This window comes from Pseudomonas sp. TE31087 (assembly GCF_057284075.1).
Genome location: NZ_JBXVNN010000001.1, coordinates 4836654 through 4889619 on the forward strand (window position 1 = coordinate 4836654; position 52966 = coordinate 4889619).

64 protein-coding genes and 1 tRNA gene (1 of these 65 running past the window's edge) are annotated in these 52966 nt (G+C 62.6%); 51 read left to right on the forward strand and 14 right to left on the reverse strand.

The window, feature by feature from the left end:
* Window positions 1–197 precede the first annotated feature (197 nt).
* The 34 genes from rpsL (at window position 198) to bfr (ending at window position 20612) form a co-directional block, all read left to right on the forward strand.
* Entirely contained in the window at window positions 198–569 is a 372-nt protein-coding gene (gene rpsL / locus ACZ899_RS21780) for a 30S ribosomal protein S12 (protein ID WP_003255492.1), read from the forward strand.
* 106 nt (window positions 570–675) lie between these two features.
* Window positions 676–1146, forward strand: a complete 471-nt coding sequence (gene rpsG / locus ACZ899_RS21785; RefSeq protein ID WP_003246741.1) for a 30S ribosomal protein S7 — start codon at window positions 676–678, stop codon at window positions 1144–1146.
* Window positions 1147–1176: 30 nt separating this feature from the next.
* Window positions 1177–3321, forward strand: coding sequence for an elongation factor G (fusA, locus tag ACZ899_RS21790; RefSeq protein ID WP_232857405.1), 2145 nt, complete (start codon window positions 1177–1179; stop codon window positions 3319–3321).
* 27 nt (window positions 3322–3348) lie between these two features.
* The gene (gene tuf, locus ACZ899_RS21795) at window positions 3349–4542 is read left to right on the forward strand and encodes an elongation factor Tu (protein WP_003255489.1); all 1194 of its coding nucleotides are present in this window, start codon (window positions 3349–3351) and stop codon (window positions 4540–4542) included.
* Window positions 4543–4683: 141 nt separating this feature from the next.
* Window positions 4684–4995 carry a 30S ribosomal protein S10 gene (gene rpsJ, locus ACZ899_RS21800; RefSeq protein WP_003186070.1) on the forward strand — a complete coding sequence of 104 codons (312 nt, stop codon included), beginning with the start codon at window positions 4684–4686 and terminating at the stop codon, window positions 4993–4995.
* A gap of 80 nt (window positions 4996–5075) precedes the next feature.
* Window positions 5076–5711, forward strand: a complete 636-nt coding sequence (gene rplC / locus ACZ899_RS21805; RefSeq protein WP_011531887.1) for a 50S ribosomal protein L3 — start codon at window positions 5076–5078, stop codon at window positions 5709–5711.
* A gap of 12 nt (window positions 5712–5723) precedes the next feature.
* On the forward strand, window positions 5724–6326 hold the full coding sequence (gene rplD, locus ACZ899_RS21810; RefSeq protein ID WP_003255485.1) for a 50S ribosomal protein L4: 603 nt from the start codon (window positions 5724–5726) through the stop codon (window positions 6324–6326).
* On the forward strand, window positions 6323–6622 hold the full coding sequence (gene rplW / locus ACZ899_RS21815) for a 50S ribosomal protein L23 (protein WP_003255484.1): 300 nt from the start codon (window positions 6323–6325) through the stop codon (window positions 6620–6622). The genes rplD and rplW overlap by 4 nt, the downstream gene beginning before the upstream one ends.
* Window positions 6623–6636: 14 nt before the next feature.
* Window positions 6637–7461, forward strand: coding sequence for a 50S ribosomal protein L2 (gene rplB / locus ACZ899_RS21820; protein ID WP_027915105.1), 825 nt, complete (start codon window positions 6637–6639; stop codon window positions 7459–7461).
* Window positions 7462–7477: 16 nt separating this feature from the next.
* The gene (rpsS, locus tag ACZ899_RS21825; protein ID WP_003255482.1) at window positions 7478–7753 is read left to right on the forward strand and encodes a 30S ribosomal protein S19; all 276 of its coding nucleotides are present in this window, start codon (window positions 7478–7480) and stop codon (window positions 7751–7753) included.
* An 11-nt stretch (window positions 7754–7764) separates the two neighbouring features.
* A complete protein-coding gene (rplV, locus tag ACZ899_RS21830) occupies window positions 7765–8097 on the forward strand; it encodes a 50S ribosomal protein L22 (protein ID WP_003103908.1) in 333 nt (110 codons plus the stop codon).
* A gap of 13 nt (window positions 8098–8110) precedes the next feature.
* Window positions 8111–8797 carry a 30S ribosomal protein S3 gene (gene rpsC, locus ACZ899_RS21835; RefSeq protein ID WP_234560554.1) on the forward strand — a complete coding sequence of 229 codons (687 nt, stop codon included), beginning with the start codon at window positions 8111–8113 and terminating at the stop codon, window positions 8795–8797.
* 12 nt (window positions 8798–8809) lie between these two features.
* Complete coding sequence (gene rplP, locus ACZ899_RS21840) at window positions 8810–9223, forward strand: 50S ribosomal protein L16 (protein WP_009397508.1); 414 nt, start codon at window positions 8810–8812, stop codon at window positions 9221–9223.
* Window positions 9223–9414 (forward strand): 50S ribosomal protein L29, encoded by a 192-nt coding sequence (gene rpmC, locus ACZ899_RS21845; RefSeq protein ID WP_002555481.1) that lies wholly within the window; start codon window positions 9223–9225, stop codon window positions 9412–9414. The genes rplP and rpmC overlap by 1 nt, the downstream gene beginning before the upstream one ends.
* A 2-nt stretch (window positions 9415–9416) precedes the next feature.
* Window positions 9417–9683: a 30S ribosomal protein S17 gene (gene rpsQ, locus ACZ899_RS21850; RefSeq protein WP_003255478.1), complete on the forward strand. Its 267-nt coding sequence runs from the start codon at window positions 9417–9419 to the stop codon at window positions 9681–9683.
* A 23-nt stretch (window positions 9684–9706) separates the two neighbouring features.
* On the forward strand, window positions 9707–10075 hold the full coding sequence (gene rplN, locus ACZ899_RS21855; RefSeq protein ID WP_008089810.1) for a 50S ribosomal protein L14: 369 nt from the start codon (window positions 9707–9709) through the stop codon (window positions 10073–10075).
* An 11-nt stretch (window positions 10076–10086) separates the two neighbouring features.
* Window positions 10087–10401: a 50S ribosomal protein L24 gene (rplX, locus tag ACZ899_RS21860; protein WP_003255476.1), complete on the forward strand. Its 315-nt coding sequence runs from the start codon at window positions 10087–10089 to the stop codon at window positions 10399–10401.
* Window positions 10402–10421: 20 nt separating this feature from the next.
* Window positions 10422–10961 (forward strand): 50S ribosomal protein L5, encoded by a 540-nt coding sequence (rplE, locus tag ACZ899_RS21865; protein WP_003255474.1) that lies wholly within the window; start codon window positions 10422–10424, stop codon window positions 10959–10961.
* 13 nt (window positions 10962–10974) lie between these two features.
* On the forward strand, window positions 10975–11280 hold the full coding sequence (gene rpsN, locus ACZ899_RS21870) for a 30S ribosomal protein S14 (protein ID WP_011531890.1): 306 nt from the start codon (window positions 10975–10977) through the stop codon (window positions 11278–11280).
* A 209-nt stretch (window positions 11281–11489) separates the two neighbouring features.
* Window positions 11490–11882 (forward strand): 30S ribosomal protein S8, encoded by a 393-nt coding sequence (gene rpsH, locus ACZ899_RS21875; RefSeq protein WP_028690236.1) that lies wholly within the window; start codon window positions 11490–11492, stop codon window positions 11880–11882.
* A 12-nt stretch (window positions 11883–11894) separates the two neighbouring features.
* Entirely contained in the window at window positions 11895–12428 is a 534-nt protein-coding gene (rplF, locus tag ACZ899_RS21880; RefSeq protein WP_110739044.1) for a 50S ribosomal protein L6, read from the forward strand.
* Between the two features lie 10 nt (window positions 12429–12438).
* Entirely contained in the window at window positions 12439–12789 is a 351-nt protein-coding gene (gene rplR, locus ACZ899_RS21885; RefSeq protein ID WP_023629183.1) for a 50S ribosomal protein L18, read from the forward strand.
* Between the two features lie 3 nt (window positions 12790–12792).
* Window positions 12793–13293: a 30S ribosomal protein S5 gene (rpsE, locus tag ACZ899_RS21890; RefSeq protein ID WP_011531894.1), complete on the forward strand. Its 501-nt coding sequence runs from the start codon at window positions 12793–12795 to the stop codon at window positions 13291–13293.
* Window positions 13294–13295: 2 nt separating this feature from the next.
* On the forward strand, window positions 13296–13472 hold the full coding sequence (rpmD, locus tag ACZ899_RS21895) for a 50S ribosomal protein L30 (protein ID WP_011531895.1): 177 nt from the start codon (window positions 13296–13298) through the stop codon (window positions 13470–13472).
* Between the two features lie 3 nt (window positions 13473–13475).
* Window positions 13476–13910 (forward strand): 50S ribosomal protein L15, encoded by a 435-nt coding sequence (rplO, locus tag ACZ899_RS21900; RefSeq protein WP_011531896.1) that lies wholly within the window; start codon window positions 13476–13478, stop codon window positions 13908–13910.
* The gene (gene secY, locus ACZ899_RS21905; RefSeq protein WP_003255459.1) at window positions 13911–15242 is read left to right on the forward strand and encodes a preprotein translocase subunit SecY; all 1332 of its coding nucleotides are present in this window, start codon (window positions 13911–13913) and stop codon (window positions 15240–15242) included. It abuts the gene before it with no gap.
* Between the two features lie 30 nt (window positions 15243–15272).
* Window positions 15273–15389 (forward strand): 50S ribosomal protein L36, encoded by a 117-nt coding sequence (gene rpmJ, locus ACZ899_RS21910; RefSeq protein WP_002555468.1) that lies wholly within the window; start codon window positions 15273–15275, stop codon window positions 15387–15389.
* A 131-nt stretch (window positions 15390–15520) separates the two neighbouring features.
* Window positions 15521–15877 carry a 30S ribosomal protein S13 gene (gene rpsM / locus ACZ899_RS21915; RefSeq protein WP_003255457.1) on the forward strand — a complete coding sequence of 119 codons (357 nt, stop codon included), beginning with the start codon at window positions 15521–15523 and terminating at the stop codon, window positions 15875–15877.
* Window positions 15878–15895: 18 nt separating this feature from the next.
* On the forward strand, window positions 15896–16285 hold the full coding sequence (gene rpsK, locus ACZ899_RS21920) for a 30S ribosomal protein S11 (RefSeq protein WP_003255454.1): 390 nt from the start codon (window positions 15896–15898) through the stop codon (window positions 16283–16285).
* A 15-nt stretch (window positions 16286–16300) separates the two neighbouring features.
* Window positions 16301–16921 carry a 30S ribosomal protein S4 gene (gene rpsD / locus ACZ899_RS21925; protein WP_023629185.1) on the forward strand — a complete coding sequence of 207 codons (621 nt, stop codon included), beginning with the start codon at window positions 16301–16303 and terminating at the stop codon, window positions 16919–16921.
* A gap of 22 nt (window positions 16922–16943) precedes the next feature.
* A complete protein-coding gene (locus ACZ899_RS21930) occupies window positions 16944–17945 on the forward strand; it encodes a DNA-directed RNA polymerase subunit alpha (RefSeq protein ID WP_003255452.1) in 1002 nt (333 codons plus the stop codon).
* Window positions 17946–17987: 42 nt separating this feature from the next.
* Window positions 17988–18374 (forward strand): 50S ribosomal protein L17, encoded by a 387-nt coding sequence (rplQ, locus tag ACZ899_RS21935; RefSeq protein ID WP_003255451.1) that lies wholly within the window; start codon window positions 17988–17990, stop codon window positions 18372–18374.
* A 170-nt stretch (window positions 18375–18544) separates the two neighbouring features.
* Entirely contained in the window at window positions 18545–19984 is a 1440-nt protein-coding gene (locus ACZ899_RS21940; protein WP_203650001.1) for a catalase, read from the forward strand.
* A gap of 163 nt (window positions 19985–20147) precedes the next feature.
* Complete coding sequence (bfr, locus tag ACZ899_RS21945) at window positions 20148–20612, forward strand: bacterioferritin (RefSeq protein ID WP_050703558.1); 465 nt, start codon at window positions 20148–20150, stop codon at window positions 20610–20612.
* Between the two features lie 133 nt (window positions 20613–20745).
* Here bfr and uvrA read toward each other — a convergent pair whose 3' ends face one another.
* Window positions 20746–23580, reverse strand: a complete 2835-nt coding sequence (uvrA, locus tag ACZ899_RS21950; protein ID WP_232857404.1) for an excinuclease ABC subunit UvrA — start codon at window positions 23578–23580, stop codon at window positions 20746–20748.
* Window positions 23581–23709: 129 nt separating this feature from the next.
* On the opposite strand from uvrA, the gene ACZ899_RS21955 reads away from it, so the two are divergent.
* Together ACZ899_RS21955 and ACZ899_RS21960 are read left to right on the forward strand one after the other, a co-directional pair.
* Complete coding sequence (locus tag ACZ899_RS21955; RefSeq protein WP_203650012.1) at window positions 23710–25104, forward strand: MFS transporter; 1395 nt, start codon at window positions 23710–23712, stop codon at window positions 25102–25104.
* A gap of 9 nt (window positions 25105–25113) precedes the next feature.
* Window positions 25114–25659 carry a single-stranded DNA-binding protein gene (locus ACZ899_RS21960; RefSeq protein WP_028690243.1) on the forward strand — a complete coding sequence of 182 codons (546 nt, stop codon included), beginning with the start codon at window positions 25114–25116 and terminating at the stop codon, window positions 25657–25659.
* A 115-nt stretch (window positions 25660–25774) separates the two neighbouring features.
* On the opposite strand, the gene ACZ899_RS21965 is transcribed toward ACZ899_RS21960, so the two are convergent.
* Complete coding sequence (locus ACZ899_RS21965) at window positions 25775–26272, reverse strand: GlcG/HbpS family heme-binding protein (RefSeq protein ID WP_234560555.1); 498 nt, start codon at window positions 26270–26272, stop codon at window positions 25775–25777.
* 254 nt (window positions 26273–26526) lie between these two features.
* Between ACZ899_RS21965 and fdnG the strand changes: the two genes are divergently transcribed.
* The 7 genes from fdnG to ACZ899_RS22000 all read left to right on the forward strand — a co-directional run bounded on the left by fdnG (window position 26527) and on the right by ACZ899_RS22000 (window position 35707).
* Window positions 26527–29595, forward strand: a complete 3069-nt coding sequence (fdnG, locus tag ACZ899_RS21970; RefSeq protein ID WP_234560556.1) for a formate dehydrogenase-N subunit alpha — start codon at window positions 26527–26529, stop codon at window positions 29593–29595.
* Window positions 29595–30545: a formate dehydrogenase subunit beta gene (fdxH, locus tag ACZ899_RS21975; RefSeq protein ID WP_203650021.1), complete on the forward strand. Its 951-nt coding sequence runs from the start codon at window positions 29595–29597 to the stop codon at window positions 30543–30545. Before fdnG ends, fdxH begins: the two co-directional genes overlap by 1 nt.
* Window positions 30542–31198 carry a formate dehydrogenase subunit gamma gene (locus ACZ899_RS21980; RefSeq protein ID WP_203650023.1) on the forward strand — a complete coding sequence of 219 codons (657 nt, stop codon included), beginning with the start codon at window positions 30542–30544 and terminating at the stop codon, window positions 31196–31198. The genes fdxH and ACZ899_RS21980 overlap by 4 nt, the downstream gene beginning before the upstream one ends.
* A 4-nt stretch (window positions 31199–31202) precedes the next feature.
* Complete coding sequence (gene fdhE / locus ACZ899_RS21985) at window positions 31203–32123, forward strand: formate dehydrogenase accessory protein FdhE (RefSeq protein ID WP_232857400.1); 921 nt, start codon at window positions 31203–31205, stop codon at window positions 32121–32123.
* A gap of 135 nt (window positions 32124–32258) precedes the next feature.
* Complete coding sequence (selA, locus tag ACZ899_RS21990) at window positions 32259–33686, forward strand: L-seryl-tRNA(Sec) selenium transferase (protein WP_234560557.1); 1428 nt, start codon at window positions 32259–32261, stop codon at window positions 33684–33686.
* Window positions 33683–35605, forward strand: a complete 1923-nt coding sequence (selB, locus tag ACZ899_RS21995) for a selenocysteine-specific translation elongation factor (protein ID WP_234560558.1) — start codon at window positions 33683–33685, stop codon at window positions 35603–35605. Before selA ends, selB begins: the two co-directional genes overlap by 4 nt.
* A gap of 6 nt (window positions 35606–35611) precedes the next feature.
* Window positions 35612–35707 (forward strand) — tRNA-Sec (locus tag ACZ899_RS22000).
* 107 nt (window positions 35708–35814) lie between these two features.
* On the opposite strand, the gene ACZ899_RS22005 is transcribed toward ACZ899_RS22000, so the two are convergent.
* Complete coding sequence (locus tag ACZ899_RS22005) at window positions 35815–36804, reverse strand: asparaginase (protein ID WP_234560559.1); 990 nt, start codon at window positions 36802–36804, stop codon at window positions 35815–35817.
* 218 nt (window positions 36805–37022) lie between these two features.
* On the reverse strand, window positions 37023–38465 hold the full coding sequence (locus ACZ899_RS22010) for an alanine/glycine:cation symporter family protein (protein ID WP_050703570.1): 1443 nt from the start codon (window positions 38463–38465) through the stop codon (window positions 37023–37025).
* A gap of 181 nt (window positions 38466–38646) precedes the next feature.
* Here ACZ899_RS22010 and ACZ899_RS22015 point away from each other — a divergent pair, with 181 nt between their 5' ends.
* Window positions 38647–39459, forward strand: coding sequence for a helix-turn-helix domain-containing protein (locus ACZ899_RS22015; RefSeq protein ID WP_234560595.1), 813 nt, complete (start codon window positions 38647–38649; stop codon window positions 39457–39459).
* 181 nt (window positions 39460–39640) lie between these two features.
* Here ACZ899_RS22015 and ACZ899_RS22020 read toward each other — a convergent pair whose 3' ends face one another.
* Entirely contained in the window at window positions 39641–40480 is an 840-nt protein-coding gene (locus ACZ899_RS22020; protein WP_234560560.1) for an alpha/beta hydrolase, read from the reverse strand.
* 181 nt (window positions 40481–40661) lie between these two features.
* On the opposite strand from ACZ899_RS22020, the gene ACZ899_RS22025 reads away from it, so the two are divergent.
* Window positions 40662–41546, forward strand: coding sequence for a sugar nucleotide-binding protein (locus ACZ899_RS22025; protein WP_028690262.1), 885 nt, complete (start codon window positions 40662–40664; stop codon window positions 41544–41546).
* Window positions 41539–42471 (forward strand): NAD-dependent epimerase/dehydratase family protein, encoded by a 933-nt coding sequence (locus ACZ899_RS22030; protein ID WP_234560561.1) that lies wholly within the window; start codon window positions 41539–41541, stop codon window positions 42469–42471. The genes ACZ899_RS22025 and ACZ899_RS22030 overlap by 8 nt, the downstream gene beginning before the upstream one ends.
* A 156-nt stretch (window positions 42472–42627) precedes the next feature.
* Here the strand turns inward: ACZ899_RS22030 and ACZ899_RS22035 are convergent, their stop codons facing one another.
* Window positions 42628–43068, reverse strand: coding sequence for a winged helix-turn-helix transcriptional regulator (locus tag ACZ899_RS22035; RefSeq protein WP_234560562.1), 441 nt, complete (start codon window positions 43066–43068; stop codon window positions 42628–42630).
* Between the two features lie 104 nt (window positions 43069–43172).
* On the opposite strand from ACZ899_RS22035, the gene ACZ899_RS22040 reads away from it, so the two are divergent.
* Window positions 43173–44393, forward strand: coding sequence for an MFS transporter (locus ACZ899_RS22040; RefSeq protein WP_234560563.1), 1221 nt, complete (start codon window positions 43173–43175; stop codon window positions 44391–44393).
* Here ACZ899_RS22040 and ACZ899_RS22045 read toward each other — a convergent pair.
* The 5 genes from ACZ899_RS22045 to ACZ899_RS22065 all read right to left on the reverse strand — a co-directional run bounded on the left by ACZ899_RS22045 (window position 44381) and on the right by ACZ899_RS22065 (window position 48346).
* Window positions 44381–45064, reverse strand: coding sequence for an OmpW/AlkL family protein (locus tag ACZ899_RS22045; protein ID WP_234560564.1), 684 nt, complete (start codon window positions 45062–45064; stop codon window positions 44381–44383). The genes ACZ899_RS22040 and ACZ899_RS22045 overlap by 13 nt on opposite strands.
* Before the next feature lie 109 nt (window positions 45065–45173).
* On the reverse strand, window positions 45174–45665 hold the full coding sequence (locus ACZ899_RS22050) for a DUF3299 domain-containing protein (protein ID WP_232856670.1): 492 nt from the start codon (window positions 45663–45665) through the stop codon (window positions 45174–45176).
* A gap of 138 nt (window positions 45666–45803) precedes the next feature.
* Entirely contained in the window at window positions 45804–47069 is a 1266-nt protein-coding gene (locus ACZ899_RS22055) for an ABC transporter permease (RefSeq protein ID WP_062361877.1), read from the reverse strand.
* Window positions 47069–47779, reverse strand: coding sequence for an ABC transporter ATP-binding protein (locus tag ACZ899_RS22060; RefSeq protein WP_234560565.1), 711 nt, complete (start codon window positions 47777–47779; stop codon window positions 47069–47071). The genes ACZ899_RS22055 and ACZ899_RS22060 overlap by 1 nt, the downstream gene beginning before the upstream one ends.
* Window positions 47780–48346, reverse strand: coding sequence for a DUF2796 domain-containing protein (locus tag ACZ899_RS22065; RefSeq protein WP_234560566.1), 567 nt, complete (start codon window positions 48344–48346; stop codon window positions 47780–47782).
* 133 nt (window positions 48347–48479) lie between these two features.
* On the opposite strand from ACZ899_RS22065, the gene ACZ899_RS22070 reads away from it, so the two are divergent.
* Window positions 48480–48824, forward strand: coding sequence for a hypothetical protein (locus ACZ899_RS22070; RefSeq protein WP_232856662.1), 345 nt, complete (start codon window positions 48480–48482; stop codon window positions 48822–48824).
* Between the two features lie 164 nt (window positions 48825–48988).
* On the opposite strand, the gene trxA is transcribed toward ACZ899_RS22070, so the two are convergent.
* Genes trxA through ACZ899_RS22085 form a run of 3 tightly spaced genes read right to left on the reverse strand, consistent with a single transcriptional unit; the run spans window position 48989 to window position 51020 of the window.
* Window positions 48989–49876, reverse strand: coding sequence for a thioredoxin (gene trxA, locus ACZ899_RS22075; protein WP_234560567.1), 888 nt, complete (start codon window positions 49874–49876; stop codon window positions 48989–48991).
* A 31-nt stretch (window positions 49877–49907) separates the two neighbouring features.
* Window positions 49908–50567 (reverse strand): class I SAM-dependent methyltransferase, encoded by a 660-nt coding sequence (locus tag ACZ899_RS22080; protein ID WP_234560568.1) that lies wholly within the window; start codon window positions 50565–50567, stop codon window positions 49908–49910.
* Window positions 50568–51020 (reverse strand): YbaY family lipoprotein, encoded by a 453-nt coding sequence (locus ACZ899_RS22085; protein WP_028690274.1) that lies wholly within the window; start codon window positions 51018–51020, stop codon window positions 50568–50570.
* Between the two features lie 105 nt (window positions 51021–51125).
* On the opposite strand from ACZ899_RS22085, the gene nrdR reads away from it, so the two are divergent.
* The 3 genes in view from nrdR to ACZ899_RS22100 are tightly spaced (at most 41 nt apart) and all read left to right on the forward strand, a layout consistent with a single transcriptional unit that may run on beyond the window.
* Window positions 51126–51590 carry a transcriptional regulator NrdR gene (nrdR, locus tag ACZ899_RS22090; protein WP_009685710.1) on the forward strand — a complete coding sequence of 155 codons (465 nt, stop codon included), beginning with the start codon at window positions 51126–51128 and terminating at the stop codon, window positions 51588–51590.
* Between the two features lie 2 nt (window positions 51591–51592).
* Window positions 51593–52720, forward strand: a complete 1128-nt coding sequence (ribD, locus tag ACZ899_RS22095) for a bifunctional diaminohydroxyphosphoribosylaminopyrimidine deaminase/5-amino-6-(5-phosphoribosylamino)uracil reductase RibD (RefSeq protein ID WP_234560569.1) — start codon at window positions 51593–51595, stop codon at window positions 52718–52720.
* Window positions 52721–52761: 41 nt separating this feature from the next.
* Window positions 52762–52966: the start of a riboflavin synthase gene (locus ACZ899_RS22100; protein WP_050703585.1), read on the forward strand. The gene runs 461 nt beyond the window's last position; the window shows 205 of its 666 coding nt (coding positions 1–205); it begins with the start codon at window positions 52762–52764; its stop codon lies off the right edge, out of view.

The following is a 52966-nucleotide window of genomic DNA, read 5'->3' on the forward strand; positions in this document are numbered from 1 at the left end:
CCCGGCTGGCCTCGAGCGATCATCGGTGACATGAATTGTTGCCGATGATCGGGCGAGGAGGGCCGGGGCCTCGTCTTGACTGGGTGCAAGATCCTCCGTAGACTTTTGTACCCTTAAATTTGGTGAGGCTCCGTCTCGCCAATTTTTGGCTTTCTTGCAAGACAATAGAGTCGCAAGACAATCAGTGGAGCTAGTAGATGGCAACTATCAACCAGCTGGTACGTCAGCCGCGTAAGCGTTCGGTCGAGAAGTCCGACGTTCCTGCGCTGCAGAACTGCCCGCAGCGTCGTGGCGTGTGCACCCGTGTGTACACCACCACGCCGAAAAAACCTAACTCGGCACTGCGTAAAGTATGCCGTGTGCGTCTGACCAACGGTTTCGAGGTTTCCTCGTACATCGGCGGTGAAGGCCACAACCTGCAAGAGCACAGCGTCGTCCTGATCCGTGGCGGCCGTGTAAAAGACTTGCCAGGTGTTCGTTACCACACCGTTCGCGGCTCTCTGGATACTTCGGGCGTCAAAGGCCGTAACCAGGGTCGTTCGAAGTACGGTACCAAGCGTCCGAAGTAATCGGCCGTTTGCAGACATCCATTTTTTTGAGTCGATAAGAGTAAGGTCGGGCAGGGGTCGAAGACCCACGTCCCGGGCTAACCTGAAGACCGTTTGAGGGCTTATCATGCCAAGACGTCGTGTAGCAGCAAAACGTGAGATCCTTGACGATCCGAAGTACGGATCCCAGATCCTCGCCAAGTTCATGAACCACGTGATGGAAAGCGGCAAGAAGGCCGTAGCCGAGCGCATCGTTTACGGTGCCCTGGATACTGTCAAAGCACGCAAGAACAGCGACCCCCTGGAAATCTTCGAGAAAGCTCTCGACGCCATCGCTCCGCTGGTCGAAGTAAAGTCCCGCCGTGTCGGCGGTGCCACTTACCAGGTCCCGGTTGAAGTTCGTCCATCCCGTCGTAACGCTCTGGCAATGCGCTGGCTCGTAGACTACGCCCGCAAGCGCGGCGAGAAGTCGATGGCTCTGCGCCTGGCTGGCGAGCTGCTGGATGCTGCTGAAGGCAAAGGTGCTGCAGTCAAGAAGCGTGAAGACGTTCACCGTATGGCTGAAGCCAACAAAGCGTTCTCGCACTACCGCTTCTAATTCAAGCATCAATCATTTTGCGAGGGCTTTATGGCTCGTACTACAGCAATTAACCGCTACCGTAACATTGGTATTTGCGCGCACGTTGACGCGGGCAAGACCACCACTACCGAGCGGATCCTGTTCTACACAGGTCTGAGCCACAAGATGGGCGAGGTGCATGACGGCGCCGCGACCACCGACTGGATGGTGCAGGAGCAGGAGCGCGGTATCACCATTACCTCCGCTGCCGTTACCACCTTCTGGAAAGGTTCCGTTGGTCAGTACGACAACTACCGCGTAAACGTCATCGATACCCCCGGCCACGTTGACTTCACCATTGAAGTAGAGCGTTCGCTGCGTGTACTCGACGGCGCGGTCGTTGTGTTCTGCGGTACCTCCGGCGTTGAGCCTCAGTCCGAAACCGTATGGCGTCAGGCCAACAAGTACGGCGTTCCACGTGTTGTCTACGTGAACAAGATGGACCGTGCCGGTGCCAACTTCCTGCGTGTTGTTGGTCAGATCAAGAATCGCCTGGGTCACACCCCGGTCCCGATTCAGCTGGCCATCGGTTCGGAAGATAACTTCCAGGGTCAGGTCGACCTGATCAAGATGAAGGCTATCTACTGGAACGACGACGACAAAGGCACCACCTACCGCGAGGAAGAAATTCCTGCGGACATGCTCGAGCTGGCCGAAGAGTGGCGCGCGAACATGGTGGAGGCTGCTGCTGAAGCCAACGAAGAGCTGATGAACAAGTACCTTGAAGAAGGTGAGCTGACCGTCGAAGAGATCAAGGCAGGCCTGCGCGCGCGCACCCTGGCCAGCGAGATCGTTCCGGCTGTCTGCGGTTCGTCGTTCAAGAACAAGGGCGTTCCCCTGGTTCTCGACGCCGTTATCGAGTTCCTGCCTGCTCCGACCGAGATCCCTGCAATCCAGGGTATCAACCCGGACGACAAGGACCTGGATAAAGAAGATCCGGCTGTTCGTAAAGACGAGCGTCACGCAGACGACAACGAGCCGTTCTCGGCTCTGGCCTTCAAGATCGCGACCGACCCGTTCGTAGGTACTCTGACCTTCGTTCGCGTCTACTCGGGTGTTCTGAAGTCCGGTGACTCCGTGATCAACTCGGTCAAGGGCAAGAAAGAGCGCGTTGGTCGTATGGTGCAGATGCACGCCAACCAGCGTGAAGAGATCAAGGAAGTGCTCGCTGGCGACATCGCGGCGCTGATCGGCATGAAAGATGTGACCACCGGCGAAACCCTGTGCGACATCGACAAGCCAATCATCCTTGAGCGTATGGACTTCCCTGAGCCGGTTATTTCGCTCTCCGTCGAGCCGAAAACCAAGGCTGACCAGGAGAAGATGGGTATCGCTCTGGGCAAGCTGGCCCAGGAAGACCCGTCGTTCCGCGTCAAGACCGACGAAGAGACTGGCCAGACCATCATCTCGGGCATGGGTGAGCTGCACCTGGACATCCTCGTTGACCGCATGAAGCGCGAGTTCAACGTCGAAGCCAACATCGGCAAGCCTCAGGTTTCGTACCGCGAGAAGATCACCAAGTCCAACGTCGAGATCGAAGGCAAGTTCGTCCGTCAGTCGGGTGGTCGTGGTCAGTTCGGTCACTGCTGGATCCGTTTCTCGGAGCCAGATCAGGACGACAAGGGCAACATCACCGAAGGTCTGGTGTTCTCCAACGAAGTCGTTGGTGGTGTGATTCCTAAGGAATTCATTGCCCCGATCCAGAAGGGTATCGAAGAACAGATGAAAAACGGCGTTGTTGCCGGTTATCCTCTGATCGGCCTGAAGGCCGCGGTATTCGACGGTTCGTACCACGACGTCGACTCCAACGAAATGGCGTTCAAGATCGCTGCTTCGATGGCAACCAAGCAACTGGCCCAGAAGGGCGGTGGCGTGGTCCTCGAGCCGATCATGAAGGTCGAAGTTGTAACCCCGGAAGACTACCTGGGTGACGTGATGGGTGACCTGAACCGTCGTCGTGGTCTGGTCCAGGGTATGGATGAGTCGGTCTCCGGCCGCGTCGTCCGTGCTGAAGTTCCGCTCGGAGAGATGTTCGGTTATGCGACCGACGTTCGTTCCATGTCTCAGGGTCGCGCAAGCTACTCCATGGAATTCTCCAAATACGCCGAAGCTCCGTCGAACATCGTCGAAGCACTCGTTAAAAAACAAGGCTAATCCCCTTTAGGCAAGAGGTTCACTGTCGTGGCTAAAGAAAAATTTGATCGTTCCCTTCCGCACGTTAACGTTGGCACCATCGGCCACGTTGACCACGGTAAGACCACTCTGACCGCAGCTCTGACTCGCGTTTGCTCCGAAGTTTTCGGTTCGGCAATCGTTGAGTTCGACAAGATCGACTCGGCTCCGGAAGAAAAAGCGCGCGGTATTACCATCAACACCGCTCACGTTGAGTACAACTCGACCATTCGTCACTACGCTCACGTTGACTGCCCAGGTCACGCTGACTACGTGAAGAACATGATCACCGGTGCTGCCCAGATGGACGGCGCGATCCTGGTTTGCTCGGCCGCCGATGGTCCGATGCCACAAACCCGTGAGCACATCCTGCTGTCCCGTCAGGTTGGCGTTCCGTACATCGTGGTCTTCCTGAACAAGGCTGACCTGGTAGACGACGCCGAGCTGCTGGAACTGGTCGAGATGGAAGTTCGCGACCTGCTGTCCACCTACGACTTCCCAGGCGACGACACTCCGATCATCATCGGTTCCGCTCGTATGGCCCTGGAAGGCAAAGACGACAACGAAATGGGCACTACCGCTGTCAAGAAGCTGGTAGAGACTCTGGACAGCTACATTCCTGAGCCAGTTCGTGCCATCGACCAGCCGTTCCTGATGCCGATCGAAGACGTATTCTCGATCTCGGGTCGTGGTACCGTTGTTACCGGTCGTATCGAGCGTGGTATCGTCCGCGTTCAGGATCCGCTGGAAATCGTTGGTCTGCGTGACACCACCACCACCACCTGCACCGGTGTTGAGATGTTCCGCAAGCTGCTGGACGAAGGTCGTGCTGGCGAGAACTGCGGCGTTCTGCTGCGTGGTACCAAGCGTGACGACGTTGAGCGTGGCCAGGTTCTGGTCAAGCCAGGTTCGGTCAAGCCGCACACCAAGTTCACCGCAGAAGTCTACGTCCTGTCGAAGGAAGAAGGCGGCCGTCACACTCCGTTCTTCAAAGGCTACCGTCCTCAGTTCTACTTCCGTACCACTGACGTGACCGGTAACTGCGAACTGCCGGAAGGCGTTGAGATGGTAATGCCAGGTGACAACATCCAGATGACTGTCACCCTGATCAAGACCATCGCGATGGAAGACGGTCTGCGCTTCGCCATCCGTGAAGGCGGTCGTACCGTCGGCGCCGGCGTCGTAGCCAAAATCATCGAGTAATCACTCGACCGATTGAAAAAACCCCCGCTCAGCGGGGGTTTTTTTTATTGGGTTGACACTAAATTGGGGCGTCTATAGAATCACGCCTCCTTTTAGCGGGCGTAGTGCGTCCGTTGGGAACAGCCTGGAGTCTGAAATCCAATGCAAAATCAGCAAATCCGTATCAGGTTGAAGGCTTTCGACCATCGCCTGATCGACCAATCCACCCAGGAAATCGTGGAAACCGCGAAACGTACTGGTGCACAAGTGCGTGGTCCAATTCCACTGCCTACCCGCAAAGAGCGTTTCACCGTTCTGGTCTCCCCGCACGTCAACAAAGACGCGCGTGACCAGTACGAGATTCGCACTCATAAGCGTGTTCTGGACATCGTCCAGCCAACGGATAAAACCGTTGACGCGCTGATGAAGCTTGATCTGGCGGCCGGCGTGGAAGTGCAGATCAGCCTCGGCTAAGACTTCGGTCTGGTCGTGTAACGCTCTGAAATGGGCGGCCATAGCGGGTGAAAGCCCCGTACACTCATGAGGTTTACAACATGACTATTGGTGTAGTCGGTCGAAAAGCGGGTATGACCCGTATTTTCACCGAAGAAGGTGTCTCCATTCCGGTCACGGTCATTGAGATCGAGCCGAATCGCGTCACCCAGTTCAAAACCGAAGAAACTGATGGCTACCGTGCAGTGCAAGTCACTGTCGGCGAGCGTCGTGCTTCGCGCGTGACCGCCGCTCAGGCAGGCCACTTTGCCAAGGCCAACGTTGCCGCTGGTCGCGGTGTCTGGGAGTTCCGTCTTGAAGAAGGCGATTTCCAGGCTGGCGATCTGATCAAAGCTGAACTCTTCACTGCAGGCCAGCTGGTAGACGTAACCGGTCAGTCCAAAGGTAAAGGCTTCGCCGGTACCATCAAGCGTTGGAACTTCCGTGGTCAAGATAACACCCACGGTAACTCCGTATCGCACCGTGTCCCTGGCTCCATCGGCCAGTGCCAGACTCCTGGTCGTGTATTCAAGGGCAAGAAAATGTCCGGTCACATGGGCGCCGAGCGCGTGACTGTTCAGTCCCTGGAAGTAGTACGCGTAGACGCTGAACGCAACCTGCTGCTGATCAAGGGTGCCGTTCCAGGCGCTACTGGCGGCGACGTGGTCGTGCGTCCGGCTGTCAAGGCTCGCGGGTAAGGGGAAACTGACATGCAACTTAATGTAAATGACGCTCAGGCGATCGAAGTTTCCGAACTGACTTTCGGTGGCGAATTCAACGAGACGCTGGTTCACCAGGCAGTCGTAGCCTACATGGCTGGCGGTCGTCAGGGCACCAAGCAGCAGAAGACCCGTTCTGACGTGGCCGGTGGCGGTAAGCGCCCATGGCGTCAGAAAGGTACTGGCCGTGCTCGTGCCGGTACTACCCGTGGTCCGATCTGGCGTGGCGGTGGTGTAACCTTCGCAGCTCGTCCTCAAGATCACTCGCAGAAGCTCAACAAGAAGATGTACCGCGCAGCCCTGCGCTCCATCCTCGCTGAGCTGGTGCGTAGCGACCGTCTGGTCGTGGTTCAGGACTTCGCTGTCGAAGCACCGAAAACCAAGGATCTGCTGAACAAGCTGAACGGCATGGGTCTGAGCGACGTTCTGATCGTTTCCGACGCTGTTGATCAGAACCTGTACCTGGCTGCTCGCAACCTGCCGCACGTCGACGTACGTGACGTTCAAGGTTCCGACCCGGTCAGTCTGATCGCATACGAGAAAGTGTTGATCACTGTCTCGGCCGTGAAGAAATTCGAGGAGCTGCTGGGATGAACCAGGAACGCGTATTCAAAGTCCTCCTTGGCCCGCACGTTTCCGAGAAGGCTACCGTTCTGGCTGAGAAAAAAGGCCAGTTCGTATTCAAGGTTGCTACCGATGCGACCAAGCTGGAAATCAAGAAAGCTGTCGAAGGCCTGTTCAACGTAAAAGTTGAAAACGTGTCGACTGTCAACGTTCTGGGTAAAACCAAGCGTACCGCACGTGGTCTGGGCAAGCGTAATGACTGGAAGAAGGCGATCGTCTCCCTTCAGCCAGGCCAAGATCTCGATTTCAGCAGCAGTGCTGAGTAAGGAAGGGGTGCATCATGGCAATCGTTAAATGCAAACCGACTTCCCCTGGCCGCCGTTTTGTGGTCAAGGTGGTCAACAAGGAGCTGCACAAAGGCGCTCCTCACGCACCGCTGCTCGAGAAAAAATCGAAGTCTGGTGGTCGTAACAACAATGGCCGCATCACCACTCGTCACGTTGGTGGTGGTCATAAGCAGCATTACCGTCTGGTCGACTTCCGTCGCAACGATAAAGATGGCATTCCAGCCACTGTCGAGCGTATCGAATACGATCCGAACCGTACTGCTCACATCGCCCTGCTGTGCTACGCAGACGGCGAGCGTCGCTACATCATCGCCCCTAAAGGCGTGAGTGCTGGCGACCAGCTGATCGCAGGTGCCCTGGCCCCAATCAAGGCCGGTAACTCCCTGCAACTGCGCAACATCCCAGTAGGTAGCACCATTCACGGCATCGAACTGAAGCCGGGTAAAGGTGCTCAGATCGCTCGTTCCGCTGGTGCTTCCGCTCAGCTGATCGCGCGTGAAGGCGTCTACGTGACTCTGCGTCTTCGCTCTGGCGAAATGCGTAAAGTACTGGCTGAGTGCCGTGCGACCCTGGGCGAAGTCTCGAACTCCGAGCACAGCCTGCGTTCGCTGGGTAAAGCTGGTGCCAAACGCTGGCGCGGCGTTCGCCCAACCGTTCGTGGTGTTGCCATGAACCCGGTTGACCACCCGCATGGTGGTGGTGAAGGTCGTACCTCCGGTGGTCGTCATCCGGTATCGCCATGGGGCTTCCCAACCAAGGGTGCTAAAACCCGTGGTAATAAGCGTACCGACAACATGATCGTCCGTCGTCGCAAGTAACTAGAGGGATACGACAGTGCCACGTTCTCTGAAAAAAGGTCCTTTTATCGATCTTCACCTGCTGAAGAAGGTCGAAGTGGCGGTGGAGAAGAATGATCGCAAGCCAGTTAAAACCTGGTCGCGTCGTTCGATGATCCTGCCACAAATGGTCGGTCTGACCATCGCCGTACACAACGGTCGTCAACATGTCCCAGTTCTCGTGAACGAAGACATGGTCGGCCACAAACTGGGCGAGTTCGCCGGTACCCGCACCTACCGCGGGCACGTGGCTGACAAGAAAGCCAAGCGTTAAGGGGTAAGGAAATGGAAGTAGCCGCTAAGTTGTCGGGCGCTCGCATCTCCGCCCAGAAAGCCCGCTTGGTCGCCGACCAGATCCGCGGGAAGAAGGTGGGCGAAGCGCTCAACCTGTTGGCCTTCAGCAGCAAAAAAGCCGCTGAAATCATGAAGAAAGTCCTCGAGTCGGCCGTTGCCAACGCCGAACACAACGAAGGCGCAGACGTTGATGACCTGAAGGTCTCCACCGTCTTCGTCAACGAAGGGCGTTCGCTGAAGCGCATCATGCCACGTGCCAAAGGCCGTGCTGATCGCATCGTCAAGCGGTCTTGCCATATCACTGTCAAGGTTGCGGACAAGTAACGGAGTCGATCAGATGGGTCAGAAAGTACATCCCACTGGCATTCGCCTGGGAATCGTCAAGGATCACACCTCCGTCTGGTATGCAGACGGCGCTACTTACGCAGATTACCTGTTGAAGGATCTGAAAACGCGTGAGTACCTCCAAGACAAACTAAAAAGCGCGTCCGTAAGCCGTATCGATATTCATCGCCCGGCTCAAACTGCACGCATCACCATCCACACCGCTCGTCCCGGTATCGTTATCGGCAAGAAAGGTGAAGATGTTGAGAAACTGCGTCAGGACCTGACCAAGCAGATGGGTGTGCCTGTGCACATCAACATCGAAGAGATCCGCAAGCCGGAACTCGACGCCATGCTGGTTGCTCAGAGCGTTGCCCAGCAGCTGGAGCGCCGCGTTATGTTCCGTCGCGCCATGAAGCGCGCCGTGCAGAACGCCATGCGTATTGGTGCCAAGGGCATCAAGATCCAGGTGAGCGGTCGTCTCGGCGGTGCCGAGATCGCACGTACCGAGTGGTATCGCGAAGGTCGTGTGCCTCTGCACACCCTGCGTGCCGATATCGACTACAACACCTACGAAGCTCACACCACCTACGGTGTGATCGGTGTGAAGGTTTGGATCTTCAAAGGCGAAGTAATTGGTGGTCGCCAGGAAGAGCTGAAGCCTCAAGCACCAGCGCCTCGTAAAAAAGCTGCTAAGTAAGGGGTACGCCAAATGTTGCAACCAAAGCGTACAAAATTCCGCAAGCAGATGACCGGCCACAACCGTGGTCTGGCACTGCGCGGTAGCAAGGTCAGCTTCGGCGAGTTCGCTCTGAAAGCTGTTGCTCGCGGTCGCCTCACCGCCCGCCAGATCGAGTCGGCACGTCGTGCCCTGACCCGTCACGTAAAACGTGGCGGCAAGATCTGGATCCGTGTCTTCCCGGACAAGCCGGTTACCAAGAAGCCTCTCGAGGTTCGTATGGGTAAAGGTAAAGGTTCCGTGGAATACTGGGTTGCCCAGATTCAGCCAGGCAAAGTCCTGTACGAAATCGAGGGTGTTTCTGAAGAGCTGGCGCGCGAAGCTTTCGCCCTGGCCGCTGCAAAGCTGCCTCTCGCCACCTCCTTTGTTAAGCGGACGGTGATGTGATGAAAGCGAATGAACTTCGTGAAAAATCCGCACAGCAACTGAATGAGCAACTGCTCGGCTTGCTGCGCGACCAGTTCAATCTGCGCATGCAGAAAGCAACTGGCCAGTTGGGGCAGTCGCACCTGCTCTCGCAAGTTAAGCGTGACATCGCTCGCGTGAAAACTGTGCTCAACCAGCAGGCAGGTAAGTGATCATGGCTGAAGCTGAAAAAACCGTCCGTACGCTGACTGGCCGTGTCGTCAGCGACAAAATGGACAAGACCATCACCGTTCTGATCGAGCGTCGCGTAAAGCACCCGATCTACGGTAAATACGTTAAGCGTTCGACTAAGCTGCACGCGCACGACGAAGCCAACCAGTGCAAGATCGGCGACAAGGTTTCCATCCGCGAAACCCGTCCGCTGGCCAAGACTAAGTCCTGGGCACTGGTTGAAGTCCTCGAACGCGCTGTTGAAGTCTAAGGGCTAGGGGTCGGAGAAATTTTATGATTCAGACTCAATCCATGCTCGATGTGGCCGATAACAGCGGCGCTCGTCGCGTCATGTGCATCAAGGTGCTCGGCGGTTCCCACCGTCGTTACGCCGGCATCGGTGACATCATCAAAGTAACCGTCAAGGAAGCAATTCCGCGCGGCAAGGTCAAAAAAGGCCAGGTGATGACCGCTGTTGTCGTCCGTACCCGTCACGGTGTACGTCGCGCTGACGGTTCCATCATTCGTTTCGACGGCAACGCTGCTGTTCTGCTGAACACCAAGCAAGAGCCGATCGGCACTCGCATCTTCGGGCCAGTGACCCGTGAACTTCGTACCGAGAAGTTCATGAAGATCGTCTCGCTCGCCCCAGAAGTGCTCTAAGGAGATCCGACATGCAAAAGATTCGTCGTGACGACGAGATCATCGTGATCGCCGGCAAAGACAAAGGTAAGCGCGGTAAGGTGCTGAAGGTTCTGGCTGATGACCGCCTGGTCATCGGTGGTGTGAACCTGGTCAAGCGTCATACCAAGCCTAACCCGATGGCGGGCGTCCAGGGCGGTATCGTCGAGAAAGAAGCGCCTCTGCACGCTTCCAACGTTGCCATCTTCAACGGCGAAACCAACAAGGCTGACCGCGTTGGTTTCAAAGTAGAAGACGGTAAGAAAATTCGTGTCTTCAAGTCGACCCAAAAAGCGGTTGATGCTTGAACACTGCTAGGTAGAAGACCATGGCACGACTGAAAGAGATTTACCGGAACGAAATCGCTCCTAAGCTTAAGGAAGAACTTAAGCTGTCGAACGTGATGGAAGTTCCGCGCGTTACCAAAATCACCCTGAACATGGGGCTGGGCGAAGCGATCGGCGACAAGAAAGTCATCGAGCACGCTGTTGCCGACCTGGAAAAGATCACCGGTCAAAAGCCGGTCGTGACTTTCGCTCGTAAATCCATCGCGGGCTTCAAAGTCCGTGAAGGCTGGCCGATCGGCGTCAAGGTGACCCTGCGTAGCGACAAGATGTACGAATTCCTGGACCGCCTGCTGGCGATCTCCCTGCCTCGGGTTCGCGACTTCCGCGGCCTGAATGCCAAGTCCTTCGATGGCCGTGGCAACTACAGCATGGGCGTGAAAGAGCAGATCATCTTCCCGGAAATCGACTACGACAAGATCGATGCTCTGCGCGGTTTGGACATCACCCTGACCACCACTGCTCGTTCGGACGACGAAGGCCGCGCTCTGCTGCGTGCTTTCAAGTTCCCGTTCCGCAACTGATTGGAGTAGGAAAATGGCCAAGAAGAGCATGAAAAACCGCGAGCTGAAGCGTCAGCTCACGGTAGCCAAGTTCGCTAAAAAGCGCGCTGAGCTGAAAGCGACCATCGTCAACCTGAACGCCTCTCCAGAAGAGCGTTTCGCTGCCGTTGTCGCTCTGCAGAAGCAACCACGTGACGCCAGCGCCTCGCGCCTGCGTAACCGTTGCCGCCTGACCGGTCGTCCGCACGGTGTATACCGTAAGTTCGGCCTGGGCCGTAACAAGCTGCGCGAAGCCGCCATGCGCGGTGACGTGCCAGGTCTGGTCAAGGCCAGCTGGTAATCCCGGTTGGCGTGACGCCGGCGCGAGGGGAGCAATCTTCCGACCGTCGGTGACCTCGCAACGAAACAAGCCCCTATATGGGGCTTGTTTCGTTTCTGCCTTGTGTCTAGAATGACCGGCTCACCTGAGCCTGGGTTTTTTGCCCTGCCTGCTCGGGTGGTTGTGATAGCCGCAAGGCTAATAATTCTTGTATCAGGAGCATCTAGCCCATGAGTATGCAGGACCCGTTAGCGGACATGCTAACTCGCATCCGTAATGCCCAGATGGCTGAAAAGTCTGTCGTAAGCATGCCTTCTTCCACCCTGAAGGTCGCGGTTGCCAAAGTACTGAAAGACGAAGGCTACATCGCCAGCTACGAAGTGACCGGCGAAGCCAAGCCTTCCCTGTCGATCGAGCTGAAGTACTTCGAAGGCCGTCCGGTCATCGAAGAGCTGAAGCGTACCAGCCGTCCTGGCCTGCGCCAGTACAAGGCCGTTACCGAGCTGCCGAAAGTACGTGGCGGCCTGGGCGTGTCTATCGTCTCCACCAACAAAGGTGTGATGACTGACCGCGCTGCGCGCGCTGCCGGTGTCGGCGGCGAAGTTCTGTGCACAGTGTTCTAAGGGGAGATAGGCATGTCTCGCGTCGCTAAGAACCCCGTTAAGCTGCCAGCAGGCGTCGAAGTCAAATTCGCCGGCCAGCAGCTTTCGGTGAAGGGTGCCAAGGGCACTCTCGAACTGAACGTTCACTCGTCTGTTGAAGTTACCGAAGAAGCTGGTGAGCTGCGTTTCGTTGCTCGCAACGGTGACCAGCAAGCTCGCGCCATGGCCGGTACTACCCGCGCCCTGGTGAACAACATGGTCCAAGGCGTAAGCCAAGGCTTCGAGCGCAAGCTCCAGCTGGTCGGTGTTGGTTACAAGGCTCAGGCTAAAGGCACCGTCCTGAACCTGGCTCTGGGCTTCTCGCACCCAGTGGATTACGAACTGCCAGCCGGTATCACCGCTGAAACCCCAAGCCAGACCGACATCCTGATCAAGGGTATCGACAAGCAGCTGGTGGGTCAGGTGGCCGCTGAAGTCCGCGGTTTCCGTCCGCCAGAGCCTTACAAGGGCAAGGGTGTGCGTTACGCGGATGAAGTAGTCCGTCGTAAAGAAGCCAAGAAGAAGTAGGGCCTAGCAAATGACCGACAAAAAAGTTATTCGACTGCGTCGCGCTCGCAAAGCACGCCTGAAAATGCACGAGCTCGAAGCCGTGCGTCTGTGCGTGTTCCGCTCCTCGCAGCACATCTATGCCCAGGTCATCTCGGCCGACGGCAGCAAGGTTCTGGCAAGCGCCTCGACCTTGGACAAAGAACTGCGTGATGGCGCCACCGGCAACATCGACGCGGCCACTAAGGTTGGCAAGCTGGTAGCTGAGCGTGCGAAAGCCGCCGGTGTATCTCAAGTTGCCTTTGACCGTTCCGGCTTCAAGTACCACGGCCGCGTCAAGGCGCTGGCTGATGCTGCTCGTGAAGGCGGGCTGGAGTTCTAAGTTATGGCAAATAACGATCAAAAGCGCGACGAAGGCTACATCGAGAAGCTGGTTCAAGTTAACCGCGTAGCCAAAACCGTTAAAGGCGGCCGTATCTTCACCTTCACCGCGCTGACCGTGGTAGGTGATGGCAAGGGTCGTGTTGGCTTTGGCCGTGGCAAATCGCGCGAAGTACCTGCCGCGATCCAGAAAGCCATGGAAGCTGCTCGTCGCAACATGATTCAGGTTGACCTGAAGGGCACCACCCTGCAGTACGCCACCAAGGCCGCCCACGGCGCCTCGAAGGTCTACATGCAGCCTGCCTCGGAAGGTACCGGTATCATCGCCGGTGGCGCAATGCGTGCCGTCCTGGAAGTTGCTGGCGTTCAGAACGTCCTGGCCAAGTGCTACGGTTCGACCAACCCGGTGAACGTGGTTCACGCCACCTTCAAGGGTCTGAAAGCCATGCAATCCCCTGAGTCCATTGCTGCCAAGCGCGGCAAGACTGTCGAGGAGATCTTCTGATCATGGCAACCGTAAAAGTAACGCTGATCAAGAGCGTCTCGGGCCGTATCCCTAACCACAAGCTGTGCGTCAAGGGTCTGGGTCTGCGTCGCATCGGTCACACTGTAGAAGTCCAGGATACTCCCGAAAACCGCGGGATGATCAACAAGGCCTACTACATGCTGAAGGTCGAGGGTTAATCGATGAAACTCAATGATCTGAGTCCAGCGCCGGGTTCCCGTCGCGAGAAGCACCGTCCGGGCCGTGGTATCGGTAGCGGTCTGGGTAAGACCGGTGGCCGTGGCCACAAGGGTCAGACCTCCCGTTCCGGTGGCTCCATCGCTCCAGGCTTCGAAGGCGGTCAACAGCCGCTGCACCGTCGCCTGCCGAAGTTCGGCTTCGTTTCCCTGAAAGCCATGGACCGCGCAGAAGTGCGTCTGTCCGAGCTGGCCAAGGTGGAAGGCGATCTGATCACCGTTCAGTCCCTCAAGGACGCCAACGTGATCGGCCAGCACGTACAGCGCGTGAAAATCATGCTGTCGGGCGAAGTCACTCGCGCAGTCACCCTCAAGGGTATCGCCGTCACCAAAGGTGCACGTGCGGCTATCGAAGCAGCTGGCGGCAAGTTCGAGGAATAAATGGCTAAGCAAGGTGCTCTCTCTTCGCTCGGTAAGGGCGGGATGTCGGAACTCTGGGCTCGTCTGCGTTTTCTGTTCATGGCGATCATCGTCTATCGGATTGGCGCGCACATCCCAGTGCCAGGCATTAACCCGGACCGTCTCGCGGATCTGTTCCGGCAGAATGAGGGGACCATTCTTAGCTTGTTCAACATGTTTTCCGGTGGCGCGCTGGAGCGCATGAGCATCTTTGCACTGGGGATCATGCCGTATATCTCGGCATCGATCATCATGCAGCTCATGACCGCTGTCAGCCCGCAACTGGAGCAGTTGAAGAAGGAAGGTGAAGCTGGCCGTCGCAAGATCAGCCAGTACACCCGCTACGGCACCGTTATCCTGGCGCTGGTTCAAGCCATTGGCATGTCCATTGGCCTGGCCAACCAGGGCGTGGCGTTTTCTGCGGGCCTGGGCTTCCATGTCGTCGCTGTCTCCACCTTCGTGGCGGGCGCGATGTTCATGATGTGGCTCGGCGAGCAGATTACCGAGCGCGGTGTGGGCAACGGTATCTCGATGTTGATCTTCGCGGGTATCGTTGCCGGTCTTCCGAGAGCAATCGGGCAGTCTTTCGAGTCTGCACGCACAGGCGATATCAACATCTTCGCCCTGGTCGCAATCGGTTTGCTGGCAGTAGCGATTATCGGTTTCGTGGTGTTCATTGAGCGTGGTCAGCGTCGTATCGCCGTTCACTACGCCAAGCGTCAGCAGGGCCGCAAGGTCTTCGCTGCGCAGACCAGCCACCTGCCGCTGAAGGTGAACATGGCGGGCGTAATTCCGGCCATTTTCGCGAGCAGCATCTTGCTGTTCCCGGCTTCGCTGGGTGCCTGGTTCGGTCAGTCCGAAGGTATGGGCTGGCTGCAGGACATCTCGCAGTCGATCGCTCCTGGTCAGCCGTTGAACATTTTGCTGTTTAGTGCAGGGATCATTTTCTTCTGCTTCTTCTACACAGCGTTGATGTTCAACCCGAAAGACGTAGCGGAAAACCTGAAGAAGTCCGGTGCCTTTATTCCGGGCATCCGTCCTGGTGAGCAGTCGGCGCGCTACATTGATGGCGTCCTGACCCGTCTGACCATGTTCGGTGCTCTTTACATGATGGCCGTCTGCCTTCTGCCCCAGTTCCTGGTGGTGGCAGCAAACGTGCCGTTCTACCTTGGCGGGACCTCGTTGCTGATTGTGGTAGTGGTTGTGATGGACTTCATGTCCCAAGTACAATCGCACCTCGTTTCGCACCAGTACGAATCCCTGATGAAGAAAGCCAACCTGAAAGGCTACGGCGGCAGCGGTCTGCTGCGCTGATTTAGCCCCCTAAGGTTCGAGGAGTCGGTAATGAAAGTTCGTGCATCGGTGAAAAAGCTGTGCCGCAACTGCAAGATCATTCGACGCGAAGGCGTCGTGCGCGTGATCTGCAGCGCGGAACCGCGTCACAAGCAGCGCCAAGGCTGAGTGTGATCCGCGCTTCAAACCCAGCAGCTAGTGTGCTGCTGGGTTGATTATTCGTTTCTACAGCGATATTATCTCGCGCCCTATTTCTTGGCTTCCGGGGCGTAGGTAGCTGTCAATTGGAGTCCCACTGAATGGCCCGTATTGCAGGCGTCAACATTCCAGATAACAAGCATACTGTTATCTCGCTGACCTACATCTATGGTGTCGGTCGCACTACCGCGCAGAAAATCTGTGCGGACGCTGGTGTGAATCCAGCCGCAAAGATCAAGGATCTGAGCGACGAGCAAATCGAAACCCTGCGTGGCGAAGTTGCGAAGTTCACCACCGAAGGTGACCTGCGTCGTGACATCAACATGAAGATCAAGCGCTTGATGGACCTGGGTTGCTACCGCGGCCTGCGTCATCGTAAAGGTCTGCCGGTTCGCGGTCAGCGCACCAAGACCAACGCACGCACCCGTAAGGGCCCGCGTAAGCCGATCCGCAAGTAATCGCCCAGGAATATAGACATGGCAAAACCTGCTGCTCGTCCTCGTAAAAAAGTCAAAAAGACAGTGGTTGATGGCATCGCCCACATCCATGCGTCTTTCAACAACACCATCGTGACCATCACCGACCGTCAGGGCAACGCACTGTCCTGGGCTACTTCCGGTGGTTCGGGTTTCCGTGGTTCGCGCAAATCCACCCCGTTCGCAGCCCAGATCGCTGCTGAGCGTGCTGGTCAAGCTGCGCTGGAATATGGTCTGAAGAACCTCGACGTCAACGTCAAGGGTCCAGGTCCAGGTCGTGAATCCGCCGTTCGTGCACTGAACAGCTGCGGCTACAAGATCGCCAGCATCACCGACGTGACGCCAATCCCGCATAACGGGTGCCGTCCGCCGAAGAAGCGTCGCGTGTAATCAGGAGACAGATAAATGGCACGTTACATTGGTCCAAAATGCAAACTGTCTCGCCGTGAAGGCACTGACCTGTTCCTGAAGAGCGGCGTTCGCGCTCTGGAATCGAAGTGCAACATCGAAGCAGCCCCAGGTATCCACGGCCAGCGCCGTGGCCGTCAGTCCGACTACGGTACCCAGCTGCGCGAGAAACAAAAAGTCCGTCGTATCTACGGTGTTCTGGAGCGTCAGTTCCGCGGTTACTACCAGGCTGCAGCCTCGAAAAAAGGCGCAACCGGTGAGAACCTGCTGCAACTGCTCGAGTGCCGTCTGGATAACGTCGTCTACCGTATGGGCTTCGGCTCGACTCGTTCCGAGTCGCGTCAGCTGGTTTCGCACAAAGCGATCAGCGTCAACGGTAAGACTGTGAACATTCCATCCTACCAAGTTCGTCCGGGTGACGTGGTCTCGGTTCGCGAGAAGTCGCTGAACCAGCTGCGCATTGTTCAAGCCCTTGAACTGTGCGCCCAGCGTGGCCGCGTTGAGTGGGTAGACGTGGATGCTGCTAAAAAGTCGGGCGTTTTCAAGAACGTTCCTGCTCGCAGCGACCTGTCCGCCGACATCAACGAAAACCTGATTGTCGAGCTCTACTCCAAGTAAGGGCTAGAAAATAGGTGCATCCATGCAGATTTCGGTAAATGAGTTTCTGACACCCCGTCACATCGACGTGCAGGTTGTCAGTCCAACCCGCGCCAAGATCACGCTCGAGCCTCTCGAGCGTGGCTTCGGCCATACCCTGGGCAACGCGCTGCGCCGCATCCTGTTGTCCTCCATGCCTGGCTGTGCAGTAGTCGAGGCCGAGATCGACGGCGTACTCCACGAGTACTCCGCGATCGAAGGTGTTCAGGAAGACGTCATTGAAATCCTGTTGAACCTGAAAGGCCTGGCTATCAAACTGCACGGTCGTGACGAAGTTACGCTGACCTTGTCGAAAAAGGGTTCGGGGGTGGTTACCGCTGCCGATATTCAGCTGGATCACGATGTCGAGATCGTCAACCCCGATCACGTAATCGCGAACCTGGCGTCCAACGGCGCCCTGAACATGAAGCTCACCGTAGCTCGTGGTCGCGGTTACGAGCCGGCCGACTCCCGTCAGACCGACGAAGACGAAAGCCGCAGCATTGGCCGTCTCCAGCTGGACGCTTCGTTCAGCCCGGTGCGTCGTATCGCCTACGTGGTCGAGAACGCCCGTGTTGAACAGCGTACCAACCTGGACAAGCTGGTCATCGATCTGGAAACCAACGGTACCCTGGATCCTGAAGAGGCTATCCGTCGTGCCGCGACCATCCTGCAACAGCAGCTGGCCGCGTTCGTCGACCTCAAAGGTGACAGCGAGCCAGTTGTGGTTGAGCAGGAAGACGAGATCGATCCGATCCTGCTGCGCCCGGTTGACGACCTGGAACTGACCGTACGTTCGGCCAACTGCCTCAAGGCGGAGAACATCTACTACATCGGCGACCTGATTCAGCGTACCGAAGTAGAGCTGTTGAAGACTCCTAACCTGGGCAAGAAGTCCCTGACTGAAATCAAGGACGTCCTGGCCTCCCGTGGTCTTTCCCTCGGCATGCGCCTCGACAACTGGCCGCCTGCAAGTCTTAAGAAAGACGACAAGGCGACTGCCTGATCGTCGTAATCACCGAACGTAGTGTTTGGTAAGGAATGAATCATGCGTCATCGTAAAAGTGGACGTCACCTGAGCCGTACCAGCTCTCACCGCAAGGCTATGTTCCAGAACATGGCAGTGTCGCTGATCGAGCACGAGCTGATCAAAACCACCCTGCCGAAAGCCAAGGAACTGCGCCGCGTTGCCGAGCCGCTGATCACCCTGGCCAAGGAAGACAGCGTTGCCAACCGTCGTCTGGCCTTCGACCGTACCCGTTCGAAGTCCGCCGTTGGCAAACTGTTCAACGACCTGGGCAAGCGTTACGCCACCCGTCAGGGCGGCTACCTGCGCATCCTGAAGTGCGGTTTCCGCGCTGGCGACAACGCGCCTATGGCGTACGTCGAGCTGGTTGATCGTCCGGTCGGTGGTGCTGTAGAAGCTGCCGAGTAAGACGTTCTGTCTGCTGCAAAGAACCGGGCCTAGGCCCGGTTTTTTGTTGACTTATAAATTGTTATTTTCTATTGATGTAAGTCAGGTAATGAATTTGTTCTTGTAACATGGGTCGACAATACTCTCTCCAAGCCGATTAGCCGGCAGTTCAAGACCGATCAGGAGAGCCCATGAGCAAGATTCTCACCACCGCAAGCGGCGCGCCCGTAGCCGACAACCAGAATTCCCGTTCCGCAGGCCCCCGTGGCCCGCTGCTGCTCGACGATTTCCACCTGGTCGAGAAGCTCGCCCACTTCAACCGCGAGAACATCCCTGAGCGTCGCGTGCACGCCAAGGGCTCCGGCGCCTACGGTACCTTCACCGTCACCCGCGATATCACTGAACTCACCAGTGCCAAGCTGTTCGACAGCATCGGCAAGCAGACCGAGACGTTCCTGCGCTTCTCCACCGTGGGCGGCGAACGCGGCTCGGCGGACACCGAACGCGACCCGCGAGGTTTCGCGGTGAAGTTCTACACCGAGGAAGGCAACTGGGACATCGTCGGCAACAACACCCCGGTGTTCTTCATCCGTGATCCGCTGAAGTTCCCCGACTTCATCCACACCCAGAAGCGTCACCCGCAGAGCAACCTGAAGAACGCGCAGATGATGTGGGACTTCTGGTCGCATTCGCCCGAGGCGCTGCACCAGGTCACCATCCTGTTCTCTGATCGAGGCATCCCGGACGGCTACCGTCACATGCACGGTTTCGGCAGCCACACCTACAGCCTGATCAACGCCAAGGGTGAGCGCACCTGGGTCAAGTGGCACTTCAAGACCCAGCAAGGTATCAAGAACCTGGCGCCGGCCGAGGCCGCCCGCCTGGCGGGCAGCGACCCGGACTACGCCCAGCGCGACCTGTTCCAGGCCATCGAGCGTGGCGACTTCCCGCGTTGGAGCGTGTGCATCCAGGTGATGAGCGAAGCCGAGGCCGCCAGCCGTGACGAGAACCCCTTCGACGTGACCAAGACCTGGTCGCAGAAGGACTACCCGTTGATCGAGGTCGGCGTGCTGGAGCTCAACCGCAACCCGCTCAACTACTTCGCCGAAGTCGAGCAGGCGGCGTTTGGTCCCAGCAACATGGTGCCCGGGGTTGGCCTGTCGCCGGACCGCATGCTGCAGGGCCGGGTGTTTGCCTATGCCGATGCTCACCGCTACCGCGTAGGCACCAACCACCAGCACTTGCCGGTCAATGCACCACGCTGCCCGGTGCACAGCTACCAGCGCGATGGCTCCATGGCCACCGGCGCCTACGGCAGTGCTCCGAACTACGAGCCCAACAGCTACGCGGACGCGCCGAAGCAGTCGCCGCGCCATGCAGAACCGGCATTGGCCCTGAACGGTTCGGCGGACCGCTACGACCACCGCGAAGACAATGACTACTACAGCCATGCCGGCGCGCTGTTCCGCCTGATGAGCGATGAGCAGAAGGCGCTGTTGATCGGCAACATCGCCGGTACCATGGCTGGCGTCAGCGAGGATGTCGTCCAGCGTCAACTGCAGTACTTCTTCAAGGCAGATCCTGCCTACGGAGAAGGCATCGCCAAGGCCTTGGGCGTGAACCTCGCCTAAGTCGAAGTGATAACAAGAACCGCCCTCGTTTGGGCGGTTTTTCAATGAATATCACTACTGTTTAGCCGATTATTTGCTTCTAATTGCGCGTTTTTCAGTGACCGCGAACAAAACCTGGTTCACACTATGTCCCATAGACGTATTCACAGGGAGAATCAGGGCGATGCAAGGTCACCCGGACGTAATCAACTACCTCGTCACGTTGCTGAAGGGCGAACTGGCAGCACGCGATCAGTACTTCATTCACTCGCGGATGTACGAAGACTGGGGCTTGGGCAAGCTCTACGAGCGTATCAACCACGAGATGGAAGAAGAGACGCAGCACGCCGATGCCCTGATGCGCCGTATCCTCATGCTCGAAGGCACCCCGGACATGCGCGCCGATGACCTGCACGTTGGCAGCACCGTGCCGGAAATGATCGAGGCCGATCTGAAGCTCGAGTACAAGGTCCGCGCCGCGCTGTGCAAGGGCATCGAGCTGTGCGAGCTGCACAAGGACTACATCAGCCGCGATATCCTGCGTGCGCAGCTGGCCGATACTGAAGAAGATCACACCTACTGGCTGGAGAAGCAGCAGGGGCTGATCAAGGCCATTGGCCTGGAGAACTACCTGCAGTCGCAGATGTAAAGGCGGGGGCGCTTTGCGCCCCTTTCGCGACACAAGGCCGCTCCTACAGGCGATCGCAAGTATCTGGATGTATGCGATCGCCTGTAGGAGCGGCCTTGTGTCGCGAAAGGGCTGCAAAGCAGCCCCATTGCCGTTAAGCCCGATCCCGCTCCAGCAGCGGCTTCAGGTAATGCCCGGTATACGACTGCTTCTTCTCGGCCAGTTCCTCCGGCGTACCGCAGGCAATGATCTGCCCACCCTTGGAGCCGCCCTCCGGCCCCAGGTCCACCAGCCAGTCGGCAGTCTTGATCACATCCAGGTTGTGCTCGATCACCACCACGGTATTGCCGTGGTCACGCAGGCGGTGCAGCACGTCCAGCAGTTGCTGGATATCGGCGAAGTGCAGGCCGGTGGTCGGTTCGTCGAGGATATACAGGGTCTTGCCGGTGTCGCGCTTGGACAGCTCGCGTGACAGCTTGACCCGCTGCGCCTCGCCACCCGACAGGGTGGTCGCCGACTGTCCCAGCTTGATGTACGACAGGCCGACATCCATCAGCGTCTGCAGCTTGCGCGCCAGGGCCGGGACCGCGTCGAAGAACTCGCGGGCATCCTCGATGGTCATTTCCAGCACCTCGTGGATGTTCTTGCCCTTGTACTTGATCTCCAGGGTTTCGCGGTTGTAACGCTTGCTCTTGCACACGTCGCAGGGCACGTAGATGTCCGGCAGGAAGTGCATTTCCACCTTGATCAGGCCGTCACCCTGGCAGGCCTCGCAGCGCCCGCCCTTGACGTTGAACGAGAAGCGCCCCGGGCCGTAGCCACGGGAGCGCGACTCCGGCACGCCGGCGAACAGCTCGCGGATCGGCGTGAAGATGCCGGTGTAGGTCGCCGGGTTGGACCGAGGCGTGCGGCCGATCGGGCTCTGGTCGATATCCACGACCTTGTCCAGGTGCTGCAGGCCATCGACGCTGGCGTGCGGCGCGGCCTCCAGGCTGCTCGCGCCGTTGAGCGCGGTGGCGGCGAGGGGGAACAGGGTGTTGTTGATCAGCGTCGACTTGCCCGAGCCGGACACGCCTGTCACGCAGGTCAGCAGGCCGATCGGCACTTCCAGGTCGACGTTCTGCAGGTTGTTGCCGCGCGCGCCCTTGAGCTTGAGCGACAGCTTCTTGTTGCGCGGGGTGCGCTTGGCCGGAACGACGATCTTCTTGCGCCCGGACAGGTATTTGCCGGTCAGCGAGTCGGGGTGCGCCATGACTTCCTCGGGCGAGCCCTCGGCGACGATCTGGCCTCCATGCACGCCAGCGCCCGGGCCGATATCCACCACGTAGTCGGCCAGGCGGATGGCGTCCTCGTCGTGCTCTACCACGATCACCGTGTTGCCCAGGTCGCGCAGGTGGTTGAGGGTGGCCAGCAGGCGGTCGTTGTCCCGCTGATGAAGACCGATGGACGGTTCATCGAGGATGTACATCACTCCCACCAGGCCGGCGCCGATCTGGCTGGCCAGGCGGATACGCTGGGCCTCGCCGCCGGACAGGGTATCGGCGCTGCGGTCCAGCGTCAGGTAATCGAGGCCGACGTTGACCAGGAACTGCAGGCGCTCGCAGATCTCCTTGAGGATCTTCGCCGCGATCTCGCCACGGCGGCCGGTCAGGGTTAGGTCGCTGAAATAGTTGCTGGCTTCACCGATCGGCAGGTTGGTCACCGCCGGCAGGGTCTTCTCGCCGACCCATACATGGCGGGCCTCGCGGCGCAGGCGGGTGCCGCGGCAGTCGGGGCAGGGCTGGGTGCCGAGGAACTTGGCCAGCTCCTCGCGCACGGTGGCCGATTCGGTCTCGCGGTAGCGGCGCTCGAGGTTGGGTACGATGCCTTCGAAAGGATGCGAGCGCTTGACGATGTCGCCACGGTCGTTGAGGTACTTGAAATCGACGCTCTGCTTGCCGCTGCCCTGCAGGATGACCTTCTGGTGCTCGGCCGACAGCTCGCCGAACGGTTCCTCGAGACTGAAGCCGTAGTGCGCGGCGAGTGAGCCGAGCATCTGGAAGTAATAGACGTTGCGCCGGTCCCAGCCACGTATCGCGCCTTCGGCCAGGGTCAGCTCGGCGTTGACCAGGCGCTTGGTGTCGAAGAACTGCTTCACCCCCAGGCCGTCGCAGGTCGGGCAGGCACCGGCCGGGTTGTTGAAGGAGAACAGCTTGGGCTCCAGCTCGCTGATCGCATGGCCGCAGATCGGGCAGGCAAAGCGCGCGGAAAAGATCGCCTCCTCGCCTTCCTCATCGTCCATCGGTGCGACCAGGGCAATGCCGTCGGCCAGCTTGAGGGCGGTCTCGAATGACTCGGCCAGGCGCTGCTGCAGGTCGGCGCGAACCTTGAAGCGGTCCACCACCACATCGATGCTGTGCTTCTTCTGTTTATCCAGCTTGGGCAGTTCGTCGAGCTCGTAGAGCTTGCCGTTGACCCGGGCGCGGACGAAACCCTGGGCGCGCAGCTCGTCGAACACCGCCAGATGCTCGCCCTTGCGCTCGCGGATCACCGGGGCCAGCAGCATCAGCTTGCTGCCTTCGGGCTTTTCCAGCACCAGGTCGACCATCTGGCTGATCGTTTGCGCCTCCAGTGGGATATCGTGGTCCGGGCAGCGCGGGGTGCCGACGCGGGCATAGAGCAGGCGCAGGTAGTCGTAGATCTCGGTGATGGTACCGACGGTCGAGCGCGGGTTGTGCGAGGTCGACTTCTGCTCGATGGAGATCGCTGGCGACAGACCTTCGATGGTGTCGACGTCGGGCTTTTCCATCATCGATAGGAACTGCCGGGCATAGGCCGACAGCGACTCGACGTAGCGGCGTTGGCCTTCGGCATACAGCGTGTCGAATGCCAGCGAGGACTTGCCGGATCCGGACAGGCCGGTGATCACGATCAGCTTGTCCCGAGGCAGGGTCAGGTCAATGTTCTTCAGGTTGTGGGTACGTGCCCCACGGATCAGGATCTTGTCCACTACGGCCTCGCTCGGCGGGCATAAACAAAGGAGTATACGGCGCGCTGCCATGACGCGGCAAAGCGTCGCGTATATGCCGCCAAGGCGTCGGACTGATAGAATCGCCGCCGGTTCACACGAGGTTAATCCATGCACGACACCCACAACGAGCGCATGAGTGGCAGCGAAACCCGCGCCGCCAGCGGCCTGGCCCTGGTCTTCGCCTTTCGTATGCTGGGCATGTTCATGGTACTGCCGGTGCTGGCCACCTACGGCATGGACCTGGCCGGTGCCACGCCTGCGCTGATCGGCCTGGCCATCGGCGCCTACGGCCTGACCCAGGCCGTGCTGCAGATTCCGTTCGGGGTGATTTCCGACCGCATCGGCCGCCGTCCGGTGATCTACGTGGGGTTGATCATCTTCGCCCTGGGCAGCGTGCTGGCGGCCCAGGCCGATTCCATCTGGGGCGTGATCGCCGGGCGCATCCTGCAGGGCGCGGGGGCCATTTCCGCGGCGGTGATGGCGTTGCTCTCCGACCTGACCCGCGAGCAGCACCGGACCAAGGCCATGGCCATGATCGGCATGAGCATCGGCCTGTCGTTCGCGGTGGCGATGGTGGTCGGCCCGCTGTTGACCCGCGCCTTTGGCTTGTCAGGATTGTTCCTTGCCACCGCAGGACTTGCCCTGGTCGGCATCGGCCTGATCGCCTTCGTCGTGCCCAATTCGCACAATGTGTTGACCCATCGCGAGTCCGGTGTCGCCCGTCAGGCTCTAGGTCCGACCCTGCGCAATCCGGACCTTCTGCGCCTGGATATCAGCATCTTCGTGCTGCACGCGATCCTGATGGCCAGCTTCGTGGCGCTGCCCCTGGCCTTCGTCGAGCGCGGCGGGCTGCCCAAGGAGGAGCACTGGTGGGTGTACCTGACCGCGTTGCTGGTTTCATTTTTTGCAATGATCCCCTTCATCATCTATGGGGAAAAGAAGCGCAAGATGAAACGCGTGTTGCTCGGCGCGGTCAGTGTCCTGCTGCTGGTGGAGGTGTTCTTCTGGCAGTGGGCTGACAACTTGCGCGGACTGGTGATCGGCACCGTGGTATTCTTTACTGCATTCAACCTGCTGGAGGCATCCTTGCCTTCGCTGGTCAGCAAGGTGTCACCTGCCGGTGGCAAGGGGACGGCGATGGGGGTGTACTCCACCAGCCAGTTCCTCGGCGCCGCGCTGGGAGGCATCCTCGGTGGCTGGTTGTTCCAGCACGGTGGCTTGAGCATGGTGTTCCTGGGATGTGCCGTATTGTGCGTCCTGTGGTTGCTCACTGCGTTGCGCATGAATGAGCCGCCGTACGTGACCAGCCTGCGCATGCCGCTGACGCCTGAAGCGGTCCGGGAAGCCGGGCTGACCGAGCGCCTGATGGCCGTGCCGGGTGTGACCGACGCCGTGGTGGTGGCAGAAGAAGCCGCCATCTATATCAAACTGGATACGAAAATTTTGGACCGTGCGACCCTCGAGCGTCTGGTGAACCCAGCCTCTGCGGCGTGCGAAGCCTAGGAGAACGTTATGGCCCGTGGGGTTAACAAAGTCATTCTGGTCGGTACCTGCGGTCAGGATCCCGAAGTCCGCTACCTGCCCAACGGTAACGCCGTGACCAACCTGAGCCTGGCCACCAGCGAGCAGTGGACCGACAAGCAGTCGGGCCAGAAGGTCGAGCGTACAGAGTGGCACCGTGTGTCGCTGTTCGGCAAGGTTGCCGAGATTGCCGGCGAGTACCTGCGCAAGGGTTCGCAGTGCTACATCGAAGGCAAGCTGCAGACCCGCGAGTGGGAAAAGGACGGTATCAAGCGCTACACCACCGAGATCATCGTCGACATCAACGGCACCATGCAGCTGCTCGGCGGGCGTCCTCAGGGTCAGCAGGGTGGTGGCGACCAATACAACCAGGGTGGTGGTAACAACTACAACCAGGGTGGCCAGCAGCAGTACAACCAGGCTCCGCGCCAGCAAGCTCCGCGTCCGCAGCAGGCGCCACAGCGCCCGGCGCCGCAACAGCCGGCTCCGCAGCCAGCCGCTGACTTCGACAGCTTCGACGACGATATTCCGTTCTGATCCATTCCTGGGGCACCCATGGCGCCCTTGTGGAACGAAGTTGTAACAAGAAACCTGCTTCATGCCTGAAGCGGGTTTCTTTTTGTCTGGGCAACCAGGCAGGCGCCTGCCAGGATCAGCCCTCTTCGAGTGCCGTCCTTGCAAATTGGGCGTCCAGTTCCGGCGTCGCTCCGCTGATACCGATTCCACCGATATGCCTGCCGTTGACATCCATGATCGGCAGTCCGCCTTCCAGCAGGGTGAATCCGGGCAGCGAGGCGTACGGATTGGCTGGCAACGCGGCGCTGCGCTCGCCAAGCGAGCGGGACGACAGCGGGAAGCGGGCGGATGTCTCGGCCTTCAGCTGCGCGACCTGGATGCTGCCGCTGCTGGTGCCATCCATGCGCTGGAAGTACTTCAGGTTGCCGTGGTTGTCGACGATGCTGATGACGATGGCGACGCTTTGGGCGCGGGCGGCACGCTCGGCGGCATCGGCCATGGCCCGTGCTCGCTCGGCGGTGATCTGCAACGCGGCGGGAGGGGCGTGATCATCGCCTCCTGTTGCCGCCATGCTGGGTTGAGCGAGTACTGGGATGCCGATCAAAAGTGTGGTCAAGAGGTGCTTGATGTTCATGCCTGCGGTCCTCCTCCATGTGTGATCCATCAACCTAACAGGCACAGAATGTGTCGTGGCGTAGTCCATTTCCGGTAGCAATGTAGGATTTGTATGGGGGAGAAGGCGATTTGCCTCGCGCCTGATCCAGATCATCACGCTTTGCAGATTCTTGACTAGGCTTAACAGTTGGCGGTTTCTGTCCACCGCCACCGTGAAGTCCCTGAGGCGCCGGCCAAGTCCCGTGCGCCCGAGAACCTGATCAGGAGTGCACGATGGATCTCAACCGTCGGCAATTCTTCAAGGTCGCCGCCGTCGGCCTTGGAGGCTCGAGCCTCGCGGCGTTGGGCATGGCCCCGACACCCGCGTTCGCCGAGCAGGTGCGCCACTTCAAGCTGGCGCATACCAAAGAAACCCGTAACACCTGTCCTTACTGCTCGGTCGGCTGCGGCCTGATCATGTACAGCCAGGGTGACGCGGGCAAGAACGTCAAACAGAACATCATCCACATCGAGGGCGACGCGGACCATCCGGTCAACCGCGGCACCCTGTGCCCGAAAGGCGCTGGCCTGCTGGACTTTATCCACAGCCCCAGCCGCCTCAAGTACCCCGAGGTGCGCAAGCCGGGCAGCAGCGAGTGGACCCGCATCGACTGGGACGAAGCCCTCGATCGTGTCGCCGACCTGATGAAACAGGACCGCGACGCCAACTTCATCGAGAAGAATGCCCAGGGCCAGACGGTCAACCGCTGGCTCACCACCGGCTTTCTCGCCGCGTCCGCCGCTTCCAGCGAAGCGGGTTACATGACGCACAAGGTGATCCGTTCGCTGGGCATGCTGGGGTTCGATAACCAGGCGCGTGTCTGACACGGCCCGACGGTGGCAAGTCTTGCCCCGACGTATGGCCGTGGCGCGATGACCAATCACTGGTCTGACATCGCCAACGCAAACCTGGTCCTGGTGATGGGCGGCAACGCCGCTGAAGCGCACCCGTGCGGCTTCAAGTGGGTGACCGAAGCCAAGGCGCACAACAAGGCGCGGCTGATCGTGGTCGACCCGCGGTTTACCCGTACCGCCTCGGTGGCCGATTACTACGCGCCGATCCGTACCGGCAGCGACATCGCCTTCATGGGCGGGCTGATCAACTACCTGCTGAGCAACGACAAGATCCAGCACGAGTACGTGCGCAACTACACCGACGTGTCGTTCATCGTCAAAGAAAACTATGGCTTCGAGGACGGGCTGTTCAGCGGCTACGACGCGGCCAAGCGCGTGTATGCCGACAAGTCCGGCTGGGGCTACGAGCTGGGCGAGGACGGTTTCGCCAAGGTCGATCCGACCCTGCAGCACCCGCGTTGCGTCTACCAGCTGATGAAGCAGCACTACAGCCGCTACACGCCGGAACTGGCGAGCATGACCTGCGGCATGCCCCAGGACCAGATGATGAAGATCTGGGAAGAGATCGCCACCTGCTCGACGCCGGGCAAGACCATGACGATTCTCTACGCCCTGGGCTGGACCCAGCACTCGATCGGCGCGCAGATCATTCGCAGCGCGGCCATGGTGCAGTTGCTGCTGGGCAACGTCGGCATGCCGGGTGGCGGGGTCAACGCCCTGCGCGGTCACTCCAACATCCAGGGCCTGACTGACCTGGGGCTGCTGTCGAACTCGCTGCCGGGCTACCTCACGCTGGCCGGAGACGCCGAGCAGGACTACACCGCCTACATCGACAAGCGCGCCTCCAAACCGCTGCGCCCGGGGCAGCTGTCGTACTGGCAGAACTACGGCAAGTTCCACGTCAGCCTGATGAAGGCCTGGTACGGCGCCAACGCCACCGCGGCCAACAACTGGGGCTACGACTGGCTGCCCAAGCTCGACGTGCCGGCCTACGACGTGCTGCGCATGTTCGAGATGATGGGCCAGGGCAAGGTCAACGGCTACATGTGCCAGGGCTTCAACCCGATCGCCGCGCTGCCGGACAAGAACCGCGTCACCGCGGCCCTGGCCAAGCTCAAGTGGCTGGTCATCATGGACCCGCTGGCCACCGAGACCTCGGAGTTCTGGCGCAACGCCGGCCCGTTCAACGACGTCGACACCGCCAACATCCAGACCGAGGTGATCCGCCTGCCCACCACCTGCTTCGCCGAGGAGGACGGCTCGCTGGTCAACAGCAGCCGCTGGCTGCAGTGGCACTGGAAGGGCGCCGACGGTCCGGGCGAGACCCGTACCGACGTGCACATCATGAGCGAACTGTTCCTGCGCCTGCGCAAACGCTACCAGCAGGAGGGCGGCGCCTACCCCGACCCGCTGCTCAACATCAGCTGGCCGTACAAGGTGCCTGAAGAGCCTTCGCCCGAGGAGTTGGCCAAGGAGATGAACGGCTGGGCGGTCAGCGACCTCACCGACGCCACCGGTGCCACGCTCAAGGCCGGCCAGCAGCTGGCCGGCTTCGCCCAGATGAAGGACGACGGCAGCACCGCGTCCGGCTGCTGGATCTTCGCCGGCAGCTGGACCGAGCAGGGCAACCAGATGGCCCGGCGCGACAACAGCGACCCGTACGGCATGCACCAGGTGCAGAACTGGGCCTGGGCCTGGCCGGCCAACCGGCGCATCCTCTACAACCGTGCCTCCAGCGACCCGCAAGGCAAGCCGTGGGACCCGGAGAAGAAGCGCCTGGTGTGGTGGAACGGCAAGGCCTGGACCGGCACCGACGTGCCGGACTTCAAGGTCGACTCGCCACCGGAAGCGGGGATGAACCCGTTCATCATGAACCCCGAGGGCGTGGCGCGGTTCTTCGCCATCGACAAGATGGCCGAGGGGCCGTTCCCCGAGCACTACGAGCCGTTCGAGACGCCGATCGGCATCAACCCGCTGCATCCGCAGAACAAGAAGGCCACCAGCAACCCGGCCGGGCGGATCTTCGATTCGGTGTGGGACACCCTCGGCACCCACGACGAGTTCCCCCATGCGGCGACCACCTACCGGCTGACCGAGCACTTCCACTTCTGGAGCAAGCATTGCCGGCTCAACGCCATCGCCCAGCCCGAGCAGTTCGTCGAGATCGGCGAGGTGCTGGCGAACGAGAAGGGCATCAAGGCTGGCGACCGGGTGCGGGTATCGAGCAAGCGCGGACATATTGATGCGGTGGCGGTGGTGACCAAGCGGATCCGTCCGCTGCAGGTCAACAACCAGACCGTGCACCAGATCGGCATCCCGTTGCACTGGGGCTTCACCGGTGCCACCCGGCATGGCTACCTGACCAACACCCTGGTGCCGTTCCTCGGTGACGGCAACACGCAGACACCGGAGTCCAAGTCGTTCCTCGTCAAAGTGGAGAAACTCTGATGGCCAGCCAAGACATCATCGCCCGCTCGGCCACCACCACCGTACCGCCCTCGGTACGCCAGCAGCAGGAAGTCGCCAAGCTGATCGACACCACCAAGTGCATCGGCTGCAAGGCCTGCCAGGTGGCGTGCTCGGAGTGGAACGAACTGCGTGACGAGGTCGGCCACAACCACGGCACCTATGACAATCCCCAGGACCTCAGCGCCGAGACCTGGACCCTGATGCGCTTTACCGAGCACGAGCGCGACGACGGCAACCTGGAGTGGCTGATCCGCAAGGACGGCTGCATGCACTGCGCGGACCCTGGCTGCCTGAAGGCCTGCCCGAGCCCGGGGGCGATCATCAAGCACGCCAACGGCATCGTCGACTTCAACCAGGACCATTGTATCGGTTGCGGCTACTGCATCACCGGCTGCCCGTTCAACATCCCGCGCATCTCGCAGAAGGACCACAAGGCGTACAAGTGCACCCTGTGCTCTGACCGCGTGAGTGTCGGCCTGGAGCCGGCTTGTGTGAAGACCTGCCCGACCGGGGCGATTGTCTTCGGCAGCAAGGAGGAGATGAAGGTGCATGCCGACGAGCGCATCGTCGACCTGAAGTCGCGGGGGTACGAGAACGCCGGGCTGTACGATCCGGACGGGGTCGGTGGCACCCATGTGATGTATGTGTTGCATCACGCCGACACGCCGCGGATCTACGCCGGCCTGCCGGACCAGCCTGTGATCAGCCCGCTGGTGGGGCTGTGGAAGGGCTTCAGCAAGCCGCTGGCGCTGCTGGCCATGGGCGCGGCGGTACTGGCCGGGTTCTTCCACTATGTGCGCGTGGGGCCGCAGCGGGTCGAGGAGGACGAGCATCCGACACCTGTGGATGACACGGTCCACCAGGTGGACCCGGCGGTGCATGTCTATGATCCGAACCGCCCGGGCGGGCAGGGGGAGCAACGGCCATGAACGACAACAAGCCTATCCTGCGCTACAACGCCAACGAACGGAGCAACCACTGGGTCGTGGCGATCCTGTTCGTGCTGGCCGGCCTTTCGGGGCTGGCGCTGTTCCACCCGGCGCTGTTCTGGCTCAGCCACCTGTTCGGCGGCGGGCCGTGGACGCGGATCCTCCATCCGTTCATCGGCGTGGCCATGTTCGTGTTCTTCCTCGGGCTGGTGCTGCGCTTCTGGCGCGCCAACTTCATCACCGCCAACGACCGCCTGTGGCTGCGCCGCATCGACCGGGTGATGCTCAACAAGGAAGAGGGCGTACCGCCGATCGGCAAGTACAACGCCGGGCAGAAGCTGCTGTTCTGGACCTTGCTGGCCTGCATGCTGGTGCTGCTGGTCAGCGGCGTGGTGATCTGGCGCGCGTACTTCAGCCATTGGTTCGGCATCGACGTCATTCGCCTGTCCGCGCTGCTGCATGCCCTGGCGGCGTTCGTGCTGATCCTCAGCATCATCGTGCATATCTATGCCGGGATCTGGATCAAGGGCTCGATCGGCGCCATGCTGCATGGCTGGGTCAGCCGCGCCTGGGCACGCAAGCACCATGAACTGTGGTACCGGGACGTGACCGGCGACAAGACGCCACACAACCACGGTGGAAAAGAAGGATGACCGTTTGAGCACGATTCTCGAACCCGGGCAGATCGAAGCGTCGGCAGTGATGCCGCCGTTCCTGCACCTGCCCACCGCCAACCTCTTCGAGGTGCGCGCCAACCGGCTTGAGCAGCTGGCCGAGGGCAACGCCCTAAGCGACTACCTGCGGTTGATGGCCCGGCTATGCCGGATTCAGCAGCAGCTTGTGGATAACCCACCTGCTGGGGTGCCAGTGGCCGAAGAGCGCCAGCGCCTGTGCATAAGTCATGGCCTGCCGCCGCTGACGGCCGACAGCCTGGTACGTGAAGGGCCGTGGCTGGTCTGGTTGCAGGCGTTGCTCGAGCATTTCGCCGCGGAGCCTGATGGGCCGCTGGCGGACGCGCTGGGGACGTTGCGCGGCAGCGATGAGGCGCAACGCAAAGGCTGGGGCATTGCCCTGCTCGGCGGCCAGTACGACGCGGTACCGGCGGCGCTGGTGCCCTTTATCGGCGCCGCGTTGCAGGCGGCGTGGTCCAGCTGGCTGCTGGCCTTGCCTGCGCCTGAGCTCAAACCCGCCGGCAGCCTGGCCCAGTGCCCGGCCTGCGGCTCGCCGGCGATGGCCGGGGTGGTGCGCAATCGCGGCAAGCACAATGGCCTGCGCTACCTGGCCTGCTCGCTGTGTGCCTGCGAATGGCATGTGGTGCGGGTCAAGTGCGTGTACTGCGAGTCGAGCAAGGACCTGCGCTACAGCAACCTCGAGGATGACCGCCACGCGCCAGGCAAGGCGCCGCTGCGTGCCGAGTGCTGCCCGGGGTGCCAGAACTACCTCAAGCAGTGCTACCTGGAGAACGACGCCGCGGCCGAGCCGTTGGCCGATGACCTGGCGAGCCTGGCGCTGGACATGCGCCTGGATGAAGAGGGTTTCCATCGGCTGGCGCCGAACCTGCTGTTGGCGCCGGGGTAGTGTCTACACTGCAATCGAGTTGAACCGGATCGCGGGGCTAGCCCGCTCCCACGCAATGGATGCGATCGGCGTGGGAGCGGGCTTGCCCCGCGATCGCACCCGACCAGACAACGGATCAGTCATAGGTAGTACCGCATGTCTTCTAGCCTCGCCAACGACACCCCACGCTTGCCCTCCATCGATACCCTGCTGCGCCACCTGGTCTGCGCGCCCCTGATCGACCGCCATGGCCGCGATGCGGTGTTGGCAACTTTGCGCCAATTGCTCGACGACCTGCGCGAGCCAGCTCGCCTCGGCCAACTGAGTGCCACCGAACTGACCGCCGAAGTGCTCCTGGGCCGAGCCGGCGAACGCCTGGCCATCCAGCAACGCAGCCAGGTACGTCGGGTGTTCAACCTCACCGGCACGGTGCTGCACACCAACCTCGGCCGGGCCTTGCTGCCCGAGGAAGCGGTCGACGCCATGCAGACCGCCGCCCGCTACCCGCTGAACCTGGAGTTCGACCTCAACACCGGCAAGCGCGGCGACCGCGACGACCTGATCGAAGGCCTGATCCGCGAACTGACCGGCGCCGAGGCCGTCACCGTGGTCAACAACAACGCCGCCGCCGTGCTGCTGGCGCTCAACAGCCTGGGCGCACGCAAGGAAGGCATCATCTCCCGTGGCGAGCTGATCGAGATCGGCGGCGCCTTCCGCATACCCGACATCATGGCCCGCGCCGGCGTGAAGCTGCACGAGATCGGCACCACCAACCGCACCCACGCCCGCGACTACGAAGGCGCGATCAACCCGCGCACCGGCCTGCTGATGCGTGTGCACTGCAGCAACTACAGCATCCAGGGTTTCACTACCCAGGTGCCCACTGCGGAACTGGCGCGCATTGCTCATGCACATGAGCTGCCGCTGCTCGAAGACCTGGGCAGCGGCAGCCTGCTCGACCTGACCCGCTGGGGCCTGCCGGCCGAGCCGACCGTGCGTCAGGCCCTGACCGATGGGGCCGACATCGTCACTTTCAGTGGCGACAAGCTGCTCGGCGGGCCGCAGGCGGGGATCATCGTCGGGCGCAAGGAGCTGATCGCGAAGATCAAGAAGAACCCGCTCAAGCGTGCCCTGCGGGTGGACAAGATCACCCTCGCGGCGCTCGAAGCGGTGCTGGCGCTGTACCGCAATCCGGACCGCCTGGCCGAGCGCCTGCCGAGCCTGCGCCTGCTCACCCGGCCCCAGCCCGAAATTGCCGCCCAGGCCGAGCGCCTGGCGCCTGAACTGGCCGCGCGGCTGGGGGCGCAATGGGCAGTCAGCGTCGAACCAGCCCTGGGCATGATCGGCAGCGGCAGCCAGCCCGTGGCGCGCCTGCCCAGCGCGGCCTTGTGCCTGCGTCCACTGGTGTCGAAGAAACTGCGCGGGCGCAGCCTGCATGTACTGGAGCGGGCGCTGCGCGACCTGCCGGTTCCGGTACTGGGCCGCATCGACGACGATGCCCTGTGGCTCGACCTGCGCCAGCTGGACGACGAGGCCCAGTGGCTGGCGCAGCTGCCGAGGTTGCAACTGGGGCCGGTGCAGTGATCGTCGGTACCGCCGGCCACATCGACCACGGCAAGACCGCGCTGCTCCAGGCCCTGACCGGCCAGGCCGGCGACACGCGCCAGGAGGAGCGTGCCCGGGGCATGACCATCGACCTCGGCTACCGCTATGCCGCGCTGGCCGAAGGTGCTCCGCTGACGGGTTTCATCGATGTGCCCGGCCATGAGCGTTTTATCCACAACATGCTCGCCGGCGCCCATGGCATCGATCTGGTGCTGCTGGTGGTCGCCGCCGACGACGGGGTGATGCCACAGACCCGCGAGCATCTGTCGATCATCGAGTTGCTGGGCATTCCCCAGGCGCTGGTGGTCATCAGCAAGTGCGATCGGGTCGAGCCGCAGCGGCTGGCCGAAGTCCAGGCGCAGGTCACGGCGTTGCTGGCGCCCGGGCCATATGCCGGGGTAGCGCAGTTCCCGGTGTCGAGCCTGAGTGGCGAGGGGATCGACGCTTTGCGCGAAGCGTTGCTGGCCGCCGAGGCCCAGGTGCGTCGACGCAGTGTGCGGGGCGGATTCCGCCTGGCCGTGGACCGCGCCTTCGCGGTGTCCGGGGCGGGCGTGGTGGTCACCGGGACGGCCCTGGCCGGGCAGGTCAGCGCCGGTGACACGCTGTTGCTGGGCAAGGCCGGCAAGCCGGTGCGGGTGCGTGGCCTGCATGCGCAGAACCAGGCGGCGCTGGTGGCCGAGGCCGGGCAGCGGGTGGCATTGAATATCAGTGCGGAAAAGCTCTCGGCCGAGCAGGTACATCGAGGCGACTGGCTGCTACCTGAGTGGTTGCACGCACCCAGCGTGCGGGTCGATATCGATTTCACCTTGCTGCCGGGCGAGACCCGGACGTTCGAGCATTTCAGCGCGGTGCATGTGCACCTGGGGACCCAGGATGTCACGGCCCGTGTTGCGTTGTTGGAGGGTGAACGGCTCGGCGCCGGCCAGCGCATGTTCGCCCAGTTGCTGCTCAACGCGCCGTTGCAGGCGGTGCATGGCGATCGCCTGGTACTGCGCGACCAGCGCGCCCAGCGCACACTCGGCGGTGGCCGCGTGCTCGATCCCTTTGCGCCGAGCCGACAGCGACGCAGCGAGGCGCGCCTGCGCCAGCTGCAGGTACTGCGTGATGCCTCTGAACTGGAGCAGGCCTTGCCGGCGTTGCTCGAAACTGCACCCGGCGGGCTCGATCCGCAGCGGCTCGAGCGCCAGTTCAACCGTCTGCGCGAGACCTGGCAGTTGCCGGAGGATGTGCAGGTAATCGCCACCCGCCAGGGCCAGTTGCTGTTCTCACGCCAGCAGTGGTATTCACTCAAGCAGCAGGTACTGGCGCGGCTGGCGCAGTTCCACGAGCAGGAGCCCGACCAGCTCGGCCCGGACCGCGACCGCCTGCGCCGTTTTACAGCGATGCCGCTGGAGCGTCCGGCGTTTGTCAGCCTGCTGGATGAGTTGCTGGGTGAAGGGGGGATCAGCAGCAGTGGTCCGTGGCTGCATCTGCCTGGGCACAAGGTTCAGTTGAGCGAAGCCGATACCGCGCTGTGGGAGCGCTTGCTGCCGCGCTTGCTGGCGGGTGAGTTCGATCCGCCCTGGGTGCGTACGCTGGCTGCCGAGGAGCGCTGCGAGGAGGCCGAGGTGCGCCTGCTGCTGCGCAAGCTCGCCCGCCTGGGCCTGTTGCACCAGGTGGTGCGTGACCTGTTCTACCCGGAGGTGACGCTAAGGCGCATGGCAGAGCTGTTGTTGCAGCAGGCCGAGGCATCGCCGATAGTGCAGGTTGCGGCGTTTCGCGATATGTTGGGCATCGGTCGCAAGCGCAGTGTGCAGATACTCGAGTACTTCGACCGCGTTGGCCTGACCCGGCGGGTCGGTGACCAACGGCATATTCGCGTCGACAGCGCCCTGGCCCAGTCGCAACACGGGCCCTGATTTCAAGGAAGGCAATCGCGCCCGGTGGCGCGGCCGGGCTTCAAACCCGGTTGGGGACGGCAGCCGTTCCCGGGCAGGTTCGACTCCCGCTGCCTTCCGCCACTTTTCCAGATGCTGAAACGATCGCGGGGCAAGCCCGCTCCCACGATGCCCTGGGCAGGCTTGTGGGAGCGGGCTTGCCCCGCGATGGCGAACGGAAGATCTACAGGTCAGGCGCGCTCGCCGCACAGGTCCAGCGCGAACCAGTGCTCCGCCGCCTGCACATCCAGCCCCGCGCCCAGCAACGCAAACAGCTTGCCCAGCGCGGCCTCGCGGGTCATGCCACCGCCACTGACAAGTCCGGTGTCACGCAGCCGGCTGCCAGCGGCATAGGTGTCGAACACCACCGAACCTTCCGGACACTGGCTGATGGCGACAATCATCACCCCGCCCTGACGGGCGTCATGCAGGACATCGAGCAGCGCCTGGTCGTCGGACGGCCCGGTACCACTGCCATAGCACTCCAGCACCAGCCCCTGGATACCGCTGTCGAACAAACCACGCAGGTGCTCGGCAGCCAGGCCCGGGAACACCGGCATGACCGCCAGCTTGACCGTCTGGCGCGGCTGGCGATAGTCCAGGCGGGCCGGCAGTTCTGGAGCGCGCTCGCCGTCACGGTGGCGGGGCAGCACGGTGAAGGCGTCGAACGCCTCGCTGCGCAGCTTCGAAGCGCGGCAGCCGTGCAGCAACTGACCGTGGAAGTACAGCTGCACGCCGTCCTCCAGGCCGTTTTCGAACAGGTTCAGGGCTCCGACAAGGTTGGCCCAGGCATCGCTGTCCGGCGCGCCGGCCGGCAGCATGGAACCGGTCAACAGCACCGGCGCCGGCAAACCCAGCAGCAGGAACGACAGGGCCGCGGCGCTGTAGGCCAAAGTATCGGTGCCATGCAGCACCAGCACGCCGTCGTGGCCGTCACGCTCGACCGCCTCGACGATGGCGTCGCGCATCGCCAGCCAGTTGGCCTGTTGCATGTTGGCGCTGTCGATCAGCGGGTTCAGTTCACGCAGCGACCAGTGCACCTTCGGCGCATCGCCGCAGCTGGCGAAGTGGTCACGCATGCGCGCTTCGAAGCCACCGGCCGGCGCGAGGCCTTCGGCGGTCTGCAGCATGCCGATGGTGCCACCGGTGTAAAGGACGAGAAGATTCTTGACTGGACGCATGGGAGCATTCCGTAGCGATGTGGCTTCGTACGAAAAGTGCCTGCGCGACGATCAGGCTGCGTTGAAAACAGGCTCGGAATGCTCATTGACAACCCGTCAACTCCGCTTCCTCGCCTGTTTTCGCCTTGCCTGATCGCCGCTCGGCGACTTTTCGTATGAAGCCGCGCGAAAGAAGAGGCAGCCGCCCACGAACGGGGCGGCTGGGGCAGGGGAGAATATCAGCGCTGAGCGTGCGCCTGAACGGCGGCTTTGTCAGTGGCTGTTTCAGCCTGCGGATTGGCCGGCCAGGCGGCACGGTCCAGGTCCAGGTCGGTGAACTTGCTGGAGTCGAACACCGGCTGCTTGATGCCGGCCTTGCGCTGTGCGTCGTAGTCGCGCATTACGCGCAGGCCGACCTTGAACAGCATGGCCAGGGCGATCAGGTTGACGAACGCCAGGCAGGTCATGGTGATGTCGGCGAAGGCGAACACGGTCGACAGGTCCTGCGTCGAACCCCACACCACCAGCGCCAGCACCAGGCCGCGGAAGGTCATCAGCACGGCGCGGTTGCGGCTGAGGAACTGCAGGCTGTTCTCGCCCAGGTAGTAGTTGTAGAGAATGCAGGTGAAGACGAACAGCGACAGCGCGACGCTGACGAACACGCGGCCCCAGTCACCGACCACGGCGGCCAGCGAGTTCTGGGTCAGGACGATGCCGTCACCTTCGAAGCCCGGGGTGTAGAAGCCCGACAGCAGGATCAGCAGCGCGGTGCAGGTGCAGATCACGAAGGTGTCGAGGAACACGCTGAAGGCCTGGACCACGCCCTGGGCGCCAGGGTGTTTCACGGCGGCCACGGCGGCGACGTTCGGCGCGCTGCCCAGGCCTGCTTCGTTGGCGAACACGCCACGCTTCACTCCCATGACGATGGCGCTGCCCAGCAGGCCAGCGAACGCAGGGTCGAGGCCGAAGGCGCTCTTGAAGATGGTTTCCAGCATGGCCGGGACGTGTTCGATCTGGGTGCCGATCACGTACAGGGTCACGCCGATGTAGGCCAGGGTCTTGACCGGTACCAGCAGATCGGACACCGCGGCGATGCGCTTGATACCGCCGATGAAGGTCAGGGCCAGCAGGGCTGCCAGGACGATACCGGTGTGCTTCGGATCGAAGGCAAAGGCGTTCTGCAGCGAGTGGGTCACGGTGTACGACTGCAGGCCGATGAAGGCGAAGCCGTAGGTGACCAGCAGCAGGATCGAGAACACGATCGCCATGCTTTTCAGCTTCAGGCCGTGCTGGATGTAGTACGCCGGGCCGCCGCGGTACAGGCCGTCGCCGTCGGCGCGCTTGTAGACCTGGGCCAGGGTGCACTCGAAGAAGCTGCTGGACATGCCCACCAGTGCGGTAACCCACATCCAGAACACGGCGCCCGGACCGCCGAGGGTCACGGCGATACCGACACCAGCGATGTTACCGGCGCCGACACGGCCGGCCAGGCTCAGCATCAGGGCCTGGAACGAGCTCAGTTGGCCTGCCTGGCCGCGAAGGGATTCCTTGAAGACACCGAACATGTGGCCGAAATGGCGGAACTGGACGAACCGAGAGCGGATCGTGAAGTAACTGCCGAGACCGACAATCAGCACGATGAGAAGCTTCCCCGAAAGGAAATCGTTGAGTGCTTCGAGCATTGGAAAATGACCTCGATTCTTATTCTTCGCGTGGAAAGACCAGCGGGCGGCAGGCGCACCGCTATTCATTGGGGGCGCATGGTTGGCTATGACAACTGTGGTTACAATTTCGCGGGTTGCTCCATTTTGGTGCGACTTGATGCTAGAATGGCGTCACTCGCATCATCCGGACCCGCGCATCATGGGCGATCACTTCGCTATCAACCTCAAATTGGCCTGCAGCCACTACCGCTCTATCTCAGAGGTTTGCCGGCAGCTGTCGATCAATCGCGCGCAGTTCAACAAGTACCTGAGCGGCCAGAGCCGCCCGACGGCCTACAACCTCAAGCGCATCGGCGACTTCTTCGGCGTTGAGGATTACGAGCTGGGTTTGCCGCCCGAACAGTTCGCCCGCTTGATTGGCGCACGCAACCATGATCAGCGGGTCGGTCCCCAGGACGATCCGATCAGCGAACTGTTCAAACCGCTGCATAAAGAAGCCGGCAACCTGTCGCGCTATTGCGGCTACTACTTCGAATACTCCAACTGCATGTCGGTGCCAGGCTCGATCCTGGTGTCGCTGGTGCACCTGTGGGAGGAGCGCGGCAGCTTTTTGTTCGAGCGCCAGGAACGCCAGGAGCGCAGCAGTGGCCTCGACCAGCACGCCGAGGTGCGCTGTCGCTACCTGGGTGCGGCGTTCCAGTTGCAGGACAGGATGTTCCTGATCGACTACGAGTCGCTGACCCTCAACGAGATGAGCCAGACCGTCCTCATTCCCAGCTTCAAGAGCCGCATCAGCCGCCTGAACGGTCTCAAGACCGGGGTCTCCAGCGGTGACCGGCGCAATCCGGCGTGCACCCGGGTGGTGTGGGAATACCTGGGCGAGGAGATTAACCGCATCAACGCCTTCCGCCAGATCAAGCTGTATCGCCCGGACGATCCGCGCATCGATGACGACATCCGCGACCGGCTGAGCGCGGGGATGGTCAGCAACGGGTTGTTCGAGATCGAATAGCCATGTCGCACAGGGAGCCATGATTGCGCGGCCAGCGCGCATCCTGTGGGAGCGGCTTTAGCCGCGAAGCAAGCGACGCGGTGTATGGCACCGGCTTCGCCGGTGTTCGCGGCTAAAGCCGCTCCCACAGGTCCCTGCTAAATCAGTAAGTCATGTGCAGTTCCATGAAAAGCGGGTAGGACTAGTCGAGAATGAACGCCGCCACCGCATCGGCCACCTGGTCGGCAACCTCCGGCCGGTCGCGCAGGTGCGCGGCGATGCCGTGGTCGCAGTCGGTGAGCATCAGGCACTCCACATGGGGCGCCGGCACCGAGCGTAGCAAGGCGTGGGTGACCTCCTCGGGAATCGGGCTGTAGCGCTCGACGCCCGCCAGCCGCCGGGTACCGGCCGAGGTGCCGGGCTCCTGGCCGTGGACCCTGGAGTTGAGCCCGTCGTATTCACCGATCACCAGCAGCACCCGGCCCTGGAACTGGCGCAGGAAGGCATAGCTGTCGCAGTCGAGGAAGGCAAAAGGCTTGCGGATGGCCTCGCTGAAGGCCGGCCCGAAGGGCGCGGCATGGGCCGCGTCGGGGTAGACCGCCGGGCAGATCAGCACCAGCTTGCGTACGCTGGGGCGCTGGGCGGCCAGCTTCAGGGCGATGGCGGCGCCCAGGCTATGGCCGACCAGGGTGTCGCTGCGCGCGTCCAGATGCCGGTGAAAGCGCAGGGCCTCCTCCAGGTTGCTGGCCAGCGAGGCGTCCTTCGCCCCGGGTTCGCTGGCCAGGCTGTGGCCGGAGAGGTTGCCGGTCAGCGAGCCGATGCCCTGCTGCTGGAGGCGATAGAGCAACGGGTTGAGGCGGGTGAAGTCGGAGCGTGCGCCGCCGACCACGAATACCGTGGGGGCACGCTCGGCGTCCGGCAGCAGCAGGCGCGCCTGCTGGCGATAGTCGGCGAAATCCTCGTCGATGAACCGCTCCGGGCCGGGCGCGGGCTCGTCGAATTGCCATCTGGCGCGCTGTGCAGTGTTCAGTTCGGCATCCATGTTGATCTCCTTGAACAGGCCTGGCGCAGTATAAGTAGCTGTCGGCAAAGGCGGAATACCGCCCCGACCGGCGCCAATCGCCACGCGGCGCGCGCCAGGCCTTGCCTGGGTTGGACTTCCCCTGCCGGAAACAGCAAAATGAACCCTTTCCTCCATCGACCAGACCGGACCTGTTGACTCTATGCGTATGCGCCTGATGCTGTTGGGTGGTGGCAATGCCCTCGGGCAAGCGCTGATTCGTCTCGGGGCCGAGGAAGACATCGCCTTCCTGGCGCCTCGCCCGCCGGAAAACGGCTGGGATCCGGCCAGCCTGACCCTGCTGCTCGACGAGCAACGCCCGCACGCCGTGGTCAACCTGGCCTATTATTTCGACTGGTTCCAGGCCGAGTCCGTCAGCGAGCAACGTCTGGCCCAGCAGGAGCGGGCGGTGGAGCGGCTCGCCGAGCTGTGCCAGCACCACGAGATGATCCTTGTGCAACCGTCCAGCTACCGTGTGTTCGATGGCTCGCGCGCCACCGCCTACAGCGAGAAGGACGAGCCGGTGCCGCTCGGCCTGCGCGGCCAGGCGCTCTGGCGCATCGAGCAGAGCGTGCGCGCCACCTGCCCGCAGCATGTGCTGCTGCGCTTCGGCTGGCTGCTTGACGAAAGCATCGACGGCGCGCTCGGGCGCTTCCTGACCCGCGCCGAACAGCCCCAGGAACTGCTGCTGGCCGATGACCGGCGCGGCAACCCGACGCCGGTGGACGACGCCGCGCGGGTGATCCTCTCGGTGCTCAAGCAGCTCGATTGCCAGGCGCCGCTGTGGGGCACCTACCACTATGCTGGCAACGAGGCCACCACGCCGCTGGTGCTGGGCCAGGCGATCCTCACCGAGGCCACCCAGTGGCGCAAGCTGGCCGTGCAGGCGCCGACCGCCCAGGCCCACGCCGCCCGCCCGGATGCCAGCGAGGAGCCGCAGCACGCGGTGCTGGCCTGCAAGAAGATCCTTCACACCTTCGGCATCAAGCCCCGCGCCTGGCGCGCCGGCTTGCCGCCCCTACTGGACCGATTCTACCGACATGGCTGACGCCCCCATCCTGATCACCGGCGGTGCCGGCTTTATTGGCTCCCACCTGTGCGATGCGTTGCTGGAGAAAGGCTACGCGGTGCGTATCCTCGACGACCTGTCGACCGGCAAGCGCAGCAACCTGCAGCTCGGCCATCCGCGCCTGGAGCTGCTCGAAGGCGATGTCGCCGACGCCGCCCTGGTGGCCCGTGCCGCCAATGGTTGCCAGGCAGTGGTGCACCTGGCTGCGGTGGCCTCGGTGCAGGCCTCGGTGGAAAACCCGGTTAAGACCCACCAGAGCAATTTCATCGGCACGCTCAACGTCTGCGAGGCGATGCGCCTGAACGGCATCCGTCGCGTATTGTTCGCCTCCAGTGCGGCGGTGTACGGCAACAATGGCGAGGGCCAGTCGATTGCCGAGGACACGCCCAAGGCACCGTTGACCCCCTATGCGGTGGACAAGCTGGCCAGCGAGCAGTACCTGGACTTCTACCGCCGCCAGCATGGGCTGGAGCCGGTGGTGTTCCGCTTCTTCAATATCTTCGGGCCGCGCCAGGATCCTTCCTCGCCGTATTCGGGGGTGATCAGCATCTTCTGCGAGCGCGCCACCCGGGGTGCGCCGATCACCGTGTTCGGTGATGGCGAGCAGACCCGCGACTTCCTGTTCGTCGGCGATCTGGTTCAGGTGATGGTGCAGGCGCTTGAACAGCCGGTGGTGGAAGAGGGCGCGGTGAATATCGGCCTGAACCAGGCGACTTCGCTGAACCAGCTGCTCAAGGCGCTGGAGCAGGTGGTGGGCGGTTTGCCGGCGGTCAGCTACGCTCAGGCCCGCTCGGGCGATATCCGCCATTCGCGGGCGGACAATGCGCGCTTGCTGGCACGTTTCGCGTTCCCTGAGCCGACGCCGTTCGTCGAGGGGCTGGCGCGGTTGCTCGGCAAGGCCTGAATCTCTATTGCATGTAGGAGCGGCCTTGTGCCGCGAAAGGGCTGCAAAGCAGCCCCCAGCGATATCGAATGATGCTGGGATCCCGAGGCCGCTACGCGCCCTTTCGCGGCACAAGGCCGCTCCTACAGGGATCGTGCATGGCAGGTGGAGCAGGCATCACGAATGCCGGACCACCCGCCGGCGGCAATCCTCCGGCGCCACCTCCCGCCCATCCCGGGCCCGTACCTGCAGCGTCTCCAGCCCTTGGCCACGATCATCGACCAGCTGCGAGCGTGACTCCCCCGCTGTGAACAGGTAGCGCTCCCCCCACTGGCGCAAGCCGATCACGATCGGAAACACCGAGCGCCCCCGTTCGGTCAGCACATATTCCTTGTAGGCGCTGCCATCCGAAGCCGGCTGCTGCACCAGCAGTTCCGCCTCCACCAGCAGCTTCAAGCGCGAAGCGAGGATGTTCTTCGCCAGCCCCAGGTTTTTCTGGAACTCGCTGAAACGGCGCAGGCCATCGAAGGCATCGCGCAGGATCATCAGCGCCCAGCGCTCGCCGAGCACTTCCAAGGCGCGGGCCACGGGGCATTGCTGGTTGTTCTCGTCGAGCATGGCGCGATCCTTGAGTGTCTATCTGGTTGCAGAATAAAACCACATTTGCTAGAAATCCAGTCAGGTGGTTTTAAATTGAAACCAGAATTGAAAGGGAGTCTTCGATGTCGACGCTCACCCGTGGATTGACGCTGCTGTTGGCCGCCGCCTGTGCCCTGGCCGTGGCCACGGTGTATCTCGCCCAGCCGCTGCTGGAGTCGATGGCGGCGAGCCTTGGGGTGAGCAGCGCCCGCTCCGGCCTGGTAGTGGGGATGACCCAGGCCGGCTATGCCTTGGGGCTGGTGCTGATCGTGCCACTCGGGGACCTGGTCGATCGCAAGCGACTGATCCTCGGCCAGTTGCTGGTCTCGTCCGGCGCCTTGCTGGCCGTAGCCTTTACCGTGGACTGGGCCGTGCTGCTGGCCGCAATGTCCCTGGTCGGCCTGGCAGCGGTGGTGGTGCAAGTGATGGTGGCGCATGCCGCCACATTGGTCACGCCCGCCGAACAAGGGCAGGCGGTGGGCACGGTGACCAGCGGCGTGGTGCTGGGCATCCTCTCGGCGCGTCTGATATCGGGCGCAGTGGCTGACCTGTTCGGCTGGCAGGGTGTCTATGCGGTGGCGGCGGGACTGGCGCTGGCAATGGCGGGGCTGCTCGCCTGGCGCTTGCCTGCCGCCAGGCCGCAGGGGCCAGGGCAGCGCTATGGGGCGTTACTGGCATCGGTGCTGCGGCTGTATCGACATGACCGCCTGCTGCGCCAGCGCGGCCTGTTCGCGGTGCTGGTGTTCGCGGCGTTCAGCGTGCTGTGGAGCGCGATGGTGCTACCCTTGAGCGCCGCGCCACTGGCGCTGGACCATACGCAGGTCGGGTTGTTCGGCCTGGCCGGTGTGGCGGGAGCGCTGGCGGCAGCACGTGCCGGACGCCTGGCCGATCAGGGGCATGCGCGGCGGGTGAGCGGCTGGGCACTGGGCCTGCTGACGCTGTCGTGGCTACCCATCGCCTACCTCGAGCAGTCATTGCTGGCATTGGTGATCGGGATACTGATGCTGGACCTGGCTGTGCAGGCGGTGCACGTGACCAACCAGAGTGTGCTGCTGGCGGGGCGCGGCGAGATGGCCAGCCGGCTGATCGGCGCCTACATGTGCTGTTATTCGCTCGGCAGCGGGGTGGGTGCGGTCGTGGCGACCTGGGTGTACGGGCAGTGGGGCTGGGTGGCGGTGTGCGGCTTGGGGGCGGGGATAAGCGCGCTAGCTTGGGGCTATTGGGGGTATCTCTGGAGCATCGAGACGATGCGCGGCGCGCCCGCTCCAGTCGGAGCAGGCGCGCCTGCGGATCAGAACTTGTAGCCGATACCGACCATGTAGACCCACGGATCGACATCGACGTCGACCTTGGTCTTGCCCACGCCCAAGGCGCTCGGGCCGTCGATGCTGGCCTTGGTGTCGATGTCGACGTACCAGACCGCGGCGTTGAGCAGCAGGTTGTCGGTAAGCATGTAGTCCATGCCCAGCTGGCCGGCGATGCCGACCGAGTCCTTCAGCTTCATGTTGCTGAAGCCCTGGGCCTTGCGGTTGCTGCTCAGGTCTTCATCGAAGAACATCGTGTAGTTGATGCCCACGCCGGCGTACGGCTGGAACTTCGAGGACGGCGCCATCGGGTAGTACTGCAGCGACAGGGTCGGCGGCAGTTGCTTGATGTCGGCCAGCTTGCCGTCCAGGCCAGGGCCAAGGCCCTTGACGCCGACTTTGTGCTGGAACGGGGTGGCGGCCAGCAGCTCGAGACCAATGTGGTCGGTGAGCATGTAGGCGAAGGCCAGGCCCAGCTGGGTGTCGCTGTCCAGGGTCGCCTTGGTGCCCGAGACCTTGGCGCCGTCGAGCTTGATGTCGCCGCTGTTCTCGTTGGGCGCGGTGGTGATGGCGCCGGCGCGGAGGATGAAATCCCCCGCCTGGTGGGCGTGGGCGACAGGGGCTGCAAGCGCCAACGCGACGAGCGAGGCACCGAGCAAGGACTTGTTCATGGAAGCTCCCAGAGGACGTGAGTAATCGAGTAGTCCAATGGTACGAAGCTGACTAAACAGAAAGTTTGACCCAGCTCAAAGAAGCCGTGCTATCGGGGTGACGCAGTGCTCACTTGAGCTCATACGCGTAGATTTTCTCTGCTTCCATCTGGTAACCGGCATCCGCCAGCTCGCTGCTGCTGGCCTTGACCTGCATCGTCCCCTCGATCCAGTAGGGCTGGTACAGGTCTTCGATGCGCACGCCCATCTCGCTGACGATATGCACGATCTGGTTCGACGGCGGTGGCGGCACATGGATGCAGGCGCCGTAGTAGGGCACCAGGAGGAACTCGGTGGTGCGGCCTTCGTCGCTGACTTCCAGCGGCACGATGTAGCCGGGGATCTTCACCTGCTGGCCGTCCAGGGTTTTCACCACCGGTGCGTTGGGCGCCTGCTGGCGGGCGGCGGGGGCCGCCTCGGCGGACAGCGCGTCGCTGATCTGCGACAGGTCGTGCAGGGGCGTCAGTTGTGGCGGGATGACCGGCGCGCCCTCGGGGATCAGGGCGGGCCAGTCCAGTTCGCGCGGGTCGGCGGCCCACAGGGGCAGCGAAGTCATCAGCATGATCGTGAGCAGCAAGTACTGAATGATCGGTGTTGCCTTCTTCGCGGGTAAACCCGCTCCCACAGGAGGTGAGGCGATCCCTGTGAGAGCGGGTTTACCCGCGAAGAGGGCGGTGAAGTCTAGAGTCATGTCTGTCTCTTAAAGATGAATCGACAAACCATCGGCCAACGACTGCCGATAGGCGCGCCAGGCCGGCACGCTGCCCATCAGCAGCGCCGCGCCTAGGATGATGGCCAGCAACGTCCACTCGTGGGCGCTCGGCCAGGCCAGTGGCAGGTATAGCCCATAGTTGGCCTGTACATAGCCTTGAGCCAGGGCGATGCCCGCATACAGCAACCCCAGCCCGGCGGCGATGCCCGCCAGCGCCAGGGCCAGTGCCTCGAGCACCAGTAGCCCGGCGATGTGCCAGGGACGGGCACCCACCGAACGCAGGATGGCCATCTCCCGGCGGCGCTCGTTGAGGCTGGTGAGAATGGCCGTGAGCATGCCGATCAGGCCGGTGAGCACGACGAACAGCGACACCACGAACAAGGCCTGCTCCGCCGTGCCCATCAGGCTCCACAGCTCCTGCAGGGCCACGCCGGGCAGGATCGCCAGCAGCGGTTCGGCGCGGTATTCGTTGATCTCGCGCTGCAGGCTGAAGGTGGCGATCTTGCTGTTGAGCCCGAGCATGAAGGCGGTGATTGCTGCGGGCTGCAGGTCCATGGTTCGAGCCTGCTCGGCGCTGATACGCCCGGCACCACGGGCCGGCACGCCGTTGTGCCAGTCGATGTGGATCGCCTCCATGCCGGCCAGGCTGATGTGCAGGGTGCGGTCCACCGGGGTGCCGGTGCGCTCGAGCACGCCGACCACGGTGAACGGCTTGTCGTCATGCTTGACCAGGCTGATGGCGGCTACACCATGCGCCAGCACCAGCTTGTCGCCGAGCTTGTAGTGCAGCGCCTGGGCCACTTCGGCGCCAAGCACCACCTCGAACGGATCGTCGGCGAATGCCCGGCCCTGGTCGAGTGCCAGGTGCTGGCGGCGGCCGAACTGGTAATGGCTGAAGTAGTCGGTGGTGGTGCCCATCACCCGGTAGCCACGGTGCGAGTCGCCCAGGGAGATCGGGATGGCCCATTTCACCCGCGGGTCGCTGGCGTAGTGCTGGTAGCTGTCCCAGCGGATGTTATTGGTGGCGTTGCCGATGCGGAACACCGAGTACAGCAGCAGGTTCACCGACCCCGAGCGGGCGCCGACGATCAGGTCGGTACCGCTGATGGTGCTGGCGAAGCTGGCGCGGGCCTCGGTGCGCACCCGCTCGACGGCCAGCAGCAGGCACACCGACAAGGCGATGGCGAACGCGGTGAGCAGGGCGGTGAAGCGGCGGTTGGCCAGGCTGGCCAAGGCAAGGCGAAGCAGGTACATCAGGCCTCCCGGGGCTTGGCGGCGCGGTTGAGCTCGGCCAGGGACAGGTGCCGGTCGAACAGCGGCGCCAGGCTCTGATCATGGCTGACGAACAGCAGGCTGGCGCCGGCGTCGCGGCATTCGTCGAACAGCAGGCGGATGAAGGCCTCGCGGGTGTCGGCGTCGAGGGCCGAGGTGGGCTCGTCGGCGATCACCAATTCGGGCTGGCCGATCAGCGCCCGTGCCGCGGCGACCCGCTGCTGCTGGCCGATCGACAGGCTGTCGGCGCGGCGGGCGAGCAGGGCCGGGTCGTCCAGGCCCAGGTGGGCGAGCAGTTGGGCAGCGGCCTGGTCGATGCTGCCATGGCGCTGGGCGGCGCGGACCGCGCGGCTTTTCGAGAAGCGGCAGGGCAGCTCGACATTCTCCCGCACCGACAGGAACGGCAGCAGGTTGAACTGCTGGAAGATGTAGCCGGTGTGATCGACCCGGAAACGGTCGCGCGCGCCCTGGCCCAGGGTTGCGAGGTCTTGGCCAAGCAGACGGATGCTGCCTTGCCCGGGGCGGTTGACGCCACCCAGCAGGCCGAGCAGGGTGGTCTTGCCGCTGCCGCTGGGGCCCTTGAGGAACAGCGCCTCGCCGGGCTCCAGACGAAAGGCCGGGATTTCCAGCAGCGGCGCCTGGCCGGGCCAGGCGAACACCAGGTCATGCAGTTCGATCAGCGGCTGGTTCATTCAGAACGCGACCATGGCCTTGGCGGGGGTGGCCTCGACGCCTTTCTGGCCGTTGCGGCCGATCAGTTGCACGTTGATCTTCTGGGTCTGCGGGAAGGTCTTGAACAGCGGGCCGAGGTCGATCTGGGTGAGTTTGCCCGGGGTGGCGCAGGTCAGCTGATAGTGGGCGTTGACCTCGGCGTGCGCGTGACCGTGCTCATGGCTGTCGCCATCCTCGTCGGCGTCACCGAACAGCGGGCTTTCCAGCTCCTGGGCGTCTTCCTTGCAACCGGCGGCCTGTGCAATGCCGAACAGTTTCAGGGGCTGTTCGAGCTGTTGGCGGGCGGCGGCGACCTTGGCCTTGTCGGCATCGCTGCTGGCTACGTGCTCGAAGCCGACGATGTTCATCGCCGGGCTGTCCAGTTCCAGCTCGAGGGTATTGCCGTCAAGCACCGCGTTGAGCTTGGCCACGCCATGCTCGTGGGTGCCGAGGGAGCCATGGGCATGGTCATGATCATGGTCGTCGTGGGCATGGGCCACGGCCAGGGGTAGCAGGGCGAAGGGCAGGGCGAGCAACAGACGACGCATGGACGGCTCCACAGGCGGCTTGGGATGATTTGTGATGTTATAACAATTGTTCTTTGCCCCGCCAGCCTGTCTGGCACAGGTTTCATGTTCGTGGGAGCATGGCGGCATCGAGCCTGAAAGCAAGGAACCTATCGTGAGAATTCGTGGACAGATCGGTGACTGGCCGGTGGACCTGACCGTTGAGCTGGCGCCGGAGGAGTGGGCACAGTTGGGGCGTCGACTGGAGGTGCCGGCCTCTGTCGAGGCGCTGCCGGTCACCGGCAACCCGGTGCCTCGGCAGGATGACGGGCAGTGGGCGGCAGCGCGTGAAGTGCTGCGCCAGGCGGGCCAGATGGGTGGGCCGGAGCTGCTGGAGCGCCTGGAAGGGCTGGCCGGGAGCGTGGCGGCGGGCAAGCGGCTGCTGGTGCGCTTGCGCCACAGCAGTGAGGTGAAGGTGGAAAGCGGCGTGGATGCGCCGGTGTATCGCTGGGTGGGGTGAGCGATACATCGCGGAGCACGTCTGCTTTCTTGTAGTAAGAGGTGACTTATTGATTTAACTGGAGCGGCGTGGGAGCGGGCTTGCCCCGCGATGCGGTTTATGGCACCGGCTTCGCCGGTGATCGCGGGGCAAGCCCGCTCCCACGGGTTTGCCTTGCCGTGGCGTCAGAACAGCGCAGCGGACAGCTTGCGGCGATACACGCTGACCAGCGGGTGAGCGTTGCCCAGCAATTCGAACACCTGCAGCAGCGCCTTCTGCGGCAAGCCGTTCTCGTAGGCGCGGTTGCGCTGGAACAGCTTCAGCAGCCCGTCCATCGCGGCCTCGTACTGCTGGCGCGCCAACTGCTGGATGCACAGCTGGTAGGCTGCTTCGTCGTCCTGCGGATTCTGCGCCAGTCGGCTCTTCAGCTCGGCGGCTTCCGGCAGGCTGGCGGCCTGGCGCAGGAAGGTCAGCTGGGCCTTGGCGCCGGCCAGGGCGGCCTTGTGCTCGTCGGTCTTGACCGCGTCGAGTACCACCTGGGCCTCGCCCAGCTCGCCGCGCTCGGCCAGGCAGCGGGCGTAGAGGATCAGTGCCTCGGCATTGCTGTTGTCTTCACCCAGCAGTACCTGCAGCAGGGCCTCGGCTTCGCTGAAGCGGCTTTCGGCGAACAGCGTCTTGGCCTGCTCCAGCGGCGCGGCGGCGGGCGGCGCGGGCATCTGCACATGGGGTTCGAGCATGGCGCGGATGGCCGACTCGGGCTGGGCGCCGGCGAAACCGTCGACCGGCTGGCCGTCCTTGAACAGCACCACGGTCGGCAGGCTGCGGATGCCGAACTGGGCGACGACCTGCTGCTCGACGTCGCAGTTGATCTTGGCCAGCAGCAGTTCGCCCTGATAACCCTCGGTGATCTTTGCCAGCAACGGCATCAGCGCCTTGCACGGCGCGCACCACTCGGCCCAGAAGTCGACCAGCACCGGCTTGTGGAAGGAGTTCTCGATGACCAGTTGCTGGAAGGTGGCATCGGTGGCATCGAAGATGTACGGCACATCTTTGTTATCAGAAGCTTGGCTCATCGCAACTCTCGCAAATCCGTGAATACCCCCACTATAAGGGCTTGCGGCTGGCATGGTACAGGCTGACCCGGCGGAATTCGTGCGGCTCGGCCAGATCCGGCAGGGTCAGTGCCTCGAGCACGCCGAGCGGGCGGTACAGCGGGTGGCTGAAGTCGCGCACCCGCGAATCGGCGACCAGCGCCTGGCGGCCACGGCTGAGGAACTCGTCCAGCAGCGGCAGGTTGGCGCGGTCGTAGAGCACATCGGCGACCAGGATCAGGTCGAAGCGGTCGGCTTCGGCGAAGAAGTCGCTGCTGTAGCTCAGCGTCACACCGTTCAGCGCGGCGTTGGCACGGCAGGCGTCCAGGGCCAGCGGATCGAGGTCGCAGGCCACCACCTCCAGGGCGCCGGCCCGGGCGGCGGCGATCCCGGCAATGCCGGAGCCGGCGCCGAAATCCAGCACGCGCTTGCCGCGCACCCACTGCGGGCGCTCGGCCAGGTAGCGCGCCATGGCCAGGCCGCTGGCCCAGCAGAAGCTCCAGTAGGGCGGCTCCTCGAGAATACGCCGGGTTTCCTCGCTACTGAACTCGCGGTCCATGTTCTGCTCGTCGATCAACCAGAGTTTCAGGTCGCACCCGGGCAGTTCGCTGACGATCAGCCGCGCTTCGCCGATCAGGCCGCTCAGGGCCTGTTGCAGGATTGCCGGGGCCATCTACGGTGCCTTTTCGAAACGCAGCGGGCCGGTGGCCTGGGTCTGGGCCTGGGCGATGCGTACCGGCGGCAGGTGCAGGATCAGCTGGCCGGAGCGGCTGGCGCGACCGCGCAGTTCGACGCGGGCTCCGGCGGGGAAGGCTTCGGGGTTGAAGCGCAGGCGGTAGGGCAGGGCCTGGCCGGTGCCGCTCAGGGTGCTGCTGGCCAGCAGTTGCTGTGGTCGGCCGCGCTCGTCGATCACCAGCAGGGCCAGCTCCACGTCGGCGCCCGCCGGGATTTCCAGCAGGGTGCCGCTCAGCTCGCGCTGGTAGGCTGGCAGCGGGCCCAGGGGTTCGGTTTTCTTGGCCACCTTGGCCGGCACAGGGGCAGGGGCCTGTTCCGGCTTGGGGCGGTCGCTGCCGCAGGCGGCGAGCAGGGCGGCGCAACACAGCACGACGAGCGCTCGAGGGTGCATGGGGTAGTCCTTCACGGGCAGATTTGCATGGATGGTAAACCCTTTGGCTTGTCTTGCCAGTGCAATGCGCTACCATGGCCCTCCCTTTTTTTGTTGCCTGCCACCATGCACTGTCCGTTTTGCGGTGCCAACGACACCAAGGTCATCGACTCGCGTCTGGTCGCCGAGGGCGAACAGGTGCGTCGTCGGCGCGAATGCGTCGCCTGCGGCGAGCGCTTCACCACCTTCGAAACCGCCGAGCTGGTCCTGCCCCGGCTGATCAAGCAGGACGGCACGCGCCAGCCCTTCGACGAAGACAAGCTGCGCGCCGGCATGCAGCGCGCGCTGGAAAAGCGCCCGGTCAGCGTCGAGCGTCTGGAAGCGGCGCTGGCGCATATCAAGAGTCGTCTGCGCGCCACCGGCGAGCGCGAAGTGAAGTCGCTGGTGGTCGGCGAGATGGTGATGGCCGAGCTGCGCAAGCTCGACGAGGTGGCCTATATCCGTTTCGCCTCGGTCTACCGGCGCTTCCAGGACCTCGACGAATTCCGCGAAGAAATCGACCGCCTGGCCCGCGAGCCGGCTAAAGAGTAAGCATGTCCAGCCAAGCCATTCTCGACGCCCACTACATGGCCCGCGCCGTGGAACTGGCCCGCAAGGGCCTGTACAGCACCCACCCCAACCCCCGCGTGGGTTGCGTGATCGTGCGTGACGGTGAGGTGGTCGGCGAAGGCTGGCATGTGCGCGCCGGCGAGCCGCACGCCGAGGTCCATGCCCTGCGCCAGGCCGGTGAGCGCGCCCGCGGCGCCTGCGCCTATGTCACCCTCGAGCCCTGCAGCCACCATGGCCGCACGCCGCCGTGCGCCGAGGCGCTGGTCAAGGCCGGGGTGGCGCGGGTGGTGGCGGCCATGCAGGACCCCAATCCGCAAGTGGCCGGCAATGGCCTGCAGCGGCTGCGCGAGGCCGGCATCGAAGTCGCCAGCGGTGTGCTCGAGGCCGAGGCTCGCGCGCTCAACCCGGGCTTTCTCAAGCGCATGGAGCAGGGCCTGCCGTTCGTGCGCGCCAAGCTGGCCATGAGCCTGGACGGCCGCACCGCCATGGCCAGCGGCGAAAGCCAATGGATCACCGGCCCTGCGGCGCGTGCCGCGGTGCAGCGCTTGCGCGCCTGCTCCAGCGTGGTGCTGACCAGCGCCGAGAGCGTGCTGTTCGACAACGCCCGCATGACCGTGCGTGGCGAGGAGCTGGGCCTGGATGACGCGCTCACCGCCCTGGCCCTGTCGCGCCCGCCGTTGCGCGTGCTGATCGACGGGCGCCTGCGTCTGCCGCTGGACGCGCCGTTCTTCCAGGCCGGCCCGGCACTGGTGGTGACCGCCGCCGGTGAAGACCCACGCTATGCGGCCGCCGGCCATGAACTGATCAACCTGCCCGGCAGCGAGGGGCGTGTCGACCTGCCGGCACTGCTGCGCACCCTGGCTGGGCGCGGGGTCAACGAAATCCTGCTGGAGGCCGGCGCCGGCCTGGTCGGCGCTTTCGCCCGCCAGGGCCTGGTCGACGAGTACCAGCTGTTCGTCGCCGGCACCTTCCTCGGCTCCGAAGCGCGCCCGTTGCTGGACTGGCCGCTGTCGAAAATGAGCGAGGCGCCGCGGCTGAAGATCACCGAAATGCGCGCGGTCGGCGATGACTGGCGAGTCACTGCCATCCCCCTGCCGCCCCCCGGCGTATAATGCCAGGCTTGCCTCGCGCAGCCCGTATCTAGGAGAACACCATGTTCACCGGCATCATCGAATCCATCGGCACCATCCGCAGCCTCACCCCCAAGGGCGGTGACGTGCGCGTCTACGTAGAGACCGGCAAGCTCGACCTGGGCGACGTCAAGCTTGGCGACAGCATCGCGGTCAACGGCGTGTGCCTGACCGCCGTCGAGCTGCCTGGCGACGGCTTCTGGGCCGACGTCAGCGTCGAGACCCTCA

What these genes read in the sequence shown, in the direction of transcription:
- rpsL (WP_003255492.1), top strand. Translation starts at nt 198, where the DNA reads ATGGCAACTATCAACCAGCTGGTACGTCAGCCGCGTAAGCGTTCGGTC.
- rpsG (WP_003246741.1), top strand. Translation starts at nt 676, where the DNA reads ATGCCAAGACGTCGTGTAGCAGCAAAACGTGAGATCCTTGACGATCCG.
- fusA (WP_232857405.1), top strand. Translation starts at nt 1,177, where the DNA reads ATGGCTCGTACTACAGCAATTAACCGCTACCGTAACATTGGTATTTGC.
- rpsJ (WP_003186070.1), top strand. Translation starts at nt 4,684, where the DNA reads ATGCAAAATCAGCAAATCCGTATCAGGTTGAAGGCTTTCGACCATCGC.
- rplC (WP_011531887.1), top strand. Translation starts at nt 5,076, where the DNA reads ATGACTATTGGTGTAGTCGGTCGAAAAGCGGGTATGACCCGTATTTTC.
- rplD (WP_003255485.1), top strand. Translation starts at nt 5,724, where the DNA reads ATGCAACTTAATGTAAATGACGCTCAGGCGATCGAAGTTTCCGAACTG.
- rplW (WP_003255484.1), top strand. Translation starts at nt 6,323, where the DNA reads ATGAACCAGGAACGCGTATTCAAAGTCCTCCTTGGCCCGCACGTTTCC.
- rplB (WP_027915105.1), top strand. Translation starts at nt 6,637, where the DNA reads ATGGCAATCGTTAAATGCAAACCGACTTCCCCTGGCCGCCGTTTTGTG.
- rplV (WP_003103908.1), top strand. Translation starts at nt 7,765, where the DNA reads ATGGAAGTAGCCGCTAAGTTGTCGGGCGCTCGCATCTCCGCCCAGAAA.
- rpsC (WP_234560554.1), top strand. Translation starts at nt 8,111, where the DNA reads ATGGGTCAGAAAGTACATCCCACTGGCATTCGCCTGGGAATCGTCAAG.
- rplP (WP_009397508.1), top strand. Translation starts at nt 8,810, where the DNA reads ATGTTGCAACCAAAGCGTACAAAATTCCGCAAGCAGATGACCGGCCAC.
- rpmC (WP_002555481.1), top strand. Translation starts at nt 9,223, where the DNA reads ATGAAAGCGAATGAACTTCGTGAAAAATCCGCACAGCAACTGAATGAG.
- rpsQ (WP_003255478.1), top strand. Translation starts at nt 9,417, where the DNA reads ATGGCTGAAGCTGAAAAAACCGTCCGTACGCTGACTGGCCGTGTCGTC.
- rplN (WP_008089810.1), top strand. Translation starts at nt 9,707, where the DNA reads ATGATTCAGACTCAATCCATGCTCGATGTGGCCGATAACAGCGGCGCT.
- rplX (WP_003255476.1), top strand. Translation starts at nt 10,087, where the DNA reads ATGCAAAAGATTCGTCGTGACGACGAGATCATCGTGATCGCCGGCAAA.
- rplE (WP_003255474.1), top strand. Translation starts at nt 10,422, where the DNA reads ATGGCACGACTGAAAGAGATTTACCGGAACGAAATCGCTCCTAAGCTT.
- rpsN (WP_011531890.1), top strand. Translation starts at nt 10,975, where the DNA reads ATGGCCAAGAAGAGCATGAAAAACCGCGAGCTGAAGCGTCAGCTCACG.
- rpsH (WP_028690236.1), top strand. Translation starts at nt 11,490, where the DNA reads ATGAGTATGCAGGACCCGTTAGCGGACATGCTAACTCGCATCCGTAAT.
- rplF (WP_110739044.1), top strand. Translation starts at nt 11,895, where the DNA reads ATGTCTCGCGTCGCTAAGAACCCCGTTAAGCTGCCAGCAGGCGTCGAA.
- rplR (WP_023629183.1), top strand. Translation starts at nt 12,439, where the DNA reads ATGACCGACAAAAAAGTTATTCGACTGCGTCGCGCTCGCAAAGCACGC.
- rpsE (WP_011531894.1), top strand. Translation starts at nt 12,793, where the DNA reads ATGGCAAATAACGATCAAAAGCGCGACGAAGGCTACATCGAGAAGCTG.
- rpmD (WP_011531895.1), top strand. Translation starts at nt 13,296, where the DNA reads ATGGCAACCGTAAAAGTAACGCTGATCAAGAGCGTCTCGGGCCGTATC.
- rplO (WP_011531896.1), top strand. Translation starts at nt 13,476, where the DNA reads ATGAAACTCAATGATCTGAGTCCAGCGCCGGGTTCCCGTCGCGAGAAG.
- secY (WP_003255459.1), top strand. Translation starts at nt 13,911, where the DNA reads ATGGCTAAGCAAGGTGCTCTCTCTTCGCTCGGTAAGGGCGGGATGTCG.
- rpmJ (WP_002555468.1), top strand. Translation starts at nt 15,273, where the DNA reads ATGAAAGTTCGTGCATCGGTGAAAAAGCTGTGCCGCAACTGCAAGATC.
- rpsM (WP_003255457.1), top strand. Translation starts at nt 15,521, where the DNA reads ATGGCCCGTATTGCAGGCGTCAACATTCCAGATAACAAGCATACTGTT.
- rpsK (WP_003255454.1), top strand. Translation starts at nt 15,896, where the DNA reads ATGGCAAAACCTGCTGCTCGTCCTCGTAAAAAAGTCAAAAAGACAGTG.
- rpsD (WP_023629185.1), top strand. Translation starts at nt 16,301, where the DNA reads ATGGCACGTTACATTGGTCCAAAATGCAAACTGTCTCGCCGTGAAGGC.
- ACZ899_RS21930 (WP_003255452.1), top strand. Translation starts at nt 16,944, where the DNA reads ATGCAGATTTCGGTAAATGAGTTTCTGACACCCCGTCACATCGACGTG.
- rplQ (WP_003255451.1), top strand. Translation starts at nt 17,988, where the DNA reads ATGCGTCATCGTAAAAGTGGACGTCACCTGAGCCGTACCAGCTCTCAC.
- ACZ899_RS21940 (WP_203650001.1), top strand. Translation starts at nt 18,545, where the DNA reads ATGAGCAAGATTCTCACCACCGCAAGCGGCGCGCCCGTAGCCGACAAC.
- bfr (WP_050703558.1), top strand. Translation starts at nt 20,148, where the DNA reads ATGCAAGGTCACCCGGACGTAATCAACTACCTCGTCACGTTGCTGAAG.
- ACZ899_RS21955 (WP_203650012.1), top strand. Translation starts at nt 23,710, where the DNA reads ATGCACGACACCCACAACGAGCGCATGAGTGGCAGCGAAACCCGCGCC.
- ACZ899_RS21960 (WP_028690243.1), top strand. Translation starts at nt 25,114, where the DNA reads ATGGCCCGTGGGGTTAACAAAGTCATTCTGGTCGGTACCTGCGGTCAG.
- ACZ899_RS21965 (WP_234560555.1), bottom strand. Translation starts at nt 26,272, where the DNA reads ATGAACATCAAGCACCTCTTGACCACACTTTTGATCGGCATCCCAGTA.
- fdxH (WP_203650021.1), top strand. Translation starts at nt 29,595, where the DNA reads ATGGCCAGCCAAGACATCATCGCCCGCTCGGCCACCACCACCGTACCG.
- ACZ899_RS21980 (WP_203650023.1), top strand. Translation starts at nt 30,542, where the DNA reads ATGAACGACAACAAGCCTATCCTGCGCTACAACGCCAACGAACGGAGC.
- selA (WP_234560557.1), top strand. Translation starts at nt 32,259, where the DNA reads ATGTCTTCTAGCCTCGCCAACGACACCCCACGCTTGCCCTCCATCGAT.
- ACZ899_RS22005 (WP_234560559.1), bottom strand. Translation starts at nt 36,804, where the DNA reads ATGCGTCCAGTCAAGAATCTTCTCGTCCTTTACACCGGTGGCACCATC.
- ACZ899_RS22010 (WP_050703570.1), bottom strand. Translation starts at nt 38,465, where the DNA reads ATGCTCGAAGCACTCAACGATTTCCTTTCGGGGAAGCTTCTCATCGTG.
- ACZ899_RS22015 (WP_234560595.1), top strand. Translation starts at nt 38,647, where the DNA reads ATGGGCGATCACTTCGCTATCAACCTCAAATTGGCCTGCAGCCACTAC.
- ACZ899_RS22020 (WP_234560560.1), bottom strand. Translation starts at nt 40,480, where the DNA reads ATGGATGCCGAACTGAACACTGCACAGCGCGCCAGATGGCAATTCGAC.
- ACZ899_RS22025 (WP_028690262.1), top strand. Translation starts at nt 40,662, where the DNA reads ATGCGTATGCGCCTGATGCTGTTGGGTGGTGGCAATGCCCTCGGGCAA.
- ACZ899_RS22030 (WP_234560561.1), top strand. Translation starts at nt 41,539, where the DNA reads ATGGCTGACGCCCCCATCCTGATCACCGGCGGTGCCGGCTTTATTGGC.
- ACZ899_RS22035 (WP_234560562.1), bottom strand. Translation starts at nt 43,068, where the DNA reads ATGCTCGACGAGAACAACCAGCAATGCCCCGTGGCCCGCGCCTTGGAA.
- ACZ899_RS22040 (WP_234560563.1), top strand. Translation starts at nt 43,173, where the DNA reads ATGTCGACGCTCACCCGTGGATTGACGCTGCTGTTGGCCGCCGCCTGT.
- ACZ899_RS22045 (WP_234560564.1), bottom strand. Translation starts at nt 45,064, where the DNA reads ATGAACAAGTCCTTGCTCGGTGCCTCGCTCGTCGCGTTGGCGCTTGCA.
- ACZ899_RS22050 (WP_232856670.1), bottom strand. Translation starts at nt 45,665, where the DNA reads ATGCTGATGACTTCGCTGCCCCTGTGGGCCGCCGACCCGCGCGAACTG.
- ACZ899_RS22055 (WP_062361877.1), bottom strand. Translation starts at nt 47,069, where the DNA reads ATGTACCTGCTTCGCCTTGCCTTGGCCAGCCTGGCCAACCGCCGCTTC.
- ACZ899_RS22060 (WP_234560565.1), bottom strand. Translation starts at nt 47,779, where the DNA reads ATGAACCAGCCGCTGATCGAACTGCATGACCTGGTGTTCGCCTGGCCC.
- ACZ899_RS22065 (WP_234560566.1), bottom strand. Translation starts at nt 48,346, where the DNA reads ATGCGTCGTCTGTTGCTCGCCCTGCCCTTCGCCCTGCTACCCCTGGCC.
- trxA (WP_234560567.1), bottom strand. Translation starts at nt 49,876, where the DNA reads ATGAGCCAAGCTTCTGATAACAAAGATGTGCCGTACATCTTCGATGCC.
- ACZ899_RS22080 (WP_234560568.1), bottom strand. Translation starts at nt 50,567, where the DNA reads ATGGCCCCGGCAATCCTGCAACAGGCCCTGAGCGGCCTGATCGGCGAA.
- ACZ899_RS22085 (WP_028690274.1), bottom strand. Translation starts at nt 51,020, where the DNA reads ATGCACCCTCGAGCGCTCGTCGTGCTGTGTTGCGCCGCCCTGCTCGCC.
- nrdR (WP_009685710.1), top strand. Translation starts at nt 51,126, where the DNA reads ATGCACTGTCCGTTTTGCGGTGCCAACGACACCAAGGTCATCGACTCG.
- ribD (WP_234560569.1), top strand. Translation starts at nt 51,593, where the DNA reads ATGTCCAGCCAAGCCATTCTCGACGCCCACTACATGGCCCGCGCCGTG.